Origin of the sequence: Mesorhizobium sp. M0340 (assembly GCF_040321535.1) — a bacterium.
Taxonomy (GTDB): domain Bacteria; phylum Pseudomonadota; class Alphaproteobacteria; order Rhizobiales; family Rhizobiaceae; genus Mesorhizobium.
Genome location: NZ_JAMYRR010000017.1, coordinates 1 through 57,671 on the forward strand (window position 1 = coordinate 1; position 57,671 = coordinate 57,671).

At 61.3% G+C, this 57,671-nt stretch carries 46 protein-coding genes and 7 pseudogenes (1 of these 53 running past the window's edge); 24 read left to right on the plus strand and 29 right to left on the minus strand.

Going from position 1 to position 57,671, the window contains the following annotated elements:
* Positions 1-135: 135 nt before the first annotated feature.
* Together NKI79_RS22525 and NKI79_RS22530 are read right to left on the minus strand one after the other, a co-directional pair.
* Positions 136-2,256, minus strand: a complete 2,121-nt coding sequence (locus NKI79_RS22525) for a ParB/RepB/Spo0J family partition protein (protein ID WP_352804582.1) — start codon at positions 2,254-2,256, stop codon at positions 136-138.
* 235 nt (positions 2,257-2,491) lie between these two features.
* Positions 2,492-3,433, minus strand: a complete 942-nt coding sequence (locus NKI79_RS22530; RefSeq protein WP_352804585.1) for an ArdC family protein — start codon at positions 3,431-3,433, stop codon at positions 2,492-2,494.
* 514 nt (positions 3,434-3,947) lie between these two features.
* On the opposite strand from NKI79_RS22530, the gene NKI79_RS22535 reads away from it, so the two are divergent.
* Together NKI79_RS22535 and NKI79_RS22540 are read left to right on the plus strand one after the other, a co-directional pair.
* Positions 3,948-4,361, plus strand: a complete 414-nt coding sequence (locus tag NKI79_RS22535) for an excisionase (RefSeq protein WP_352480741.1) — start codon at positions 3,948-3,950, stop codon at positions 4,359-4,361.
* Complete coding sequence (locus tag NKI79_RS22540; protein WP_352804588.1) at positions 4,358-5,326, plus strand: tyrosine-type recombinase/integrase; 969 nt, start codon at positions 4,358-4,360, stop codon at positions 5,324-5,326. Before NKI79_RS22535 ends, NKI79_RS22540 begins: the two co-directional genes overlap by 4 nt.
* Positions 5,327-5,911: 585 nt before the next feature.
* On the opposite strand, the pseudogene NKI79_RS22545 reads toward NKI79_RS22540, so the two are convergent.
* The 9 genes and pseudogenes from NKI79_RS22545 to NKI79_RS22585 form a co-directional block, all read right to left on the minus strand.
* Positions 5,912-6,252, minus strand: a pseudogene (locus NKI79_RS22545) (cyclic nucleotide-binding domain-containing protein); the annotation flags it as partial.
* A 354-nt stretch (positions 6,253-6,606) separates the two neighbouring features.
* Positions 6,607-7,677 carry an ABC transporter ATP-binding protein gene (locus tag NKI79_RS22550; protein WP_352804591.1) on the minus strand — a complete coding sequence of 357 codons (1,071 nt, stop codon included), beginning with the start codon at positions 7,675-7,677 and terminating at the stop codon, positions 6,607-6,609.
* Positions 7,677-8,465 (minus strand): ABC transporter permease, encoded by a 789-nt coding sequence (locus NKI79_RS22555; RefSeq protein WP_352452724.1) that lies wholly within the window; start codon positions 8,463-8,465, stop codon positions 7,677-7,679. The genes NKI79_RS22550 and NKI79_RS22555 overlap by 1 nt, the downstream gene beginning before the upstream one ends.
* Positions 8,465-9,334: an ABC transporter permease gene (locus NKI79_RS22560; protein ID WP_352804593.1), complete on the minus strand. Its 870-nt coding sequence runs from the start codon at positions 9,332-9,334 to the stop codon at positions 8,465-8,467. The genes NKI79_RS22555 and NKI79_RS22560 overlap by 1 nt, the downstream gene beginning before the upstream one ends.
* Before the next feature lie 60 nt (positions 9,335-9,394).
* Positions 9,395-10,456: an ABC transporter substrate-binding protein gene (locus NKI79_RS22565; protein ID WP_352804596.1), complete on the minus strand. Its 1,062-nt coding sequence runs from the start codon at positions 10,454-10,456 to the stop codon at positions 9,395-9,397.
* Between the two features lie 39 nt (positions 10,457-10,495).
* Complete coding sequence (locus NKI79_RS22570) at positions 10,496-11,479, minus strand: PfkB family carbohydrate kinase (RefSeq protein WP_352804598.1); 984 nt, start codon at positions 11,477-11,479, stop codon at positions 10,496-10,498.
* A complete protein-coding gene (locus tag NKI79_RS22575) occupies positions 11,476-12,531 on the minus strand; it encodes an ADP-ribosylglycohydrolase family protein (protein WP_352804601.1) in 1,056 nt (351 codons plus the stop codon). Before NKI79_RS22575 ends, NKI79_RS22570 begins: the two co-directional genes overlap by 4 nt.
* A 3-nt stretch (positions 12,532-12,534) precedes the next feature.
* Positions 12,535-13,260 carry a GntR family transcriptional regulator gene (locus NKI79_RS22580; protein ID WP_352804604.1) on the minus strand — a complete coding sequence of 242 codons (726 nt, stop codon included), beginning with the start codon at positions 13,258-13,260 and terminating at the stop codon, positions 12,535-12,537.
* A gap of 221 nt (positions 13,261-13,481) precedes the next feature.
* On the minus strand, positions 13,482-13,709 hold the full coding sequence (locus tag NKI79_RS22585) for a hypothetical protein (RefSeq protein WP_352804606.1): 228 nt from the start codon (positions 13,707-13,709) through the stop codon (positions 13,482-13,484).
* Between the two features lie 372 nt (positions 13,710-14,081).
* On the opposite strand from NKI79_RS22585, the gene NKI79_RS22590 reads away from it, so the two are divergent.
* Positions 14,082-14,549, plus strand: a complete 468-nt coding sequence (locus tag NKI79_RS22590; RefSeq protein ID WP_352480617.1) for a hypothetical protein — start codon at positions 14,082-14,084, stop codon at positions 14,547-14,549.
* Between the two features lie 85 nt (positions 14,550-14,634).
* On the opposite strand, the gene NKI79_RS22595 is transcribed toward NKI79_RS22590, so the two are convergent.
* Positions 14,635-14,889 (minus strand): hypothetical protein, encoded by a 255-nt coding sequence (locus NKI79_RS22595; protein WP_254818584.1) that lies wholly within the window; start codon positions 14,887-14,889, stop codon positions 14,635-14,637.
* Between the two features lie 450 nt (positions 14,890-15,339).
* On the opposite strand from NKI79_RS22595, the gene ligD reads away from it, so the two are divergent.
* The gene (gene ligD / locus NKI79_RS22600; protein ID WP_352804608.1) at positions 15,340-17,133 is read left to right on the plus strand and encodes a DNA ligase D; all 1,794 of its coding nucleotides are present in this window, start codon (positions 15,340-15,342) and stop codon (positions 17,131-17,133) included.
* A 422-nt stretch (positions 17,134-17,555) separates the two neighbouring features.
* Here ligD and NKI79_RS22605 read toward each other — a convergent pair whose 3' ends face one another.
* Entirely contained in the window at positions 17,556-18,119 is a 564-nt protein-coding gene (locus NKI79_RS22605) for a GGDEF domain-containing protein (protein ID WP_352509967.1), read from the minus strand.
* A 347-nt stretch (positions 18,120-18,466) separates the two neighbouring features.
* Positions 18,467-18,803: pseudogene (locus NKI79_RS22610) on the minus strand (PIN domain-containing protein); the annotation flags it as partial.
* Between the two features lie 593 nt (positions 18,804-19,396).
* On the opposite strand from NKI79_RS22610, the pseudogene traG reads away from it, so the two are divergent.
* The 4 genes and pseudogenes from traG to NKI79_RS22625 all read left to right on the plus strand — a co-directional run.
* Positions 19,397-20,812, plus strand: a pseudogene (traG, locus tag NKI79_RS22615) (IncP-type conjugal transfer protein TraG); the annotation flags it as partial.
* A pseudogene (locus NKI79_RS22620) lies at positions 20,806-22,227 on the plus strand (transketolase-like TK C-terminal-containing protein); the annotation flags it as partial. The pseudogenes traG and NKI79_RS22620, both read left to right, overlap by 7 nt.
* Positions 22,228-22,432: 205 nt before the next feature.
* Positions 22,433-22,783 carry a hypothetical protein gene (locus tag NKI79_RS33295; protein WP_502901918.1) on the plus strand — a complete coding sequence of 117 codons (351 nt, stop codon included), beginning with the start codon at positions 22,433-22,435 and terminating at the stop codon, positions 22,781-22,783.
* 86 nt (positions 22,784-22,869) lie between these two features.
* Complete coding sequence (locus NKI79_RS22625; protein WP_352804612.1) at positions 22,870-23,325, plus strand: Ros/MucR family transcriptional regulator; 456 nt, start codon at positions 22,870-22,872, stop codon at positions 23,323-23,325.
* 130 nt (positions 23,326-23,455) lie between these two features.
* Here the strand turns inward: NKI79_RS22625 and NKI79_RS22630 are convergent, their stop codons facing one another.
* The 4 genes from NKI79_RS22630 to NKI79_RS22645 form a co-directional block, all read right to left on the minus strand.
* Positions 23,456-23,629: a Fic/DOC family N-terminal domain-containing protein gene (locus NKI79_RS22630; RefSeq protein WP_352480613.1), complete on the minus strand. Its 174-nt coding sequence runs from the start codon at positions 23,627-23,629 to the stop codon at positions 23,456-23,458.
* 206 nt (positions 23,630-23,835) lie between these two features.
* Positions 23,836-25,068 (minus strand): Fic family protein, encoded by a 1,233-nt coding sequence (locus tag NKI79_RS22635; protein ID WP_352804615.1) that lies wholly within the window; start codon positions 25,066-25,068, stop codon positions 23,836-23,838.
* 913 nt (positions 25,069-25,981) lie between these two features.
* Positions 25,982-26,269, minus strand: a complete 288-nt coding sequence (locus NKI79_RS22640; RefSeq protein WP_254818635.1) for a hypothetical protein — start codon at positions 26,267-26,269, stop codon at positions 25,982-25,984.
* Between the two features lie 356 nt (positions 26,270-26,625).
* Complete coding sequence (locus tag NKI79_RS22645; protein ID WP_352507602.1) at positions 26,626-26,859, minus strand: hypothetical protein; 234 nt, start codon at positions 26,857-26,859, stop codon at positions 26,626-26,628.
* A gap of 252 nt (positions 26,860-27,111) precedes the next feature.
* Between NKI79_RS22645 and NKI79_RS22650 the strand changes: the two genes are divergently transcribed.
* A complete protein-coding gene (locus NKI79_RS22650; protein WP_352480611.1) occupies positions 27,112-28,029 on the plus strand; it encodes an NADP-dependent oxidoreductase in 918 nt (305 codons plus the stop codon).
* Between the two features lie 489 nt (positions 28,030-28,518).
* Here the strand turns inward: NKI79_RS22650 and NKI79_RS22655 are convergent, their stop codons facing one another.
* The 3 genes and pseudogenes from NKI79_RS22655 to NKI79_RS22665 form a co-directional block, all read right to left on the minus strand.
* Positions 28,519-29,022, minus strand: coding sequence for an SRPBCC domain-containing protein (locus NKI79_RS22655; RefSeq protein WP_352804618.1), 504 nt, complete (start codon positions 29,020-29,022; stop codon positions 28,519-28,521).
* Positions 29,023-29,025: 3 nt separating this feature from the next.
* Positions 29,026-29,628 (minus strand): NADPH-dependent F420 reductase, encoded by a 603-nt coding sequence (locus NKI79_RS22660; protein ID WP_352804621.1) that lies wholly within the window; start codon positions 29,626-29,628, stop codon positions 29,026-29,028.
* Between the two features lie 179 nt (positions 29,629-29,807).
* A pseudogene (locus tag NKI79_RS22665) lies at positions 29,808-30,704 on the minus strand (LysR family transcriptional regulator).
* Positions 30,705-30,962: 258 nt separating this feature from the next.
* Here NKI79_RS22665 and NKI79_RS22670 point away from each other — a divergent pair.
* The 3 genes from NKI79_RS22670 (at position 30,963) to NKI79_RS22680 (ending at position 33,191) form a co-directional block, all read left to right on the plus strand.
* The gene (locus tag NKI79_RS22670; RefSeq protein WP_352804624.1) at positions 30,963-31,703 is read left to right on the plus strand and encodes an SDR family oxidoreductase; all 741 of its coding nucleotides are present in this window, start codon (positions 30,963-30,965) and stop codon (positions 31,701-31,703) included.
* 152 nt (positions 31,704-31,855) lie between these two features.
* A complete protein-coding gene (locus tag NKI79_RS22675) occupies positions 31,856-32,353 on the plus strand; it encodes an SRPBCC domain-containing protein (protein WP_352804627.1) in 498 nt (165 codons plus the stop codon).
* A gap of 43 nt (positions 32,354-32,396) precedes the next feature.
* On the plus strand, positions 32,397-33,191 hold the full coding sequence (locus tag NKI79_RS22680; protein WP_352804629.1) for an SDR family NAD(P)-dependent oxidoreductase: 795 nt from the start codon (positions 32,397-32,399) through the stop codon (positions 33,189-33,191).
* A 543-nt stretch (positions 33,192-33,734) separates the two neighbouring features.
* Here NKI79_RS22680 and NKI79_RS22685 read toward each other — a convergent pair.
* The 3 genes and pseudogenes from NKI79_RS22685 to NKI79_RS22695 all read right to left on the minus strand — a co-directional run.
* A complete protein-coding gene (locus NKI79_RS22685) occupies positions 33,735-36,938 on the minus strand; it encodes an efflux RND transporter permease subunit (protein ID WP_352804632.1) in 3,204 nt (1,067 codons plus the stop codon).
* On the minus strand, positions 36,935-38,038 hold the full coding sequence (locus tag NKI79_RS22690; protein ID WP_352804795.1) for an efflux RND transporter periplasmic adaptor subunit: 1,104 nt from the start codon (positions 38,036-38,038) through the stop codon (positions 36,935-36,937). The genes NKI79_RS22685 and NKI79_RS22690 overlap by 4 nt, the downstream gene beginning before the upstream one ends.
* Positions 38,039-38,732: 694 nt before the next feature.
* Positions 38,733-39,092, minus strand: a pseudogene (locus NKI79_RS22695) (transposase); the annotation flags it as partial.
* Positions 39,093-39,797: 705 nt separating this feature from the next.
* Here NKI79_RS22695 and NKI79_RS22705 point away from each other — a divergent pair.
* From NKI79_RS22705 to NKI79_RS22720, 4 genes are all read left to right on the plus strand, one after another.
* A complete protein-coding gene (locus tag NKI79_RS22705) occupies positions 39,798-42,377 on the plus strand; it encodes an AMP-binding protein (RefSeq protein WP_352804635.1) in 2,580 nt (859 codons plus the stop codon).
* Between the two features lie 474 nt (positions 42,378-42,851).
* Complete coding sequence (locus NKI79_RS22710) at positions 42,852-43,880, plus strand: ABC transporter substrate-binding protein (protein WP_352804638.1); 1,029 nt, start codon at positions 42,852-42,854, stop codon at positions 43,878-43,880.
* Between the two features lie 69 nt (positions 43,881-43,949).
* A complete protein-coding gene (locus tag NKI79_RS22715) occupies positions 43,950-46,148 on the plus strand; it encodes an ABC transporter permease (RefSeq protein WP_352804641.1) in 2,199 nt (732 codons plus the stop codon).
* A 23-nt stretch (positions 46,149-46,171) separates the two neighbouring features.
* Positions 46,172-47,248, plus strand: coding sequence for an ABC transporter ATP-binding protein (locus tag NKI79_RS22720; protein ID WP_352804642.1), 1,077 nt, complete (start codon positions 46,172-46,174; stop codon positions 47,246-47,248).
* On the opposite strand, the gene NKI79_RS22725 is transcribed toward NKI79_RS22720, so the two are convergent.
* A complete protein-coding gene (locus NKI79_RS22725) occupies positions 47,238-48,032 on the minus strand; it encodes an inositol monophosphatase family protein (RefSeq protein WP_254820674.1) in 795 nt (264 codons plus the stop codon). The genes NKI79_RS22720 and NKI79_RS22725 overlap by 11 nt on opposite strands.
* Positions 48,033-48,989: 957 nt before the next feature.
* Between NKI79_RS22725 and NKI79_RS22730 the strand changes: the two genes are divergently transcribed.
* Positions 48,990-49,370, plus strand: coding sequence for a hypothetical protein (locus tag NKI79_RS22730; protein ID WP_352804645.1), 381 nt, complete (start codon positions 48,990-48,992; stop codon positions 49,368-49,370).
* Positions 49,371-49,566: 196 nt separating this feature from the next.
* Here the strand turns inward: NKI79_RS22730 and NKI79_RS22735 are convergent.
* From NKI79_RS22735 to NKI79_RS33300, 3 genes and pseudogenes are all read right to left on the minus strand, one after another.
* A pseudogene (locus NKI79_RS22735) lies at positions 49,567-50,187 on the minus strand (recombinase family protein).
* 91 nt (positions 50,188-50,278) lie between these two features.
* A complete protein-coding gene (locus tag NKI79_RS22740) occupies positions 50,279-50,749 on the minus strand; it encodes a hypothetical protein (protein WP_352804648.1) in 471 nt (156 codons plus the stop codon).
* Between the two features lie 1,558 nt (positions 50,750-52,307).
* The gene (locus NKI79_RS33300) at positions 52,308-52,487 is read right to left on the minus strand and encodes a DUF6894 family protein (protein ID WP_502909847.1); all 180 of its coding nucleotides are present in this window, start codon (positions 52,485-52,487) and stop codon (positions 52,308-52,310) included.
* A 253-nt stretch (positions 52,488-52,740) separates the two neighbouring features.
* Here NKI79_RS33300 and NKI79_RS22745 point away from each other — a divergent pair, with 253 nt between their 5' ends.
* The 7 genes from NKI79_RS22745 (at position 52,741) to NKI79_RS22775 (ending at position 56,729) form a co-directional block, all read left to right on the plus strand.
* Positions 52,741-53,001: a hypothetical protein gene (locus NKI79_RS22745; RefSeq protein WP_352804651.1), complete on the plus strand. Its 261-nt coding sequence runs from the start codon at positions 52,741-52,743 to the stop codon at positions 52,999-53,001.
* Between the two features lie 98 nt (positions 53,002-53,099).
* On the plus strand, positions 53,100-53,336 hold the full coding sequence (locus NKI79_RS22750; RefSeq protein ID WP_352804654.1) for a DUF982 domain-containing protein: 237 nt from the start codon (positions 53,100-53,102) through the stop codon (positions 53,334-53,336).
* A gap of 77 nt (positions 53,337-53,413) precedes the next feature.
* On the plus strand, positions 53,414-53,833 hold the full coding sequence (locus NKI79_RS22755; protein ID WP_352804656.1) for a YjiS-like domain-containing protein: 420 nt from the start codon (positions 53,414-53,416) through the stop codon (positions 53,831-53,833).
* Positions 53,834-54,423: 590 nt separating this feature from the next.
* Entirely contained in the window at positions 54,424-54,771 is a 348-nt protein-coding gene (locus NKI79_RS22760) for a DUF982 domain-containing protein (protein WP_352804798.1), read from the plus strand.
* Positions 54,768-55,121: a hypothetical protein gene (locus NKI79_RS22765; protein WP_352804659.1), complete on the plus strand. Its 354-nt coding sequence runs from the start codon at positions 54,768-54,770 to the stop codon at positions 55,119-55,121. The genes NKI79_RS22760 and NKI79_RS22765 overlap by 4 nt, the downstream gene beginning before the upstream one ends.
* Positions 55,122-55,603: 482 nt before the next feature.
* The gene (locus tag NKI79_RS22770; protein WP_352804661.1) at positions 55,604-56,047 is read left to right on the plus strand and encodes a hypothetical protein; all 444 of its coding nucleotides are present in this window, start codon (positions 55,604-55,606) and stop codon (positions 56,045-56,047) included.
* Positions 56,048-56,171: 124 nt separating this feature from the next.
* Positions 56,172-56,729, plus strand: a complete 558-nt coding sequence (locus NKI79_RS22775) for a dihydrofolate reductase family protein (protein WP_352480168.1) — start codon at positions 56,172-56,174, stop codon at positions 56,727-56,729.
* Between the two features lie 595 nt (positions 56,730-57,324).
* Here NKI79_RS22775 and NKI79_RS22780 read toward each other — a convergent pair.
* Positions 57,325-57,671 carry the 3' portion of a DUF924 family protein gene (locus NKI79_RS22780; protein WP_352480167.1) on the minus strand. It continues 250 nt past the right edge of the window, so the window shows 347 of its 597 coding nt (coding positions 251-597); its start codon lies off the right edge, out of view; its stop codon occupies positions 57,325-57,327.

Consider the following 57,671-nt stretch of genomic DNA (forward strand, 5'->3'; position numbering starts at 1 on the left):
AGCTCCAAGCGCGAAGCGCAACTAGCCAGATGCGCGTAGCGCCTCCGGCAGCTGCAGGATCCGGGCGCGGGGGGCGGCCGGCCCGCCCGCCGGCCGGCGCGGGCCCCCCCCCCCCCCCCCCCCCCCCGAGGCGATCTATTCAGCGGCCTTGTGCGGTACGCTGTCTTCAACCCGCACATCGTCGTCTGAGAGGAATTCGGGAAGCTCGTCCCCATAGCCGTCGGCGCCGGCGCTGCTATCAGCGCCAGCACTGCCGTCGAGGTCGAGCAGGCGCAGCGGCTCGGGCAGCCAGCCACTACCGGTCAGCAAGCGTTCGGCTTCCTTCGCCATATCTTCCTTTTTCAGGTGCTCGATCAGCTGCGCGGCCTGTTCGCCCTTCGCCTCTCGCACTGCCTCGAGGATGCGAGACTTGGTGATGCGGCCGAGATAGTTTTCGACTGTCGGTGTCCAGCCGGCGTCAACCATATCGAGACCGACCGCGCGTGCCAGTCGATCAGCTTGCGCGATCCGCTGCCGAACGCCGTGTGCCGAGATAGCGCCGCCATAGCGGTCGCCTTTCTCGTGGAGCGCGTTCAGGCCGTAGCTGACGCAATGGGCGAGCAACGCCTCGCGGCTGGTCTCATCAAGTGAGGCGATCCAGTCCCAAAGTGCATTGTCCTCGGTCGGCAGGTCCGATTTCCAGGCCTCATGGCGTTCAGCCACCGATTTCGCCGAGGGGCTGTCCTTCAGGTCACCTGGCTGCATAGGGAAGAAGACGTGGCGGATCGAGGCCTCAAGGCACCCCGTCGTGGTGCGGTGCTGGAACGTGTCAGTGACCAGCTTGTGCAAGAGCGCTGTCATGGCGACGTGAGGGTTGCCGGCAACGGCATCGCGCAACGCCAGCGTCCGGTGTGCGGTCAACTCTGTCACCAGTCGGTCCGGCAGGGGCTTGACCGCATCGCCCTCGTCTTGCTCGGACTCGACTGCCTGCCCGCCAATGGTGACAACGGCACGGTGCACCGACGAGCCGTCGGCAGCCCCGGATCCGCCGTCCCTTTTTGATTCGTTCGCGCCGTCAAATGACATCGGCGGCACGTCCTCAGGCCGGAGAAACCCGCGGTCGACCGAGAGCAAGCCATCGGCGTCGATGCTGACGAACGCGCCGGCGATGGCGATGTCGGCCGGATCGAACTGCTTTGGGCGCTTGTCGAAATTGGCGAGCGCGGTCTCGATTTCACCGAGTCGCTGATCGACGTCATCGGGCAGCTCGTCAGCACCCTCATATTCGGTTTCAAGCTTGGCATGCTCGGCGTTGAGGGCATCGATGGTAGCCTGCTCCTCGGACGAGAGATCGAGCGGGTTACTCTGCAGCTGATACAGCCCACGCGTTGCGTCGTAGGGGAAGCTGACAGCGACCTCGACCCACTTCCAACCCTCGGCTGCAACTTCCTGGGCAGCCGCCTTGAGCTTCTCGGTAACCAGGCGGTCCAGCAGCGCTGCATCCTGCAGCCAGCCGCCGTCATCCGACTGGAACAGGTCGTGCATCACGATACCACCCGCGGCCTCATAGGCGTCGGTCCCCACGAAGACGGCGCGCTTGTCGGAGGCACGCACCGTCGTTTCGGTCAGCATGCGCCGGATTTGATAGGGCTCTTTCGACCAGGCATCCCTGATCGCCTCCCAGACCTGCTCCTGGCGGGCGCGGTCTTCGGAGACCGTGAAAGCCATGAGTTGCTCCAGTGTCATGCCGTCATCGGCATACACATCGAGCAGCACTGGCGAGACAGAAGCCAGCCTAAGCCGTTGCTTAACGACGTTGACCGGCACGAAGAAGGCTGCGGCAATCTCCTCCTCGCTCATGCCTTTTTGGCGCATGTCCTGGAAGGCGCGAAACTGATCGAGCGGGTGCAGCGGCGCTCGCTCAATGTTCTCGGCGAGCGACACCTCCTCGGCAACGATCGCACTGTGACGAGCGCGCACGACACAGGGCACGAGGGCGGTCTTGGCGAGGCGCTTTTGCTTCACCAGCAGCTCAAGCGCGCGGAAGCGCCGGCCTCCGGCAGGTACCTCAAACATGCCAGTCTCGTTACCGTCGCTGTCGACGACGGGTAAAACGCTGAGGCTCTGGATCAAGCCGCGTCGGGCGATCGAGGCCGCCAGATCCTCGATCGAGATGCCGACCTTGACGCGCCGGACATTGGACTGGGAGAGCACCAGCTTGTTGAAGGGAATGTCGCGCGAGGACGACAGGGTGATCTTCTGAACGGCAGTAGCCATCGGATGTACTCCGCGACGGGCGGCCGAGAGCCTCCCTCTCGACCTCCAAACCCGTCATGAGAATTCCGTCACTCCTCTCCCTCTGATGTGCTCGGCAGCCACGCGACATTTGTCGCGGAGCAGGAGGTCGGCCCTGGCGCTCGGCAACGACTTCGCCGCAGCGGGTCCGGGATCGAGGCAGACTTCGATCACGAACGCATCCGCGGCAAGACGCCGAACTGAAAGCGGGCGGCCATTACGCTGCCTCCCGCCGATCGTCGTCAGCGGCGACTTTGTCGGGCAAGAACCCCAAGAGATAATCCGCAGCCCTGCTCGCCAGAGAGGCCGCGCGAACGATCGCACGGTTATCCTCGCGCAGCACCTCCAGCCACGAGCCGATATAGTCGGCGTGACGCACGGTCGGCGTGATGCCCAGCGAGGCGCAGCAGAAAGCTGCACTTATCTCGGCAACCAGCTCTTCGAAGGCATACTTCTTGGTGCCGAAGGAACCGGACAAATCCCGGTTGAGGCGTGAGGCATGACCGGTGGCGTGCCCGAGTTCATGCAGGGCGGTCCGGTGCCAGTTGATCGGCTCGAAGTAGGCTTGGGGTGGCGGGACCCGCACATAATCGTGGGCCGGAGCGTAGAAGGCGCGGCTGCCATCAACCCGGAAATCGATCCCCGTCTGCTTGATCAGTGTCTCGACCTTTGGCTCGATCAGGCCGGGCAGGGGCGGTTGCGTGGCCATCGCACCATCGTGGGGCAGCCCGTCGCATTGCGCGGCGTTGAACACCGTAAAGCGTTTGAGGAATGGAATCGATCGGGCTTGCTCGCCGGTTTCGTGGGCACGTTTTTTTTCGTCATCGGGCACGAACCGATCGGCGTAGACCACCGTCGTTCCATGCTCACCCTTGCGGACGCTGCCGCCAAGCGCGAGCGCCTGGCGGAAGGTCAGCCAGCTCTGTCCGGAAAAGCCCTGCTCGATAACCGAACCCCAGAGGATCAGGATATTGATTCCAGAGTATTGCCGTTCGGTGGCGGCGTTCTTCGGCATGGCGAGCGGCGCCTTCGCAGCCGCCGTTCCCCATGGCTGAACCCAGGGCAGGCGACCGTCCTCCAGCTCACCGATTATCTTGTTGGTGATGTCGTCATATAGGCTGGCCCGGGTCGGGGCAGCTTGGTGCCGATGCTTGGTCATTGCGAGTCTCCGCGCCGGGCGCTGGGAGCCTCTCTCCCAGCCTTCAACCCGTCAGTGCGCCAAGCGCGGTCCTCTAACTCTGATGGACTGGCAGGAAGACTTCGGTTGCCGACCAACTCCGAGGTGGGAGGCACCGTCCGAAACCGCAGCGTGAGGTGATCAGCAGAACCCCCTAACCCGGGCGCGCGGCAGTAGGCCCAGGAGACCCGGCAGTTAGCCCATAGAAACGAAGCAGCACGGATAGCTGAAGAGCCGTTTCACCGGCCACGGAAGTGGGGAGCTAGCCACAAGGCTCGTGGAGTGCGCGTCAGGGCAATCGTTCCGATTAGCAGGTCAAAGGAGCATCTTTGCCGCAGCCGCTGCCGTTGGAGCTTTTCGCAGCAGCATATTTAAAGAAAGATCGCGCGGCAGAGCATCTGAAATGGCGAGATAGAAACGTGCGCTCAATGAGACCCGCGATCGGTCTGTTTTCAGGCCAAACGATCGGGTCCTAGAGATTGGCTGAGGGCTCCGTTTGAAAGTTCCCGACCAATTCGACGAGACCACGCCTCTGCGCGTCGAGATTGCAGCACGAATTGCCTTTCCCGATGGCTCGTTGGGCGCTGCGGGCCTGCGCAAGGAACGTAACGCCGGTCGACTTGAAACGGAGCTAATCGCCGGAAAGGAGTACGTCACCTTGCTGGCGATCGCCAAAATGAGGGAACTATGCCGCGGACGTCGAAAGGGCCACGCATCGTCTGGCGGGACGAAAGCCGGAAGAAAGACGGAACGCTCCGAAACAAAGCTGGATGGTTTATCCGCGATCGAACAACGTTCATCAGCGCTGGCAGCAGCGAAAAAGGCCGTCCAGGACCTGAAGCTGAAAAGGCGCTCGCGGCCTACATCGCCAGCAAGTACCACCGAGCGCGCGGTGCCGAAGATGTCTTGATAGCCGATGTCGTCAGCGTTTACCTGAGAGAGGTTGCACCGAAGCATGCCGCGCCGGAAGAGACGGCGGCTCGGCTGGACAAGATCCTCGATTTCTTCGGTGAAAAGACGCTCGCCGCTATCAATGGCAAGCTTTGCCGCGACTACGTCGCGTTCTGTCCCACCGAAGCCGCTGCGCGCCGCCAACTCGAGGATCTTCGTGCGGCCATCAACTACTACCGCAGGGAAGGCCACACGACTGCCGCACCGACGATTGTCCTGCCTGACAAGGCCGGTGCGCGCGAGCGCTGGTTGACGCGCAGCGAGGCGGCCGCCCTCATCTGGGCCGCGTGGCGTATGAAGCAGAAATGGAAGGGCCGGGAGAGCGACCGGCGTACCGGACGACACCTCGCCCGCTTCATGCTTGTCGCGCTTTATACAGGAACGCGCTCTGCCGCAGTCTGCGGTGCCGCCATCCGTCCAACCAAAGGGCATGGTTATGTGGACCTCGACCGCGGCATCTTTTACCGCCGCGCCGCTAGCGCAAAGAAGACCAAAAAACGCCAGCCGCCTGTGCGCTTGCCCGACAGGCTTTTGGCGCATCTCCGCCGCTGGGCGTGCACAGATCTCGATATCAGGACCAAGGCGCGCGGCAAGAGCGCAAATACTGGTCGTAAGATATCGCAAGACTTTGTGGTGGAGTGGAATGGAAAGCCGGTGGGGTCGGTCAAGAAGAGCTTCAGGAGAGCTCGCGACGCAGCCGGCCTCGGTCCCGACGTCACTTCGCACACGCTTCGCCACACCGCTGCGACCTGGCTGATGCGGGCCGGCGCCGACATGTGGCAGGCGGCGGGCTTTCTCGGCATCACCGTGGATGTTCTGATCGATACTTATGGCCACCATCATCCCGACTTCCAGGCAGACGCCGCCGAGAAGATCGCGAAGAAGCACGTTGCGCCAAGGCGACGAAAACCTCCCTCGGGATAGGTGACGATGAAAACGTGAAGTCGGCGCGGTGGCACCACAGGTTCCCCACACAAAGCCCGAAAGGAAATGCAATCATTGCGGAGCGCGCGTGACGAAAGAGCCCAGAAACCTGCGGCTTTGCCTGGTAGCGCACATCGTTCGGGACGATGGGGTCGCAGATTCAAATCCTGCCACTCGCACCCCCCGCTCAAAAAAGGTTTTCTTCGGCACGATGGGTAAAGACCTGCGAGCACTCGCGTCCGGCACGCTCGACGAGATCGCCGGGAGCGGGCACAGCGCGATCGAGGGGACGGATCAAGTGCCCGGCTACGTAGCGGGCCTGCTCCATATGATGTCTTGCTGCCCGTCGCGTCGATAGGGACGCCGGGGAGCGCAGCTCAGTGATGCATCAGGCAGAGAACATCGCGATAAGCGCCGTCGCCGTGGGATCTGGCGTCCAGCGCCAGCTCCGCGTCTTTGGCAACATAGCCGACGAATTTTGGTCAGTTCCGCCAAAACTATGAAAAATGGTCCTATTCCATGAAAATTGATGCCACACGATTCTAACACATTGCTGAAGTCGACAAAGTAACAATTCCGCCACCGGCTGATATTTGCACCAGTGGCAAAGCGGACGACGCGCACACCCGTGGCATTGATGGCTTCGGCGAGAAATGATGGGTGATGTCGGCTTCGAAGCCCAATGTCTCTCCCGCCAGATGGAAGGTGCTTATCTGCCTGCGACCGTCCGCAAGCAGGCGGTAAATACGGACGCCGCCAAACTCGACCTGACAGAAGGCTCCGGCCTTTTCACCTTGGGCACAGATTTCCGAACCGGAGGGAAAGAAGCTGACCGGCTGTAGCGATGTCGGATCGAACGCCGCAGGCAGGCTCGACTGCAAAGAGTGTGACGGCAGCGAAATTCTGGAGGTCGATTGGGCGTGCATGGCTGTTTTCCCGGTTGGTCCGTGACACAGCAATCGCGCGAATCCGCAGACCGCGAAATTCGGTTATGTCCCTACGGGGAAATTACCTAGCGCAGAGGCGCTAGCGGTCTGGCCCAATGCTGCACAGGATCGTCAGGCCGTTGGGAGCAATGCAGAACGGTTTTCGGGGTACCATGCACGATCCGGGAGAGAAGAGGGCGCCGGATTGACACCATCCAAATACACCGACCGATCCTGTCGCTCAGGGAAATTGAGGCGCCGACCTCAACCAGGAATGCTGCAATCTTTTTGCCTCACAAACGCCCTGCCATCCACACTCCCCATCTGAGTCGGTCAGTGGTGCATCTTGGCCTGCTACCCCGACACGATCGAGACCGTGCTTTCCGGCGACCAACGCAGCACGACATCCTGACCTTCCGGCAGCCTGACGGCACCGGTGTTCAGCACAATCACCTTGAGCGTCTGGCCAGCACGCTCGACAAAGTAGGTGCTGCTATTTCCGGCGAAGATGCGCTTCGACACCTGGCCTCGCAGCACATTCGTATTGGCCGCATCCGTAGCCTCGGCATCATCAGTGAAGATGCGGATGCGTTCGGGCCGCACGGCGCAGCTTGCCTTGGCCCCAGCGGCAAGCTTGGCACCCGAGCCGACGGCAATCGCTGTGCCGTCCGGCAGCCGAATACCCTTGCTCGTGCTTTCGCCGCGAAGGATGTTGGCGTCGCCCAGGAAAGTGGCGGCAAACTCACTCTTCGGCCGATTGTAGATCTCCTCGGGCGGGCCTTCCTGCACCAGCTTGCCGTCTCGCAGAATGCCGACGCGGTCGCTCATCGTCAGCGCTTCTTCCTGGTCGTGGGTGACGAAGATTGTGGTAATGCCGATCTCGCGTTGGATGCGCTTGAGCTCGAGCTGCATTCCGACGCGCAGCGCTTTGTCGAGAGCGCCGAGCGGCTCGTCGAGCAGAAGTACACGCGGCTTGGTGATGATGGCGCGAGCGAGCGCCACCCGTTGGCGCTGGCCGCCGGAGAGCTGGTGTGGCCGGCGACCACCGAGCTTGCCGAGTTGCACGAGGTCGAGCGCCCCCTGCACCTCGGCAGCAATCACTGCCTTGGGCTCGCCGCGCACGGACAAGCCGAAGGCGACATTGTCGGCGACGCTCATATTGGGAAACAGCGCGTAGTTCTGGAACACCATGCCGATGCGCCGTTTTTCGACCGGCACCCGCTCGACGCTCTCGCCTCCGATCGCAATGCGGCCAGAGTCGGGAAAGTCGAAGCCGGCGATCTGGCGCAGCAGCGTGGTCTTGCCGCTGCCGGAGGGACCGAGCAGGGCGTAGAAGCCGCCGTCGGCAAAATCGATGGAGACATCGTCCAGCGCCTTGTGCGCGCCAAAACTGCGCGACACATTCGATACCTGCACGCCCGCCATTATTTCTCTCCGCCGAATTTGAAGAAACGCGCCGTGAGCAGCATCAATGCCATCGACACGACAATGATGATCGTCGAGACCGCATTGATCTCAGGTGTGAATCCCTTACGGATCGCGGCGTAGATTTCGACCGGCAGCGTCGTTTGGCCGGGCGTCGACAGAAAGTAGGATACGACGAACTGGTCGAAGGACACGGCGAAAGCGAACAGCCCTCCGGCAATGACACCCGGCATGATCCAGGGCAGCGTGACGCGGTTCGTCACCTGCCATTGATTGGCGCCGAGCGAGCGCGCCGCCTCTTCCAACTCGGGCGCGAAGGTCTGCAGCCGGGCCGATACGACGACGATGACATAGGGCAGTGCAAGCGCGACGTGGCCGAGCAGGATGGCGAACAGACCGCGCCCGATGCCGACGCCGAAGAAGAAGATCAGCATCGCCGTGCCGGTAATCAGCCACGGAATGGCGATTGGCGGAAACAGCAGCGCCTGCAAGAATTTTTTGCCGCGAAACTCATAGCGGTAGAGCGCCAGTGACGCCGCGGAGCCAAGCACCACGCAAATGATGGTGGTGATGACCGCGATCTCGAGGCTGTTCCAGGTGGCTGAGATGAGCTGGTCGTTCTGCCACAGCGAGGCATACCATTCCGTCGTCCATTCGAACGGCAGCTGATAGAAGGGCGAAACGTTGAAAGACATCAGCGCCATGATGATGATGGGCACATAGAGGAAGGCGAGCAATAGCCAGATGTAGAGGCGGCCGAGCCATTCGAGGACCCGTGTCGTCGCCATCACGTAGCCCTCCTCAGCACCGGCGAGGCAACCGCCAGGATGACCAGCACGACGGCCAGCAGGATAAAGGAGAGCGCAGCACCCAGCGGCCAATTGAACACGGCGACGAACTGGTCCTCGATGACAGTGCCGTAAAAGGTGCCGGTACGGCCGCCAAGTATGCGCGGCTCCATGAACGAGCCAACGACCGGGACGAAGATGAGGGCCGCGCCAGCCACCAGCCCCGGCATCGACAGCGGAATGATGACCCGCTTCAGCATCTGCAGCCGCGAGGCGCCGAGCGAGCGCCCGGCCTCGATCAGCGAGTCATCGATGGCCTGCAGGGTCAGGTAGCAGGTCAGCACCATGTAAGGCACGTAGGAGTGCACTAGCCCGATGATGACGGCCGGATAGGAATACATCAGGTCGATATTGATCTTGAACGGCAGAGCGGCGTTGAGCGCGGTATCGAGAATGCCCCCTTCGCGCAGCACCATCGCCCAGGAGAAGATGCGCACCAGCCCGTTCGACCAGAACGGCAGAATCACGAGCAGGAAAATCGCCTCGCGGCTACGACCTTTCAGCACCTTGGCCAGCACATAAGCGGCGGGATAACCGACGATGATGCACCACAGCGTCACTTCGAGGCCGAGGCGCAGCGAGGCGAGCAGAAGCGTCAGGTAGAGGCTCTGCGAGAAGAAGGCGGCATAGTTTTCGAGCGTGAACGCCCACGGCTTCCCCGACAACGGCAGCTCGGTCATCAGAGAGAAGAAGACCATGGCTGAGAGCGGCAGGAAGATCGCAACCGCCAGCCAGAGATAGGCAGGCGCCAGCAGCGGCAAGGCCGATCTCAGCCCGCTGCGCGACGCGGCTGCAACCTGTGCTGCCATGACATCCTCCCAGGGAAGGATCAGCCGACATATATGATCGGCTGATCCCGCTTTCTGCTGTTACTTCACGTTGACCTTGAGCTGCTGCCAGAGCGACAGATAGGCTTCGCGCTGGGCGTCTGTGATCGGCGCCTGGAACTGAATGCGCTTGGCAACTGCCGGGTCACCCATCACCTTGCGGTTGAACGCATCCTCGGGAAGTGCTTCCACGGCCTTGGTATTGGCAGATACCGGGGCTCCGACCTTGGTGACCCATTCGACATAGAACTTCGGGTCGACCATGTAGTTGATGAAGGCCTCGGCGCCGGCGACATTCTTGGAACCGACGGGAATGGAGAAGGCGTCGAGCCAGGCGACAGCGCCCTCCCGCGGGATCACGAGCGAGACTGGCAGCTTGAAATGGGTCTTGGCGCGGTCGGCCGAGCCGCTCCAATAGGTGCCGATGTCGATCTGGTTAGAGGCAACCATCTGGTTCCAGTCGTTCTCCGAGCTCCAGAACGTCTTGATCTGCGGCATGAGCGAGGTGAGTTTCGCCTTGACCGCCTCCATGTCCTTGACATCGTTGATGTTCTGGCCGGTGGCAATGGCGCCGAACTGCACCGCCTCGACGGCATCGTCACGGATGGTGACGCGGCCCTTGTGAGCGGGATCCCACATTTCAGCGATGCTCGTTGGCGGCTTGTCGAAGGACTTGTCGTTGATGGCGAGCGCCGTCAGTCCCCAGACCCACGGTACCCCATAGACCTTGCCGTTATGGACAAGCATCGGCGAACTCGCCTTGTCCTTGCTGATGTCGGCATAGTTCGGCAGCTTGGATGTGTCGATCGGCTGGATCAGCTTTTCCGCCATTGCCTGGTCGTTGAAGGCGGCGTTGATCATAACGACGTCGTAGAGGCCGGGATTGGTCCTGAGCTTGGTCAGCATTTCCTGTTCGGAATTGAAGAAGTCGTTGACGACCTTGTTGCCGGTCGCCTTCTCGAAGGCCTCGATGGCCCACGGCTCGTCGGCGCCGTAGCCCTTCCAGTTGAGTACGTGCACCTCGTCGGCGTTTGCGGCAAATGCAAGTGCGGAGGTGAGGACGGCGGTCGCCGTCAGCAGGGCAGTCAAGTCGGGCATGCGCATGTTCGTTCCTCTCTGTGTTTGCCCGCTTCCCGGGCTTTGTCAGGCTGTCGGGCGTTTGGCCTCTTGCTTCCGGCCATGGAGGCCGATCGGCGGACCGCCATGGCTCAGGAATGTCTGGATCTCGTGGTCGGTCGGCGCTGATGAACCACCGTGGCGGGTGACGGAAATGGCCGCCGCCGCATTGGCGTAGTGCGCTGCCGCAAAAGGCGGCATGCCGCGCGCCAGCGCACTGACGAAAGCGCCGATATGGGTGTCGCCGGCGCCATTGGTGTCGAGGGCGGCGACCTCGAAGCCGGCAATCGTTTGCGCCGAGCCGTCGGCCAGCCGCACATGGCAGCCTTTCGCGCCAGCACGAATGACGACGCCAACGGCCTTAGGGGAGTGGTCACTTAGCAGCCGTGACGCGAGTGTCTCGACGGCGCCCGGACCGGCAATCGCGGCCGCTTCCGTCGTGTTGCAGCTCAACCAGGTAGTACGGGCGAGTATCCGCGACAGGATAGGGTGGGGAATGTCGGTGATGACAGGTGTCGGGTCGAGGACAAGCGGTGTGTCGGCCGGAAGCGCCTCGATCCAGCCGGTGAGCGCGTCGCGGCTCTTGGGATAGCTCAGCGTATAGCCTGACGTGAACACCCAGTCGTCTGCAGCGACCACCACGGGCGCCAGCATGTCGAGGCTGAGTACGCTTTCAGCACCCGGCCAAGACACGAAGGTGCGTTCGGCATCGCTCGAGATCAAGGCGACGCAATGGCCGCTGTCCATCATGGGCGATGGCGGGGTCATAGTACTGATACCCTCGGCGTTGAAGGCGCTGCGCAGGAAGTCGCCATTGGGTCCGCTGCCGAGTTGGCCGCCGAACACCACCTTCATGCCGGTGCGGCTGGCCGCGACCATCATGTTGAAGCCGCCGCCGGCGACTCGTGCATAGCTCGACGCAGTCTTCTCCGTGCCCGGGGCCGGCAAGGCATCGATGCGGTAAACATAGTCGACCACCGCGCTGCCGACATGGACGAGACGCCCTCTCATGCCGCCGCATCCTTGCCGCCACTGCCCTTGTCCACACGGCCTTTGGACATCCGCGCCACAACAAGGTCGGCGGCGAGCGCGCTAACCTCCGCTATGTCGATACCCTTGAGGTCTGCGATGCGGTTCTGAGGCAATCGGGAAAAGCCGGTGCAGGCACCGGCCATGCCGGCCGCGATGGCGCCGATCGTATCGGTGTCGCCACCGAGATTGGCACTGATGACTGCCGCCTGCCAAGGGTCACCACCGGCGACTTCCAGCACTGCGAATGCAGCCGGAACCGACTCCTGGCTGGCGACGCCGGTGCCGACCAGATCGATGATCAGCCGGATCGCGTCCTTCGTCGCCTTGCCGCGCACAAGCTCCTGCGCCCAAGTAATGCGCGCAGCAATGTCACCGCCGGTCGCCCAATGGCCGAGTGTCGCCCCTCGTCTCGCTCCCGTGATGGCGTTGTCGGAAGCGGCACGCCAGTCACCGCCAGCGACGCCGCGGCTGATGGCGGCAGCGACCGCTGCGGCCGAAGCGATTGCGATCGACGTGTTGTGCGTCGCCATGCAGGTTTCGGCCACTTTGGCGACCAGCGCGTCAAGCGGCTCCAGCGGCATCATGATACCTACTGGCGCGATGCGCATGGCCGCACCATTTGTGTCGCCACTGCGCCCCGCTTCCTCGGCAGGCATACCATTGTTGATGGCGTCGATGGCGCGTTTGGTCGATGGTCCCAGCAGATCGTAGCTGCCGCGCGCCTTGACGTGGCGCTCCCAGTCGAGCAGCGCGTTGACCCACCGCGCATGGTCGAACCGGTTACCGGATTCGACCAAGATACGGCCAAGCAGAAGCGCCTGTTCGGTGTCGTCGGTGATCGTTCCGGCCGGGAGCCCCTTCGACACCGGATGGTCGGCGAAAGGAGTAATGAAGCCTTCGACATGGCCGTAGAGTTCGGCAATCCGCGCCGGCGACAAAAGCTGCGTCGGCATGCCCAGCGCATCTCCCAGTGCCCCGCCGACAAGCGCTCCCATAGCCCGATCGGTCGTGTCCCGGGCGTCGTCGGGCATCTCTCAGAACCTCATATGCAGCGCAAAATGCGCCGGGTTGAGCAGGCTGGTCACATATTCGATCGGCCGGTCATCGGCCGCACGCGTCAACCGGCGACCGCGCAGGAACGGCGTGCCTTGCGGGCAGCCGAGGATTGCAGCGTCCTCAGGGTTGAGCATTTCGATCCCGACCCATTCCTCGCCATGGTCGGGAATGAGGCCGGCGCCGCGAAGCGTCTGGTGCAGGGAGCCTTCGCGCAGGCCGCGCAACGGCACGTCCTCCAGTTCGGGCGACAATGGCAGTCGGCTGCGCTCGATGGAAATAGCGTGGCCGTCGCTGGCATTGGTGCGCACCCGGTCGACAGCGATGAAAAACGGGTTTTCTATACCAAGTAGCGCGGCAAGATCAGGGTCCTCGATCACCTCGAGCCGCAGCGTGCGGGTCTCGGCGTTGGCGCCGGCGTTGGCCAGCGCCCGCGACCAACCGATCGAGTCATCAACGGGCTTGCCATCGAAGGTGACGAAAGAGCCGATCCCGACTTTGGTGGTGATCAGCCCGCGGCTAGACAGTTCCTCGAGACCCTTGCGAACGGTGTTACGGCTGACGGAGAAACGCTGGACGAGCTCGTTCTCGCTTTGCAACCGGTCGCCGAAGCCCAGAACACCGGAGCGGATTTCATATTCGAGGACGGTGGCGATCTGTTCTGGCTTGCCCGTGCCGGGAGACAGTTGAACCGAACGCCGCTTCATATAAGTACCTGTTCAATGAGCCTGTATAATCCTGTTCACATCACCGCAAGCTTGTCAACGAGGTGACGAATCGCGGTCACTATGCAAGCCGTTTCTAAGCTGGTCGCCCCAGTCGCGTCCCCTGCATTCCCCGATGTATGCAGTAGGGACGAGGGCCTCCTTGAGGCAGATTTGTGGCTGCTTTGATCAGTTGTGACGGCGCCCCGCCCGCGGCAGAATATTTAGCCTATTCGACTGCCGCCCGCGCCGGGTGGATCTATCTTGACCAGACGTGCTCTGGCCTCGGCCACTCGCCGTTGTGCAGACCTAATCCCCCCGCACAGCGCGATATTAATGCCGACGCCGCAGCTTTTGTTCAGCATTTCTTTTGCACGCTGGAGAGACAGCTCCGCTCGTTTAACGCCCTGCCTGGCCTTGGCCAGCTCGATGTTCAATAGATCGACCATCATTCCGGATCCGAGAAGTCCCTTCGGTTGTTAACCGGCCCTGGTCGCATTGGTTCCAGTCGGATCGGCAAAGGCTTGGACGCGAGGACACGTAAGCCATGGGTTACCGGCCAAGGCAGAAAATCTTGCCGTCGATGCATGCGGCGGCGTCTGGCTGGGCCAGCCGCAGCTCATTAACGGCGGCTCATCGCAAATGGCCAAGGTGATGGCCGAGTATGAGTTTGGAGCAGATCGGCGTTAAGCTGCCTGTCGTGCGGCGCCGCCCGTGTCTACGACTGCACAGGTTGCCGATGCTAAGTCGCCTTGGCAAAAAAATCTGCGACCGGGACCCGGCAGGGTATGGACCGGTATATTACTCGATCCTAATTAAACTCCATGAGCCGTTTGCTGCTTAGCTTCGTCTCGTTGTTATTTTCCACCATGCTTCTTTATGCGCAAGAGTGGCAGCCCTTCGGCGTGAAGCAGTTTGGCTTTGTATTCGATGTGCCCCCTGGCTTTGTTCTGACTCAGCGTTCCGACCAGGGGGCAGCTTTTCAGGGCAAAAACGGGGCCTTTCTTGCTGTTTGGGGCGCAAGACTCGGAAAGGCCAGTTTCCGCGCCGAGATAGAGCATCGAATTGTCGAGGACGAAAAGGCGGGCTGGAAAGTGACCTATCGGCGCGTTAAGCCGACTTGGGCCAGTTATTCCGGCCTCAGGGACGGGCAAATCCGCTATGTACGCGTCATTGCGATCTGCAATGACCGTGCGGCGCTCTTTACGATGAACTACAGCAGATCCGAAAAAATCCCGTACGATCCGATCGTGGTGCGAATGGTGCGATCCCTACGGGCGGAAGGTTGCTAAAGTCAGATCAACAAGCGCGCAGCGACGACTGAGATTTGACGGCCGGTCTCATCCGCTCATAAGTGACAATCACCTGGTTCGGCAGTCAGTTTTCGCTTCGCCGAGATGCATCCGTGCTCTTTCCTGGCGGATCTCCCCTGCCGTCCAACCGGCTCCGGCCGGCCGACCGCCGGAGGGCCTTGATGGCTTCCGCAACCCCCGTGCGATCGTTGTCATTGGCCCGGATCAGGTCGGGAACCTGGTCCACGGCAATACCATTCTGCTGCGCGAAATGCTCCACGTCGAAGTCTTGGCTGGATCCCAGGCGGGCTCGGTCGCGTGTGCTCTTGTCGTCGCCCATGTGGTCCTCCTGGTGGAGCTTCGGATCAATGGCAACGCGGGCAAGCAGCTTTCGTTGCGCTTTTTACAGCCCGCGGCTTCTGGATTGTTTGCTGGTCCGCCGCTATCTTGGGCCTGCGTTCGCCCCATTCTGCCTCCCATCGGTTACTAGGAGCCAGGAGAATTGTGCGATTTAGCTCATCTGAGACGCTTGCGGATCTGAGCTCCTGAGAGAGCAGTTTAGTGGCTTAGTGGCGTCACTAGTTCGCCGTGACGGGCGGTCGCTGCCAGGCTGGTTCGCCGGCCTCCGAAGTGAACTCGCTGATCGTGGCGGCCCGGGGCGGTTGTTGCGGTCGTGAAAGGATTGCCAACTTAGAGAAAATGCCGACGCCAGCCTGAATCCGCAATTTGTTTCGGAACCGATTCGAACCAGCGATATTGATTCAAATCGCAGCGTTTGGAGTGCGCGTGGATGCTAACCGAGCTTGGCCTTGGCCGGCTATCGTTCATTGAGTTCCAAATGCCAACGTTGGTCGACAAGCCGCCCAAGGGCCGCGGGTGGACCCACGAAATCAAATACGATGGATACCGTACGCAGCTGATCATCCAAGAGGGTAGGGTGCAGGCCTTCACGCGAAACGGCTACGACTGGACCGACCGATATGGACCGATCGTCCGGGCTGCGGCCCAGTTAAAGACCACGGAGCGGGCCATCGTTGATGGCGAAGCGACAGTGTTTGGCACCACAGGACGTCCTGATTTCCAGGCGCTACGTCGCGAACTTGGCAAGGCTGAATCGACGAACCTTATCTTCCACGCATTCGATCTCCTCCACCTCGACGGCAATGACCTGCGGGACGTTCCGTTGCTTGAGCGCAAAAGGACCCTGCAACGTTTCCTGAAAGGCGCACCGCCGGCCCTGATCTACGTTGATCATCTGGAAGGCGACGGCCCGACTGTGTTTGAGCACGCTTGCGAAATGGGCCTTGAGGGGATTGTTTCGAAGCGTGCAGATTCGCCTTATCGCTCCGGTCGGCAAGACAGTTGGCTCAAGCTCAAATGCATCAAGAGCGACAATTTTCCGATCGTCGCCTTCGTAGAGAAGCTGGGTGCCAGGCCGCGCAGGATCGCCTCGCTTTACCTCGGCCGCAGAGATGGCAATCGCGTCCACTACGCCGGCAAGGCGCAGAGCGGCTATAGCCTTACCGATGCACGCGAAGTGCGCGAGCGCTTGGACCCGCTAATCGTCGACAAATCTCCGCTCGCGGAGCCGATAGACAAGCCCAAGGCGACGTGGGTGCAGCCGGCCGTTGAGGCCGAAATCCAATATAGCGGCACCACCGATGACGGGCTGCTGCGCGAAGCGGTGTTCAAGGGCCTGCGCGACGATCTGAGCCCGCCGGCCGGCGCGTCATTGGTCTGCAAGAAGCCGCCGTCCAATGAAAGTTCCGGCGTCCCGCGCGAGAACATTCTACAACTGCTGCCCGACGCCATGGTGCCATCGAAAGAGGAGCTGATCCGATATTGGAAGAAGGTGGCGAAGAAGGCGCTCGTCCATCTCGGCCGGCGGCCGCTCAAGCTGGTTCGCCACTCTCACGGGATCACCTTCTATCACAAGGGCAGATTGCCCGACATTCCGGATACCGTGCACCAACTGCGTGTTCAGAAGCGCGAGGGTGGAGAAGGCGTGAGGCTGTGGGTCGATGATCTTGATGGGCTGCTTGGCTTGGTGGAAATAGGCGCTGTCGAGTTGCATCCCTGGAACACCACCGTCGATGATATCGAGCATGCCGACCGGGTTGTCATCGACCTGGATCCTGGCGAAGGCATCGAATGGGAGATGATCGTCGAAACGGCCCTGAAGGTCCGGGACATGCTGCGTTCGGAAGGACTCGATAGCTGGCCGAAGGTGACCGGCGGCAAGGGCCTGCATGTGATGGCGCCTCTGCAGGCCGTGATCACCCACGACGACGCCCGGCAGTATGCCCGAAAGCTGGCACAGCAACTGGTCAGCAAGCACCCCGATCGCTATCTTTTGTCGGCTGCGCCGTCGGCTCGTTGTGGGCGCATCTTTCTGGATTACCTCCGCAACGGCCGCGGCAACACAGCCGTCGGCGCTTACTCGCCTCGAGCCCGTTCAAGCTTTCCGATAGCCGCTCCAGTCACATGGACACAGGTCGAAAAGGGAATTCTGCCAGACGCGTTTACGTTGGAGAGTCCATTTCGGCCGGCGAAAGCCGCCTGGGCCATGCGGAAAAACCGATAGCAATCGCGAAGTGTTAGTCCCATGCGAAGGCCTTAACCGCCGGCGTCACTGCGGCTGCGGCAAGCGTCATTGGGGGCCGTTGGGGTAGATGCCAAGAGACGCCGGCCCAGCGGGTTGGGGTCCGCCGCCTGGAACAATAGCGGGTTTGGAAATTCAGGTAACTCCGTGATCGCGGAAGACGAGCCTTTGCGATCTCGTCCGTTTCGCTCTTCGTCTATCGAGCGCACGCGTCAGGGAAGCGTTCTGTCCAACCACTCCCGCAGGACGATGCCAAAAGTTCCCCTTGGCCATTCTCATTCGGTTGCCCTGTGAGACATACGAGGTGGCTCAGCCGGTGAGACAGCATAAACGGTCGCGAGGAGAACGCGGCCACCTCCGCAAGCTGCTCGCCAGCGCCATTGATCCTATTAGGAGGCTTTAAACTATTCTTGATACACGACGCGGTCTCGTCCTTCCGACTTGGCCCGGAAAAGCGCCAGGTCGGCTGCATTGATGAGATCATGTGGCGTATGGGTCTCATTGGGTACCGTCGTTGCAACACCAACGCTTATGGTCACCCGCTCGGACCCGTGCGGAATGCTCAACTCCCGCACGCTCTGGACGAGCCGCTCCGCGACGGTGCCCGATTGCGCCAACGAAGCGTCGACCATCACAACAACGAACTCCTCGCCCCCATATCGCGCAGCGAGATCCGTAGAGCGATTGCAAGTGCTCTGGATCACACCGGCGACCTGCTTCAGCACCTCATCGCCCGCCATGTGGCCATGGGTCTCATTATAGCGCTTGAAGTGATCTGCATCGATCATCAAAAGCGACAACGGACTCTGCGTGCGGACTGCGCGCTTCCATTCCGCCGCGAGATACTCATCGAAGTAGCGCCGGTTTCCGAGACCGGTAAGGCCTCGCTTGGCCTTGAATTTGCTGTGCCTGATCGAATGCGGGGAATCGTAGCTCGGGGTGGAGAGGCTGACGCGGTCATCTGTCACGCGCCTCGGACCGTAGCGGTAAGCGCAATTCCGTCTCCAATGCCCATTCCCAGCGCCGAGGGACCAGCGGCTTGGCTGCGGGGGGGACTCTCAGCTAGAGGCCGCTGGGCCTCGACGACCAGCGAGCGTAAGAGGAGGCCCTGTGCTGGCTGACAAAACTTGCGCGCTGGGCCACGGAAAAGCATCATTCGAACGAACACTTTCGTCGAGACGAGGAAGGGCAGTGAGCCGGTCGCCGGCGCTTTGAAGCTCTCCGGCAAGCCATGGCGGCGGCTGTGCGTCGACAGAAAACGCCGGATCATTCCCGGCGCGGCCGAGCTGACGATTCCTTGATCGGCATTGCACCAGAGCGCCCCGCCTATTGGATTCACAATCTGAAGTCCCGGCAAAGTCCTTGTCTTTATCCGTTACCACCACACACTCATTCGCACCGGCGACGGCAGCGATGATCATGTCGAGTCCGCTGCGCGACTGGCCGGCCGCTTTCCCCTCTGCCGTCAGCCGTACCCAGATCAGCCCGGCCCTGTCGTCGAGGATACGGCGCGCAAACAGCGCCTTGCGGCCCTTCGGACCCAGAGAGTCATTTCTTGAGTGCGTCGCGCTTGTTGCCCCGCGGCTTCCCGCGGCGGTTTTCAGCAACGGTGAGCGAGGCGATGAACAATCCTCGTCGCGCTGGCTCGACATCCATACCAGGAGCGGTTCCGGGTAGCGCGTCACAGGTCGACCTTACGCCGTTCTTGACGAGGCCGCGCTAGGTCGACTTCGGAACGAACAACAGGGGATGCAAGCCCTGAGGTACCGCCTTTCTGAGGGGCTCTCCAGAAGTCGCTATTTTGGTTGATGGCCGTGCGCAACCTGTCGGCGTCAGCGCCGCCTTCAGCCAGGCGGTTGAGGAGCGGATCAGCCCAGATCGAGATCCCGGCCGACCACCTCGAAGCGCGCAATGCCTCGCTCGGTCAGGCGTCTCCTGTAGTCATCGATTGCGCGCCGTGAGGACTCTTGTTCATTTGGTCGTGTGGAAAATCCGTGTTCTCCAAGAACCGTCGAGGCGTCAGATGCCGTTTGAAGCCGAGACAACTAACTATCATTGGGCGACTAGCGGCTCAACGGCTCCGGAAGCAAGCAGCCCCCGATGCTCGTTCAACATTCGAAGCCGCAGCGAGCAAGTCTTTCCACGTCCGGGTACGCCCTGCTGCTTCGACCGCTCCTTTTGTCTTGCGGATTCAGGAATTCGAGCTTTTGGGTTGTTTCCGATCATCCATTTGGGGAAACGACCGATGCCCGCGAGCAAGGTTTTATGGGGCCAGGTCCTCACCGTCTTTCTGATCGTCATCGCGACAACATGGGGGGCGACACAGTGGACGGCAGGGCGGCTCGGCTTTCAAAGCCAACTCGGTCCACCGTGGTTCGAACTGGCTGGACAGCCCGTTTATCCGCCGCCAGCCTTTTTCTGGTGGTGGTTTTTCTACGACGCCTACGCGCCGGAGGTCTTCCTCGGGGGCGCGGCGATTGCGGCGAGCGGAGGCCTCATGGCGATCGCTGCAGCGATCGGGATGTCGCTGTGGCGGGCGCGCGAGGCAAAGGACACCACGACCTACGGCTCGGCGCGCTGGGCGACGCGACACGAAGTCGAGGCCGCTGGGATGATCGGTCAGGATGGAGTGGTGCTGGGTATGTTGGACCGACACTATCTGCGTCATAACGGTCCGGAACACGTGCTATGTTTCGCACCGACCCGCAGCGGCAAAGGCGTCGGCCTGGTCGTGCCGTCACTACTGACCTGGCCGGGTTCGGCGATCGTCCACGACATCAAAGGCGAAAACTGGGAACTGACGGCCGGATGGCGGGCCCGCTTCGGCCAGGTGCTTCTGTTTGATCCGACCAATGCTGGATCCGCAGCGTACAATCCTCTGCTGGAGGTGCGACGCGGCGAGTGGGAAGTTCGAGATGTGCAGAACGTAGCGGATGTCCTGGTCGACCCAGAAGGCACATTGGAACGTCGCAACCACTGGGAGAAGACCAGCCATGCGCTGCTGGTCGGCGCCATACTGCACGTGCTCTACGCGGAGAAAGACAAGACCCTCGCTGGCGTGGCGAACGTCCTTTCCGATCCACAGCGGCCAATCGAGACAACGCTGCGCGCCATGATGCTGACGCGGCATTTGGGCGACGCCGGTCCGCATCCCGTCGTGGCGTCGGCCGCACGGGAACTGCTTAACAAGTCCGAAAACGAACGCTCGGGCGTGCTCTCGACGGCCATGAGTTTTCTGGGCCTCTACCGCGATCCAGTTGTGGCCAAGGTGACCTCACACTGTGACTGGCGGATCGCAGACCTCGTCGAGGAGACACGGCCGACGACGCTCTATCTGGTCGTGCCGCCATCGGACATCAGTCGCACAAAGCCGCTGATCCGACTGGTGCTTAACCAGATCGGCCGCCGACTGACGGAGGATCTTCACGCAAAGGATCATCGACAGCGTCTTTTGATGATGCTGGACGAGTTCCCCGCGCTCGGCAGGCTCGATTTCTTCGAAAGCGCGCTGGCCTTCATGGCCGGCTATGGCATCAAGTCGTTCCTGATCGCACAATCGCTCAACCAGATCGAGAAGGCCTACGGACCGAACAATTCCATTCTCGACAATTGTCATGTGCGGGTGAGCTTCGCCACGAATGACGAGAGGACAGCCTGCCGCTGGCCGGCCACAAAGACAATCATGCCGGGCTGATGACCAAGGATCAGATGGCAGCCTTTCGCGCTTCGATGTCAATCGATGAGGGGCGGGAGTGGGATCCCTTCGAAGGCTTGGACATCGGCAAGGTTGATCTCCGACGCTTCCTCGATGCGGTGCCTTTCGCCGCGAAAGGCCGACGCCGCCGACACGCCCAGCGCATCCTCGTCCCCGATCGTCTCGGCCCGGAAGCCAAGGGCAGCGTTTCCACCCAGGTCGGCTTCGGTAGGATCCTGGATGAGATTGCACGGGCCGGCGGGCTGCTTGCCGACGCGATCGTCACGACGTCGCCCGATGTCACCGTTTCAACCAATCTCGGCCCCTGGGTCAACCGGCGCGGCCTGTTCGCGCGTCGCTCGCTTGCCGACACGTTCCGTAGCGAACGCATAGCCTCGGCGCAGAAATGGGAATTCGGCCCATCTGGCCAGCACATCGAGCTCGGTATCGCCGAGAACAATCTATTCATCTTGCTGTCGGCGCTCGGGCTGTCTCATTCGATCTTCGGCAAGCGGCTGCTACCGATCGGCACGCTCTACGATCCGTTCATCCAGCGCGGTCTCGATGCGCTCAACTATGCCTGCTATCAGGATGCGCGCTTCCTCCTTGTAGCCACGCCATCCGGAGTCACACTGGCGCCGGAGGGTGGCGCGCATCAGTCGATCGCCACCCAGTTGATCGGCATGGCGCAAGACGGGCTTGCCGCCTACGAGCCGGCATTCGTCGACGAGTTGGGCGTCATCATGCGCTTTGCGCTGGATTATATGCAGCGCGACGGCGACGCCGTGCAGTCGGAGCGTACCTGGCTGCGCGACGAGACCGGCGGCTCGGTCTGTCTACGGCTCTCGACGCGCCCGGTCGAGCAGATCATTCGTCCCATGGAGCCTGAGCTCGAGCAGGACATTGTCGACGGCGGCTATTGGCTGCGGCGTCCGGGTCCGAATGCCGAGGTGATCGTCGCCTATACAGGCGCCGTCGCGCCGGAAGCCATCGAGGCGGTCGGCATGATGGCCGAGGACCGTCGGGACGTCGGTCTTCTGGCCGTGACTTCGGCCGATCGCTTGAACGCAGGCTGGACGGCGGCAAGCCGCGCACGTGAGCGCGGCCTTGTTCATGCCAGAAGCCATGTCGAACGGCTGTTCGCCGACCTTCCAGCCCATTGTGCGATCATTACCGTCGCCGACGGCCACCCAGCGGTACTCGGCTGGCTGGGCTCGGTTTGCGGCCACCGCACGCGCAGTCTCGGCGTCGAGCACTTTGGCCAGTCGGGGACGATTGGCGACCTTTACCGCCACTTCGGCATCGACGCCAATTCCATCGCCACAGCCGCAGATCGCATTGCTGGTGGCCGGCCAATCCGCCACCTGCGCGCGCTGGATTGATGCTGTGAGTCGCCGTCCGGGATCGTCGGCGTAGCCAGCCGCCAATCGCGTTCGTGGCGAAGCGAGGGTAACTCGCCATCGGTGCTGCCAGACATCTGCACGAGCACCTGAAGCGGGAGATTGGCAACTCGGGTTCGCTAACAGCACAGCGCAATTCGTGTTCCTCCCGCACGGTTGACATTCCTCCTTCAACGTCAATGCTGCATTGCAACATGGCCCGAGTTCGGCACGAACGCCTGGCGCGCGGGGCGGACTGGTTCTCAACCTCCATGCGTCACTCGAAACAGGCGACAAGTTCGTGCTGCACGATCTCGCGCCAGGCTCCAAGGTGCGCAAGTACGGAGACGTGATCGGTCGCTTTGCAACTCCGGCCGTCGCAGGCGACCATGTCCATGTTCACAAACTTGAAAGTCTGCGCCGAGTTGAACCGCGCCCGCTTCGAAGCGCACGACGATGCCCGTGCGTGATGAAGTTGGGTCGATCGGCGAGAGCGGGCCGATCGATCTCCTTTTTTGGTTGGCAGGCGTCAGTGCACCGAAGTCGGCCGTTAGAGTAATCTGGCGTCAAACAATCGTTGTTTGCAATTGCGCAAGCCGAGTTTTCCCAATAGGAACGCCAGAGATCAACAAGGGAATGATTTTGATGGACGAAGCAATTTGGCAGAGAAATGCGGATCTTCTAGGACTGACAGCAGATATCGTCGCCGCCTACGTCCAGAGCAACGCAACGCCGGTGGCGGATCTGCCGAATTTGATCGCCAGCGTTAATTCTGCGTTGTCTGGCCTGGCTAAGCCGGTCGCTGCACCCTCACCAATACTTACGCCCGCGGTAAATCCCAAGAAGTCGATCTTTCCCGAATACATCATCAGCCTTGAGGACGGGCGCAAGTTCAAGTCGATGAAGCGCCACCTGGGCTTGCTTGGGATGACACCCGATGAGTACAGAGCCAAGTGGGGTTTGGCGTGGGACTATCCTATGGTAGCGCCCAGCTATGCGGCCCAGCGGTCTGCTCTTGCCAAAGCTGCCGGTCTCGGCCGCAAGGCGGGTGCCAAAACGCCGCCAAAGAAAGCACCAGCAAAGCGCAAGGCCAAGGCCTGACAGTGCATGACAGTCGGGCCAGGCCATCAGGTCTAGATGGTCTTCGCGACAGAGTTGTTGCATGGGTCTCCGGCGCGGCCGAAGTTCTGCTGAGAGATTGGCCGAGGAGCGCCTGACCTGGTTGCCGGACTCATTGGCGAAGCGAACAGCCTACGGTCGTGGTGACGATGTTTTCGATTTCCGAGCTTGCCTGGGCTTCAAGCGGAGGCATCGAGTTGATCAGGACCGCCTGGTTGGGAATGAGCTGTCCGGACACGCACAGTTCCGCCAGTGCTGCTCGCGCCGCGATGCAGGCCTTCAGCACCGCCCTTGTCTCCACATCCTGGCGCGGAGGAAGGGGCGGGAGGTCGCTGTAGGGGCGAAACGGTCGGCCAATCCCCATTCGATCAGCATGTCGGGCGGGATATGTCCTCGACAACGACATGTCGTCAAATCATAGAATCGCAATCCATTGACATAATTGGGCGCCGCAAGCGGCCCTCCCGATGCTGCAACTTGCTACAATTCCACTCAACTGAAAGACAGTGAGGGCGGTTTGGGAACATTGACTTCGGCATCGGTGAAGAGATTCGGAAACAGCCGTTCCCTGAAATCGAGAGGAAAAGCGATCCGCACCGGTGTCTTCGGAGTGTCAGACTTCAGGAAACCGCGGTCGACGAGATCCGATAGCGTGTTCCGTGCCGTGCGCTCGGATGTCTTCAGCACGAAGTTAGCATCGCCGCGGGGCAGCCTACCGTGCCGCAGTACTGCCGCCACCAGATCAGGTGCCCGTTTGTCGTCGACGAGATCCTTCACCAGCGCGCGGTAGCGAGCCTCGAGCCGTCCGAGGTCGAACATCGCGGTCGAGAACCGCACCTGGTCGAGCGCGACTGTCAGGAACCATTCGACGAAATCCTTGAGTGCTGATTCCGAAAGATTTCCTCGGCCGTCGCGGTCGCCCTGTCTTGGGCTGTCGGCGTGATCCATCATGCGCTTGTATTCGCCCCGATCCTTCAGTCCACGAGCGAGACCACGAGATATCGACCACAGGCCATTGCCGCCGATCCCGGCCTTGAGCGCCATGGCGTGAGACATCAGCCGACTGACGCGGCCGTTGCCGTCTGGAAACGGGTGGATGTAATTGAGGCGATGATGAGCTGACGCAATCGCGATGATCCGCAGGCTGGCCTGCCTTTCGGCCATCGCAAACCGTTTCTGGAAATACTCCATAAAGACCACCATCCTGTCAGACGATGGCGGCTGATGGCGCCCGACAACGACATCATGATCTGCGGACAACCGAAACTCGCCGGGCACGATCTCGGCGGCCTTGGTGCCGTCAGGATTGTCGATGAACCGGAATTCCTTTGGCATCCCGTCGTAAAAGGCACGATGAACCCACCGGATGAAATCGATCGAAGTCGGGCTCGGCAGTTCCCCACGCAAACCGAGACCATCAATCACCCTCTGAACTTCGACGTGGGCCTTGGCCTCCAAGGCGAGAGGGCGGCGTTCGGGATCAATCTCGGCTCCGGCCAATGCACTCTCGATATCTCGAGGTCGGGTGTTGTGGCCTTCGATCAAGTTCGAATAGTAAGAATTCATGACGCGCACGAGATCGGCTAGTTCGGCAGCCGATTCCGGATGCAGGCCTCGGCCGAGGTCATCGGCGGCCTTCTGCAACTCGATCGCGAGATCTGCCAGGACGGTCGGTACCGCGTCGCCAAAAAACAGTGGCTCGATGCGGGCTGGGGTTTCAAGCATTATTTGCCGATCTCAATAGTTCTCAATTGCCTGCAATGTAAGGCATTCGAGACCATAAGTCAGCATAATTGCCGATATTGATTGCCGATCTCTCTTGCCGATGCCGGCCGCCGATCGGGAGGCGAACCCGAAATGCCTCAAAGGTCGGCCGGGCAGGGCGCGACTGGAATTACCGATGACCTCAGTGCCATTGGGCTGAGTTGCTCGTTGGTCGGCGCAGAAGGATGTGCCGGAAGGCAGCGGCCTGCCTCCGAGTTGCTCTATGCCTCAGTGGGGCGCGTGAACGCTTTGCTCTGCTAACCCCATGATGGCGAGTGCCAGCATTTCTTGGTAGCTCCATCTTGATTCTCGCTACGCCGCTGAAAAGGGCTTGCCTCGCACAGTGTCAGGCACCGCTTCTGTTCATCCAGAGGCAGGGGCTTTCGCAACGATGTCCTCGGAGCATTCCGCATGAGTGCCCGGCACGGGATCGTTTGCGTCGGCTGTTGCTGGGGCTCAAATTCTTCTTTTCGTCGGAGGCTTCATGAATCGCACTGTAGTGCTGACGGCCAAGCCGTGCAGCCGCATCACATATCTTGCGCTTTCGGCGAGCGGGGGCTCGCCGTCCTCCAGGGGCGACGCGCGCAGGAGCGCAGATCATGGCCTCGAGGCCGAGGAGAAGCAGCGGGTGTTGGAGCGATGTGGAGCACCCGAGCGTATGCCGAAAGGTCGTGACTCATGCGCAGTCCTCCGGTCCGCGCCGCCCAGGGCGTGCCGCAGCACCGTGATCTCTTCGCACCCGGTCGCATCCCGCGCTGCGGCGCCTCGCTCCGATCGGAGCAGATCCCGCCGGCTTTTAAGGCGTGTGGGCCATGCCGGCGCGCGCGAAGATGCTGGACAGATTCGAACGACCAGGAGCGATTCGTACCCGATTCTATGTTCCTTTCACGACTCTCGGCTTAATCGGCCGGCGGGATTGGGCCGCGCTCTCGAGTGTCAAGGCCAACCGCTTCTCGTCCTCGATGGCGCGATCGACTGCCTCGATTTCCTCTTGGAGGACCTTCAGCTCGACTCCGTAGCTGGAGCCGTCGCTGTCGCCAATTTGAAAGCCACTTGCCCGCATTGCGTCGCGAGTATGGTGCACGTTACGGACTCCTTCGCGTCGAGTCGCGACCAGAATTTCCCTGAATTCTCTAAGACGTTCAACGTGATTGCGAGCCATTTGCGTTCTCCTATTTCGTCGTCATCGTCGCTGACGGCGATTCAGCCCGACAAAAACCTACGGCGCAGAAGGTTTAAGCGCCTCTAAGAGATACGCTCGACAGAGCATGAATGCGGAAGGTCAAATTTGAACGTCTTGCAATAGTTTGAAGCACGGCAGCTGGAGAGACGCTTCGACTGAGCGCCTCTGCTGCTCGGCGCTCTTGCTGGTTCCTCCGGCTTCAGGATTGCGAGGGTCCATCTGTGAGCGTGCATGGTCTCATGTCTGGTAAGCGGCGCAGTCACGACTACAGTTGGCAAATCGCCGGATTGGCCCATCACTCCCAACGGCGCGCCTGAGATCGCCCGCGCTCGGTTTTATTGGTCCGAAAACCTCACGCTCACGCCGCGCTGCCGAAAATAAGCCTGCATCAACTTGCGGCCCGAGCGATTGTTCTGCGCCAACTTGGTCGGATCGAACACCGCCTGTTTTATCCCCTCTCGTGTGAGCGCTGCCTTGAGCGTCGCGATACCTGCGTCGATGTCGGCATTGCCCGCCCGGAGCGAGGCATAGATACTTTCGGTCGCCTCGGCCACGGTCAGTTCGCTCACAGATGTCGTCCTTTCGTACAGGGCGGCGGCTTAGCATGGATTCGCGGCTCGCCGATACCGATGAGACCGTCATTGGAATCCTGTCGGCGGCGCTGAAGTAGCGGTATTACTCGACCGGCGACGACGGCGTGCTGCGGTTCGGCGTGATGACATACCTTTATCGGGACCTAGTCTAGCTGCGTGAGAGATCGAAAAGACCCTCCACGCCAGCAATTTACCCCGAACCAACAAATCACTGAGGAGACAATTCCCATGAAAGCGATCGTAGTGACGGACCAGGCTGCAGGAACGGCCGGAATGAAGCTGGGGCAGCGGCCCGAACCACAGGCGGCAATAAACGATGTCGTCGTACAAGTTCATGCGGCGGGATTCGTCAACACCGAACTGGAGTGGCCTTCGACCTGGGCCGATCGGGCCTTCCATGACCGGACGCCGTCGATCCTCGGCCATGAGCTGGCCGGTGTGGTCACGGCCCTCGGCTACGGCACCACGGGGCTTTCGATCGGTCAGCGGGTGTTCGGCCTCGCTGACTGGCATCGCGACGGCACGCTCGCTGAGTATGTCGCCATGGAGGCACGCAATCTCGCACCGCTACCCGGCGACGTCGACTTCACGGTTGGCGCAAGCTTGCCGATCTCCGGCCTGACCGCGTGGCAGGGACTGTTCCAGCACGGCCGCCTTCGGGCGGGGCAGAGCGTTCTGGTGCATGGCGCGGCCGGTGCCGTCGGTTCGATGGTGGCGCAGCTTGCAAGGGAGGCCGGAGCTTATGTCATCGGCACCGGACGCGCCGCCGACCGCCAGAAGGCGCTCGACTTCGGTGCAAATGAATTCATCGATCTCGGGAATGACACCTTGGAAGAGGTCGGCGGTGTCGATCTGGTGTTCGATGTCATCGGCGGCGATATTCAGAAACGGTCCGCAACGCTGGTCCGGGCCGGAGGAACGCTTGTGACAGTCGTCGGACCAACGGATATTCGACCTGCAGATGGCCTGACGGTTGACTTCGTCGTCGAGGCTGATCGAGCCCAGCTTTCGGAGATAGTTCAGCGGATCCGGGATGGACGACTGCGGACGAACATCGGCAAGGTCTCGAGCATGGATGATGCCGTCGCCACCTTCAACTCAACCGAGCGACGCACGGGAAAGACAGTCATCAGTGTTCGTCCGTAAGAACTCGGGGAGAGAGGGCGGTTCCTCTCTCCTCGTCTACTCCCATCAGCAGGATACCATTAGCAAGATAATTGCCTCGGCCATGCCGGTCTTCGTCGCTTAGACTCTCCGTGTCGCGATCGGTGTATTGGCGCTGTTCCCCTCCGCGAGGCCCCACAATGGCTGCAGAACTACCGCGACGACGTCGGTGCGCCGGACCTCCAGTCGGCCGTGGCGGTGAGCGCAGGGTGGAGCGTCTTCGCGATGGAGGACGGAGCGGTCTACAACACCTACCGCCGCTATCCACCGCTTGTGGGGCCGCCCTACGCGCCGTTGCTCAAGTTCGTGCCAAAGCCGTGACATCCGCAACTTGCGCGCCTGCCTTGGCGAAGCGGGCATTCGCCAATAGAGAGCGTGTCATGCAAGCACGTGACCGCTTCTTATCGCGGGGATGTTCCTAAGGCGGAGGCCCTAAAATCAGCCGCGAGCGAAGAAGATGCAGATGCGGAATTAGCGTGCAGTCCTCGCCGCTTCCGCCTCGGCAGCGCGAGCAAGGTCTTCGACCCACTGCTGATGATAGCGGTAGAGCCCACCGGGGTGCTTGTGTCCGAGCACGTCGAGGAACCAAGGGCCCTGCTGCGTCTCTTCCGTCAGCACATGGCAACCCGTGTCCGTGGGAGTGATGACCCAACCGTGATAGGCGGTCGAGCCGGTCTCGTCGCCGTCGACCACCGTTTTCCACGCGAGCCTGTGGCCGGGCTCGCACTCCGTCACGACAAGGCTCATCGGAAATCCAACCGTCACCCGACTGAATCTGGTTCCGAGCGCCAGTTTAGGCTCACCGGTCAGGATCTTGACCTGACCCTCTGGAGGAAAGTAGCTCGACCAGTTCTCGGCGTCGATCAGCAGCTCCCACACCAGTGCAGGCGGGGCTTTCACGTCAATGTCATTGAGCGCGTAGATCGACGAAATCTTCGGGTCGAAATGGTCAGGCCATATTACACGATCATACATGGCTCAAGCCTGCCTCTTGAAGAGATCTTTGGAAATTAAAGGCGCCCAGGTGTTTCCTCGCGCCTGAATGAGCAGCCCACCCTCTGCGAGCCCTCCAAGGTTGACCGGTGCATAGCCGAGTTGCTCGACCAGCGCGGACACCACCGGAAGGGCGCTGTCCTTGTCGCTGGACAGAAAAACCACTCGCCGCCAGCCGTCGATGGAGGGCTCCTGAGCAAGGACGCCTGCAGGCAGGTGGTTGAACGCCTTGACAAGCGCGGCAGCGCCAAACGCCTTGGCGACCACGGCCGAAGACGGGAGGCTGCCCAAATCGCTTGGTGAGACGCCGTAGGCGTTCGTCACATCGATAATGATCTTGCCCCGCCAGTCCTTGGCAGTGTTCGCAACCTCCCCGTGCGCCCAGAACGGAACAGCCAGCAGTATAATGTCGGCCTTGATCGCTTCGTTCACGGAGCTGGGGATGACCGTGGTTCCGATGGCCGTTGCGAGCGGCGCGAGCGCCTTGGGCGCACGTGTGCTTGCTATGGCCACTTCGATACCCTTGCGGGCGAACATTTTCGCGAGCGCCTGACCGACGGCCCCGGCGCCTATGATTGCGTAAGTCATTTCATATCTCCACGATCGGCGAATTGCCGGTACGTTCTGGAGCTTAGCTAAGGTCGTTGAGCCTCAACCGGGATTGGCGATTTCTCGACAGCGGTTATGCATCGGCGCACCATTCGCGGATTGATCGCGCCTCGGCGTCCCAGTGGAGGTCGACATCTGTGGCCAGGGACAGTCGCTCGTCATTCGCTGGAGTCGGGTTGTCCCGCCAGTAGTGGCGCGTATGCGGCGAGCCTGCGCGATATAAACTCCATGAACAGCCGCACGCGCTTGGTCTTACGCGTTTCGCCGTGTGTGAGGAGCCACAACGTTCCGAACATGCGCTGGGTGGTGCCCGGCACCCTCGCCAGCAGCGGGTCGCCATCTCCGACGAAGCATGATAGCGCCGCCATCCCGAGCCCTTGGCGCACCGCGAGAAGCTGGGCTACAGCGTCCGTGGCCCTGAATGGACCCTCGGCGGCGGGAACCTCACCACTACGCGCCCAGTCCGAGACGCCATCCCAGTTCCTCACGACCCACCGAATGCGATCAGGCGCCCCGGCACGTCACGCGGCAAGCAGATCACGGGATATATAGACGCCTCCGAACAGTTCCGGTCCCTTCAGGCCGTGAAGATTGGGCGGCAGGGTATCGCGGTCGTAGACGACACGGATTGCGACGTCGGCCTCTCGGTTGGTCAGATTCACCGGCGAGTCGATGGATAGTATCTCCATCTCGATCTCGGGATGCAGGTGTGCGAAGTCGGCGAAGTCCGGCATGAGCAGGTGTGTCGCGAGTGGGGGCGGTAGCGTCACTCGCAGAAGCCCGCCCGCGCCCTGGTCGCGACCGAAGACGCGCGTCTCCAGCTGATTTGACGACGCCTCCATCTGGACAGCGAACTCGAGGACTCCCTCACCCGCATCCGTGAGACGATAGCCTGAGGGCAGCTTCTCGAACAGGTACGCGCCGAGGCGCTGTTCCAGTTGGGCAATGCGTCGCAGCACAGTCGAGTGGTTTACCTTGAGGCGCTCGGCGGCGGCCCGAACCGAGCCTTCGCGCGATATGGCAAGAAAGTAGCGAACGTCGTCCCACTCGATCATGTGGTGCAACCTTGCACCGCAAGCTGCGGTGTTGAAACACGTATTAAATAGCATGAATGGTGCGAACCTGTTCGTCGACCCCACAATTCCAGTATCGCTGCAGCTCCCATACCTCGGCAATCGGCTATTCTGCGGCATTCGCAGCCAGTGCGAACACCATCGCTTGGGGACAGGCGGTGCGCCAACGCACAGCCGCTGTCGAGAAATCGTCAATCCCGCCTGAGCGCGTTCGATCCCATTTGGTTGCGAGGGGGCGAGATGATCGTCGACCCTGGACAAAAAAGGAAAACCGGAATGGGCCGACTTGATGGGCGAATAGCCGTTGTCACCGGTGCGGCAAGCGGCATAGGCCTTGCCACCGCGAAGCGGTTTGCGGCCGAGGGCGCAGTAGTCGTGATGGTGGACCAGCACGGCGAGAAGGTTCGACGTGCCGCGCAGGCGTTGGGGCGGGGCCTGGATCCGGTCCTCGCCAACATCACGAAGATGGCGGATCTCGCTGCTCTTCGCGACCACGTCGCCAAGACCTACGGCTTCGCCGACGTGCTGTTTGCCAATACCGGCGTCGCTACGTTCGCGCCGGTCGGCGAAGTGAGCGAAGAAGCGTTCGATCGAACCGTCACGACCAATTTGAAGGGCACATTCTTCACCGTGCGAACGCTGTTGCCGGTGCTCCGCGACGGCACCTCAATGATTCTCACGTCGTCCGTGTCGGGCTCGAAGGGCGCTCCGGCTTTCAGCGTCTACTCGGCCACCAAGGCTGCGGTCCGCTCCCTCGCGCGGACCCTCACCTCGGATCTGAAAGCCCGTCATATCCGCGTAAACGCGCTCGCCCCCGGGAACACCGAAACGCCTATCGGCATAAATGCCGGTCTGTCCCAGGAGCAGAGCGATGCCTTTTTCGCGCACACTGCCCTCGACACGCCGCTGGGCAGGAACGGTCAAGCCAACGATATCGCTGCGGCCGCGCTCTACCTCGCGTCCGACGACATTCGTTCGTGACGGGCATCGAGCTGACCGTCGACGGGGGCTTCGCGCAGGTGTGAGCCCGGGCCGCTGGCGCTGAGGGGCCGCCGCTAATTTCGGCATCGGCCGACCACTTCGCGCAGGCAGGTATGGCACTTTTTTCGTTTTGTCCCAACACGGAGAACAACATGTTCGAGGCAATCAAGTGGCCGGCAGACCTGACGCCCAGCCGATCCCCGATCCATTTCACCAACGAACTCGAGGTCGAGGCCTCTGCTGAAACGATTTGGTCGTTGCTCGTGGATCCCGCAGCTTGGCCTGGTTTCTACCCGGGCGTCGAACACGTGCAGTTGCTTGATGGGCACGAATCGCTTCGCCTTGGCACACGGTTCGAAACCAACCTGGCCGGCCAGGACGTCTTCGCATCAGTGCAGGAGTTCGAGCCCATGACGCGCATCGCGTGGGGCGGCTACCCAAAGGCCGCGGTGACTTCGAAGGCCTATCACGCATGGATTATCACACCCACGGCGAATGGATGCCACCTCTGGACCGAGGAGACGATGCAGGGCCCGTTCTGGATCGAATTGGGCAAGAAAGCCCCCGATGTTTTTTGGCGCACGCACGAGAAGCTCCTTGAGGATCTCGCCAAGGTCGCAACCGAACGCACTGCCTCACCCATCAAGTAAAACAGCCGTCGCTGTCGCAGTCCGAAATTGAAGGAATAGACTCATGAACATCGACCTTAAGGGCCGCAAGGCCGTTGTAACGGGTTCCACGGCGGGCATCGGTCGCGCCATCGCCGAAGGACTGGCGCGCGCGGGCGCTTCGGTTGTGATCAACGGCCGCGGCGAGGAACGCGTCGCCACAGCGCTTCGCGAGATTCGCGAGCTTTTCCCACAGGCTGATCTGACGGGCGTTGCAGCTGACCTGGAGACAGCCGAAGGGGCCCGAGCTCTGTTCGTACAGGCGCCCGATGCGGATATCCTCGTCAACAATGTGGGCACAGCGCGCCCGAAGACTTTCTTCGATCTCGCCGATGACGACTGGCTAAGCCTCTTCCAGCTCAACGTCATGAGTGGCGTTCGCGCCGCACGCCACTATGTGCCGAAGATGACAGCGCGGGGTTGGGGACGGGTCGTATTCATCAGCAGCGAATCCGCCCTCAACGTCCCGAAAGAGATGATCGACTATGGCATGACCAAGACGGCGCAACTCGCCATATCGAGGGGGCTTGCCGAAGCGGTCGCCGGAACGGGTGTGACAGTTAACGCGGTCCTCCCCGGCCCAACGAGGTCCGAAATCCTGTCGAATATGATGAATGAGCTGGCGCACTCGCAAGGCATCAGCCAAGAGGAAGCGGAGCAAGTGTTCTTGACGACGATGCGCCCGACAACACTGATCAATCGATTTGCGACGACCGAAGAAGTTGCCAACATGGTTGTCTATGTTTGTTCGGAGCAAGCGTCAGCGACGAGTGGCGCCGGTCTGCGCGTCGACGGCGGTGTACTTCGGTCAATCGTCTAAAAGTGTACGGATTATAAACCGGCTTCCCTTGCGCGAGTCGACGTCGCCTCACAAAAGACGAGCTTATGCAAGCATGCGGCCAACGGAGCGTCGCCGAGAATGAGCCTGAGAGTGGAGGCTGGGAGGGGTCGGCGGCTTGTGACAGCGAAGCACCTGGGCGCGGTTCGGCCGCGCTGACAGGCCTCATTCGGGAAGCCCTGCCATTCGCAAGGCCGCTGCCAGCGCGTCCATCAAGTACGGCCGAAACAGGTTAGTTCGCACGTAGCCGCCGACCGAGAAAGCAGACACCGCAAACGAGGACTCCGGAGGTCGCGGTTGCGCCCTTAAGCCCCGCCTGGCCGACCAGATAGAAGATCGCATTGGCCTCGCCGCCCGGCATCGTCTCGCTGAACTAGATGCGGCTGTTGGGCTGGATTGCTGGCTCAGACCGAGCAAGGGTCTCCGCTGCACCTCGACGCCGAAGTCGCGCAGATCGTGGCCGTTGCCGCGCCGCGCCGATTTTCTGGAGTGGTAAGCCGCGCCCGACGCGGCGAATTCGTAACCCTACTCGGCGGCCGTCTCCGCTGGCGCCCCTGCCGGCCCCGAAGGCTCGGCCTCGGCACGGGGCTTGCGCCGCGAAAACAACGACCTGAGCGTGACGTAGAACACCGGCGTCAGGAACAGGCCGACGAAGGTGACGCCGAGCATGCCGGAGAACACCGCGGTGCCGAGCGACTGGCGCATTTCTGCGCCCGGGCCCGTTGCGATCATCAGCGGCACGACGCCGAGGATGAACGAGAAGGCGGTCATCAGGATCGGCCGCAGCCTGAGCCGGCAGGCTTCGACGGCAGCTTCGGCGGCCGACAGCCCGCGTTCCTGCGCCTGCCGCGCGAATTCGACGATCAGGATCGCATTCTTGGCGGCAAGCCCGATTAGCACGATGAGGCCGATCTGCACGAGGATGTTGTTGTCCAGCCCTCGGAACGACACGCCGAGCAACGCGGCGAGCACGCCGAGCGGCACCACCAGCACAATGGCGAACGGCAGCACCAAGCTTTCATATTGCGCCGCCAGCGCCAGGAACACGAACAGCACCGAAAGTCCGAAGATATAGAGAGCGGCATTGCCTGTGTTGCGCTCCTGATAGGCGAGCTCGGTCCATTCATAGGAGGTACCGGCCGGCAGCGTCTTTGCCGTGATCCCTTCCATCAATGCCAGCGCGTCGCCTGTGGAAACGCCGGGCGCGGCGTTGCCCTGCAGCGGCACCGAGACGTACATGTTGTAGCGCTGGACCAGCGCCGGGCCGGTGGCGTCGCGGATCTCGACCAGCGTGCCGAGCGGAACCAGCGCGCCGGTCGCCGAGCGCACCTTCAGTTTCAAGATGTCGGCGCGATCTAGGCGGAACGCCTGGTCGGCCTGCGCCCGCACCTGGTAGACGCGCCCGAAAGCGTTGAAGTCGTTGACGTAGGCGGTGCCCAAATTGATCGACAGCGTCTCGAAGATGTTGGGGATCGGCACGTTCAGGATGCGCGCCTTGTCGCGATCGATCGCCAGGAAGAATTGCGGGCTCGACACGGAGAAGGTGGTGAACACGCCCGCCAGCCCCGGCGTCTTGTTGGCCTTGCCGGCGATTTCGTAGGCAAGCGCCAGGATCTGCCGCATGTCGGCGCTGTTGCGCTCCTGGATCTGCAGCTTGAAGCCGCCGGCATTTCCGACACCGCGGATCGGCGGCGGCGGCAGTGCGATAATGAAGGCTTCCTTGATGCTTTGCAGGCTGCCGAACAGATTGCCGATGACCTGGGTCGCCGACTGGTTGGCTTTCAGTCGCTCGTCAAAAGGCTTGAACCTGGCGAAGATCACGCCCGCATTGCTGGCGTTGGTGAAGGTCGCGCCGGAGAAGCCGGCGAAGGCGACTGCGTAGTCGACGCCGGGCGTTTTCTGGATGATCTGCGACGCCTGCTGGATGACCGCATCGGTCCTCGACAACGAAGCGCCGTCCGGCAACTGGACGACGACGATCGCATAGCCCTGGTCAAGCGACGGAATGAAACCGCGCGGCACCGCCTGCACCAGGTAGACCGTGGCGTAGATGAGGCCCGCGAAAACGGCCAGCATGGCGGCGATCGTTATCCACGAGCCGATCAGCACGCGGATGATGCTCGAATACCAGTGGGCGACCCTGTCGAAGCCGCGATTGAAGCCGTCGGCGAGCGCCCGTCCGAACCGCGCCAGGAAAAAGCGCGGCGGCGCCGCCGCGGCGTGGTGCGGCTTGAACAGCAGTGCGGCCAGCGCCGGCGAAAGCGTCAGCGAATTGAATGCCGAGATCGCCGTCGACACCGCGATGGTGATCGCAAACTGCAGGTAGAACTGCCCAGAAATGCCGGGGATGAAGGCCGTCGGTACGAACACGGCTATCAGCACCAGCGAGATCGCGATGACCGCGGTTCCGACTTCGTCCATGGTCAGGTGCGACGCCGGATTGGGCGCCAGCCCTCTGGCGATATTGCGCTCGACGTTCTCGACCACGACGATCGCATCGTCGACGACGATGCCGATCGCCAGAACGAGGCCGAACAGCGTCAGCATGTTGAGCGAGAAGCCGGCGGCGTAAAGCACCGCCAGCGTGCCGATCAGCGACACGGGGATCGCCACGATCGGCACGATCGCCATGCGCCACGATTGCAGGAAGACGATGATGACGATGATGACCAGCAGCATCGCCTCCAGGATTGTCTTGTAGACCTCCCGGATCGACTCGGCGACGAACTCGGTCGGATTGTAGACGATGTCGTAGCTCAACCCCTTCGGGAAGTCGCGGGAAAGCTCCTTCATCTTGTCCTGGATTTCCGCGGCTGCGGCAAGCGCATTGGTGCCCGGCCGCTGGAAGATGGCGAGCGCCACCGCCGGTTTGCCGTTGAGATAGGAGTTGGTGACGTAATCCTTGGCGCCGAGCTCGATGCGCGCCACGTCCTGCAGCGAGATCAGGCGGCCGTCGTCGGTCGATTTGACGATCACGTATCGGAAGTCGCGTGCGTCGTTGAAGCGGCCTTGCGTGGTGACCGTGTACTGGAACGCCGTGCCGGTGCTGGTCGGCGGCGCGCCGATCGCGCCACCCGACACCTGGACGTTCTGGTCGCGCAGCGCCTGCACCACATCGCCCGAGGTCATCCCCAGGGCGGACAGTTTTTCCGGATCGAGCCAAATGCGCAGCGAATATTCGCGTTCGCCGAAGATGATGAGGTCGCCGACGCCGTCGAGTCTGAGCAGTATGTCGCGCACCCGCGAGCGGGCGTAGTTCGAGACGTAGAGCTGGTCGTAGGTATTGTCGGGCGACAGCATGTGCACGACCATCATCAGGTCGGGCGAGCTCTTGGTGGTGGTGATGCCGAGGCGGCGGACTTCTTCGGGCAGGCGCGGCTCGGCGACCGACACGCGGTTCTGCACCAGCACCTGCGCCTGGTCGAGATCGGTGCCCAGCTTGAATGTGATGGTCAGCGCCATCGCCCCGTCGCCCGACGAATAGGACGACATGTAGAGCATGCCCTCGACGCCGTTGATCTCCTGCTCGATCGGCGTTGCCACCGTCGCTGCGACCGTCTCGGCGTCGGCGCCCGGATACTGCGCGCGAACGACGATGGTCGGCGGCGCGATCTCGGGATATTGCGCGACCGGCAGCTGGGTATAAGCAATCCCGCCGAGGATCAGCAGGACGACCGAAACGACCGATGCGAAGATCGGACGGTCGACGAAGAAATGTGCGAACCTCATTGCTGCAACTCGGCGATCTCGGCCTTGGGCGGCAACGTCACCATCTCGACCTTCACCTTGGTGCCGGGCCTGGCGTGCATCAGCCCGTTGACGATGATCGTCTCGTTGCCGGTCAGGCCCTGGCGGATCACCCGGTAGCCGTCGAGAAGCGGGCCGGTGCGCACGGGCTTCGCCGACACCATCCCGGCCTCATCCACCGGGAACACGATGCGGCGATCCTGATCGGCGCCGATCGCCTCGTCGGGCACCAGCACGCCGCTATGCGGCAGCGACCCCGGCACGTTGATGCGCCCGAACATGCCTGGCTGGAGAATGCCGTCGGTGTTGGGAAACCTTGCACGCACCCGCATGGTGCCGGTCGCGTTGTCGATCCGGTTCTCGGCAAAATCGAGCTTGCCTTTGAATACCGCCTCCGTGCGGTCGGCGACACGAACCACTACCTCGAGCCCGCCGGCACCTTCCTGCATGCTGCCGCCGCGCTCCTTCGCGTCGCGGGCGTAGCTGAAATACAGGCGCTCATCGACGTCGAAATAGAAGTCAATCGGATCGCGCGTAACGATGGTCGTCAGCAAGGTGGAATCCGGCTGCACGAGATTGCCGACCGACACCAGCCGGCGGTCGATGCGGCCGGACAAGGGCGCCTTGATCTCGGTGAATTCCATGTTCAGGCTGGCCGTCGTCAGCGCAGCTGTCGCGCCCTGCATCTGCGCCTGCGCCGAAAGGTATTCCCGCCGGCGGTCGTCGAGCGTCGCGGTTGAGATATTGCCGGTCTTGGCGAGTTCGTCGGCGCGATCCAGCTGCATCTTGGAGAATTCGAGCAGACTCTTGGCGACGTCCACTTGCGACTTGGCGGCATCATAAGCCGCCTGGTACGGACGCTGGTCGATGGTGAAGAGCAGGTCTCCCTTGTTGACCAGTGCGCCGTCCTGGAAGCTGACCTTGTCCAGATAGCCGCTGACGCGCGAACGGATGGCGACCTGGTCGACGGCTTCGAAGCGCCCGACGAACTCGTCGTCTTCGACGATTTCACGGACCACTGGCTTGGCCGCCGTCACCACGGGTAGCTGCTGGTCCTGCGCAAACGCAGTGCTGAAAGCCATGCCGAGCAGGAATGTCGCCGATACGGCGGCGCGGGCAAGCCAGTCGGCCGATCGACGGGCTCGCCCGCCCGCGTCGCGATGCAATTGTCCATTCTCTAGGGTGTCCATTTGCGTCCCCGCTCGCTGGACCCGGAGGCCGGTTGATCCGCTTCTACGTTCAGGCTACTCGTCGAAATCAGAGCACTGCAGTGTTGTGCATGGCAAGATGATCATTTTCCATGTGGGCTGAAATGTCCACCCTGTGACTGCCCCGCCACCCGCGACTGGCGACGCAGATCCACCGGGCGATCCGGGATGCCATTGAGACGGGGCGGTTAGACCTGGGAGCAGACCTTGGTCCCGTCGGGCTGGACGTCCGCAATCCTTCTTCAAACGTTAAAGCCGCCATTCCGCTATCGTGATGAGTTTCGGGCGCCGGCAGGCGTACGAAAGTCCGCGAGGAAGGAACCGTGGGCCACAGACGATGGCTATGGGGATTTCGGATTTCGGCGGATGTCGGCGATGGCGTGACCGCCGTCGGGAAGCTCAGGGGTGAATGCGGACAGACCGCTTCGTTGCGCCTCCGCGCGGTCTTGTCGGGACGGTGGGCGGCTGGGCGCGGCTCTGTCGGCGTCGATAATCACCATAGACGTGCGTCGATCCGTTGCCGGAGGCTGAGTGCCTGCAGCTGAAGGCTGAACCATTCCATGCCGGGTCATGGCGTACTGCTCCCGGTCGACGGGGAACTGTGTGGCGGTCCGCGCGGCTGCCTCCGTCGTTCGAACACCTCGATCACGATCATGCGGCCGCCACAGCAGGGGCATGGCGGGCGGAAGTTGTCCGGGTCGTCCATGGTGTCATCGTCGGACGGTGCAGCGACGTTCAGGAGTTCACGAGCAAGCGCGAGGCTCGCCTTGCGAGCAGAGCCGGCAAGCAGGCCGCAATGCCGGATGCGGTGGAAACCCTTTGGCATGACATGGAGCAGGAAGCGGCGGATAAACTCGTCGGTCGCGAGCGTCATGAGCTGCTGCCGGTCGGCGCCTTCGCGACGATAGTTCTTGTACCGGAAGGTGATCGTGCGCGGCAAGGGTGCGCCCAACGGCCTCGGCTTTCCGCCGCATGGCGCGGGGCGAAACTTCTCGCGCACTCAGCGCCGCCGCATGCAGGCCGGACGCAGCTGATATCTTTGCGGAGGAGACAAAGGGGATCGAGCCCGCTTTTTCTCCGGCGTGACGGATAATTCGGAACTGCCAAGCGCCTACAAGAGCGCGTCGGCGGTACGTCGCCAGATAGAGCGATACGGCCTCGCCGAAATCGTCGACGCGGTGCTGCCGTTCGGTTGTATTATCGCTGGTGACTGGGAAGCCAACGCTCCTTGGCGCAAGAAGAAACAACGGCAGGCATAGACGCTGTTGACGCACAGATGACCATCCTCTCGGTTCAATCCGGAGTGACCGCGTGGGGTGAAGTCACGGCAACAGACCCAGGGGGCTTTACGTCCGCTATCGTTCTTGCCTGCACTACGAGCGCACCTACCGCTTGGGCCCCAGAGCCACCAGCCTGCAATGCGCCCGCAAGTCGGTCATTGAGGTGATCTTTGCTGTTGCCGATATCGGACGTTGCCGGCGACCACGCTGGGCATCGTAGTTTGGCTCTCCGCTCGCGCGCGAACACATCCTCTAAAAGTTGATGCAATCTCTCAACAAACGTGATAGCCGCCGTCCCCGACTGCACTGATGGCTGCAACAAGCCGCTCTTCAAATTGACGGAGATCAGGGGAATGGGGTTAACCCGGCGCTTGGAAGAACACGGCGATCGTCCGGCGCTGATCTTTCCCGGCCGCACCCCGATCCCATACCGCGATCTTGCGCTGCGTGTCGCAGCGGTGGCAGCCGAGTTCGGACCCGAGAAAAAGTTGGTCGCGGTAGCAGCCGAGCCGACGGAACACGCGGTCATCTCTTATTTGGCGGCAATGCACGGCAGGCACGCCGTCGCATTGATCCCGCCCTGCGACGCGTCGGCTCTGGACGACTTTGTCGCCGACTATTCGCCTGAAATCATCTGCAGACGAGTAGACGCCCGCTGGCGCTGCCGCACGGGAGCTGGGGAGTCCAATGGCGCACTGCATCCCGATCTCGCGGTGCTGCTCGGTACCTCCGGCAGCACCGGCAAGAGCCGGTATGTTCGCCTGTCAGCTGCAGCAATCGAGGCCAATGCTAGAGCAATAGTCAGCTATCTGGAACTCAGCCATCGGGACCGGGCGGCGCTTATCCTGCCATTCCACTATTCTTACGGCCTCTCGGTCCTGAACTCTCATCTAGAGGCAGGTGCCAGCATTTATTTCCCGAAACACGGTGCCTCCCACTCCGCCTTTGCTCAAGAGATGCGCGAAGCGAGCTGCACCAATATCAGTGGCGTTCCCTACTCCTTCGAAATGATGGACCACGCCGGCTTCCGGAGGCACGACTTGCCTGAGTTGCGTTTCATGACGGTAGCCGGCGGACGCATGCAACAAGCTCTGGCCGAGACCTTTCGGCGTCATCTGGCGGACAACTCTGGCTGCTTCTTCATGATGTATGGGCAGACCGAGGCAACCGCTCGCATCGCCTATGTTCCCCCCGGCGAGCTCGAGGGCAATCTGGGCAGCATCGGCATTGCCATCCCGGGCGGCAAACTCCGGTTGGCTGATGAAGACGGCCGGCCAATCGAACAAAATGGCGAGCCGGGCGAACTCATCTACAGCGGTCCCAATGTGATGATGGGGTATGCCCATCGACGGGCGGATCTGGCAACGGCGCACGAAGTCGCGGATTTGCGTACAGGCGACATCGCAAAGCGTGATGATCGCGGGTTCTATTCGATAGTCGGTCGCCGCAAGCGGATGTCGAAGATCGCGGGCCTACGCCTGAGCCACGACGCGATCGAAACGGCGCTTGAGAAAGCTGGGATCGCCGCAGCAGTCGTCGGAGACGATGAGCGCATTCTGGCGATGGTGACGACACCCAACGTCGACGACAACGAGGTGCTTCAGGTCATGATGGCTGCAAGCGGACTGCCAAGGCCGCACCTCGAAGTCGCCAGGGCGACATCGTTGCGGAAACTCGCCTCGGGGAAGGTCGACTATGCTTCACTCCACGCTCGCCTGCGAGCCCCGCGTCAGCAGATGGCCATGAATGTCCTGGACGCCTTCAGGAATGCGTTCTATCCGCGTCAAGTTGGTCCCAGCGACACTTTCGAAAAGCTCGGCGGCGACTCGCTGCTCTATGTGCAGCTCTCGCTGACCTTGGAACGTAAACTCGGGAGCCTGCCGCAGGGTTGGGAAACCATGCCCGTTGGCGACCTTGCCCAAACCGCCGAACCCAGGAACCATAATCGGTCCATCGATAGTCAACTGGTCCTGCGTGCTGCCGCAATCCTGCTAGTTGTTATCCATCACGCAACGCTCTGGCCCATTCCGGGCGGAGCCGCCACACTCGTGATGCTGGTCGGGTTCAGCCTAGCTCGCTTTCAGCGCCATCGGCTGTTCGCCGGCGATGGTCTGACGGTGTTGCGGCCGCTGGCAGCCAACCTTGCACTTTATGCGCCCATCGTCGCGGGTTTCTCCCTGGCGCGTCGCGAGGTGCTATGGCCATCGGTCTTCCTGAGTGGCAATCTCGGCTTTGCCACACCGCCGCACATGGTGCCGTATCTATACTGGTTCGTTGAGGCGTATGCGCAGACCATTCTTCTATGGGTGATCCTGTTTTCCATTCCGCAGGCGCGGCGCATCGCAGATGCAATGCCGCTTGCTTCTGGCATTTTCGTGCTGGCAATTGCTGTCGCAGCCAAGTTCCTCACGCCACTCGTCTGGTACATCGGCGGGCCGCAAATATTCACACTGCCTGACATCCTTTATTTGGCCATCCTAGGCTGGTGCCTGTACTTCCTCGACACACCGCCGAAACGGAAGGCGTTCTTTGCCGTCGCCACTGTTCTTTGTCTGGTGCTGGCCTGGTGGGGCGGCAATTGGACAGGCTCCTGGGTCAAGTTCATGCTGGTGCTCGGCGCGGTCTTCGTCCTGCTTTTCATTCCGCGCATTACATTGCCCACTTGGGCGGCGCCGCTCATCCTGCCGGTCTCTGCCGCCAGCTATCACATCTATCTTTTTCACCGCGTAATCCCCGACTGGCTGCTTCCGCAACTCGACCTGGGCACGCAGCAGCCTTCCGGGCCGGCAGCGGCCATTTCGATTGGTCTCGCATCAGGCTTGGCAGTATTCTGGTTGCAAAAACAATTTATTGGCTGGCTTGCATATCGGCGAGCCTCCCGCCTCGGTTGGCGGAGCCATGTCGTCGGTGGCCCGTTGGAAGCAGCCGAATAAGACAGATTGGCCGGAGAACGGGGACGCCACTTCGACAAAGTCGGCTTGGCCGATCTTGGCCATGGCGGCGAGCAGGTGGAAAAGGGGAAACGGTTCCCACAGATCGCAGCTTGCGGCGCCTCGATATCCGGGTCCAGCTGGTGCCGACAGTGTCGTGCCCCTCTAAGCTTTGGAGTTAATTCCAGGACTTAGCGTTGAACAATCGGCTCACAGCTAGGCCAGGACGAGAGTGTTCTCGGGTGCGAACGCCCGGCGCGAAAGACGCCAGAAACTGCCGGTCCGCTTCCCGCCCCAAGAGCTCTCAGCACAGCCGCCAGTGAGCAGGCGGCGTCGGTAAGATGGAAACTGTAAGTTATGTGCAGCGCCATCTATGGAAAGCGCTGCAACTCGGTCAGGCAGATGCTAGCTTCCAACTTGTATTTTCCGCCTATCTGGGTTTCATAAGTCGGCAAATTACTTAGGGAGGAATTCAACATGATAAAAAGGGCAATTCTCGGCGCCGGTATCCTTGCCGCCGGTATGTGGAGCGCGTCGTCATCGGCGTCCGCCGAAAGCCTGACCATGTATTGCGGCGTCGACGAGGTCTGGTGCCAGCAAACGGCGCGGGCGTTCGAGGAAAAGACCGGCATCACGGTCGACATGACCCGCAAGAGCGCCGGCGAAATCTACGCGCAGCTGCGCGCCGAGGCGGCCAATCCCAAGGGTGACATCTGGTGGGGCGGCACCGGTGACCCGCACCTACAGGCGGCCGAGGAGGGTCTGACCGAGGAGTACAAATCACCCCTGATCGACCAGTTGCAGCCTTGGGCGATCAAGCAAGCGGAAACATCCGGCCACCGCACGGTCGGCATCTACTCCGGCGCACTGGGCTTCGGGTATAACAAGGATCTGCTCGTCAAGAACAATCTGCCCGAGCCGAAATGCTGGGCCGATCTGATCAAGCCGGAGTACAAGGGACAGGTTCAGGTCGCCAACCCGAATTCCTCAGGTACCGCCTACAACATGCTGGCGACCATTGTCCAGCTGTTCGGCGAGGAGAAGGGTTTCGAGTACTTGAAAGCCCTGCACAAGAACGTCAACCAATACACCAAGTCGGGTTCGGCGCCGATCAAGGCAGCCGGGCTTGGCGAGACCACGATCGGCATCGTCTTCATCCACGACGCTGTGTCGCAGGTCGTTGCCGGCTTCCCAATCGTTCCCGTCACCCCTTGCGAGGGAACCGGCTACGAGATCGGCTCGGAATCGATCATCAAGGGCGCCCGCAACATGGAAGCCGCGAAAAAATTCTACGACTGGGCGCTCGAGGCCGATGTCCAGTCTAAGGCGCAGGATGCGGGGTCGTTCCAGGTTCCGTCGAACAAGGCGGCAAAAACCTCCGACAAGGCGCCGGACCTCTCGGCCATCAAGCTGATCGACTACGACTTCAAGAAATATGGATCGAGTGAAGAGCGCAAGCGCCTGCTGAAAAAGTGGGACGAGGAGGTCGCGTCCCTGCCTCAATAGCCGATGCGCTTTCGCCAAACCCGCTGGCCCCTTGAACCGACCGCCGTCCTTTGGATGGCGGTCGGTTGGATGGGGTTTGCCTTGCTGCCCTGGTACGGCATTGAGGACGGGTTCTTCGGCCTTTCCTGGCTGCTCGACGGCTACCCGTTCGACAGCAAATTCGCACCGGCGCTGGTTCTGGCCCGCAAGGGCGAGAAACTGTGGTTGGCGCCGCTCGGCTTCCTGCTGGCGGCGCCGCTGCTTCTGTGGGGTCGCAACAAATCCGATCCCTTTTTCGGCCGGCTACTCGTCACTGTCGGCGCTGCGGGATTTGGCTGGCTTCTGTTCCAGGGCTTCGCCATCGGGTTGCACGGCTGGCAGGTCAGCTGGCTGACGAGCCTGTTCGGCGATCTAGACGACCGCCAGTTCGGCATGGGTTACGGCGCCCTGCTGGTCAGCGGCGCCTTTCTGTTCCTGTTCACCCAGGGTATTGGCGCACGCGGTGCTGTCGGCGGCGACGTATTCGTCGTCAGCTCAATTGGCTTTGTCGTCGCGGTGGTTTCCATCTTCATCTTCATGCCAATCCTGATGATGCTGGCCAACGCCATGCAGACCGACGACGGGGGTTATTCCCTTGTCGCGTTCCTGGCCAAACTGTTCAGTTCGCGCCTCTGGAGCCTAGCTTGTCTCGCCGGCGGCAGCCGCTGCGGCGTTGCCTGGAACTCGCTGCTGCTCGCTCTACTCGTCGGTCTGCTGACCATGTTTATGGGGCTGGTGTTCGCGCTTGTCGTGACACGCACGGGTTTCCGCTACGGCAAGCTGCTGCGGGCGCTGACCGTGTTGCCGATCATCACGCCGGCCTTTGTCATCGGGCTTGCCATCATCCTGTTGTTCGGACTGTCGGGCGCAGTGACGCAGAGCGTCGCCGGCGTCTTCGGCATCCAACCCACACGCTGGGTATACGGACTTCCCGGCCTGCTCATCGCCCAGGTTCTCGCCTTCACCCCGATCGCCTTCCTGGTTCTGATCGGCGTTGTCGAAGGCGTCAGCCCGTCCATGGAAGAAGCCTCGCAGACGCTCCGCGCCAGCCGCTGGCAGACCTTTTGGACCGTATCCTTGCCGCTGATGAGGCCAGGCCTCGCAAACGCCTTTCTGCTCGGCTTCATCGAAAGCATGGCCGACTTCGGCAATCCGCTGGTGCTGAGCGGCAATTACGATGTCCTGTCGACGGAAATCTTCTTCGCCATCGTCGGCGCGCAGAACGATGCGGCACTTGCGGCGATCCTGGCACTGGTGCTGCTAGGCTTCACGCTTGTCGCCTTTTATGCGCAGCGCTTCTGGATCGGCAGGCGCTCTTATACTACTGTCACCGGCAAGGGCGACGCCGGCGTCCATCCGCGCTTGCCTACCGGGCTGACATACGCGCTCTATGTGATCGCCGGACTGTGGACGGCATTCACCGTATTGGTCTACGCGGTGATCTTCTATGGCAGCTTCGTCAAGCTATGGGGCGTCGATCAGAGCCTTACATTGCAGCACTACAAGAAGGCATTCTCCGTCGGCTGGAATGAATTCGGCATCCATTGGTCGGGCTCGGCCTGGAGTTCGTTCTGGACGACGATGGAAATAGCACTGATATCGGCGCCGCTGACCGCAGGGATAGGACTTCTGACCGCCTACCTTCTCGTCCGCCAGAATTTCCGTGGCAAGAACGCCTTCGAATTCGCGACCATGCTGTCTTTCGCGATCCCGGGAACTGTGATCGGCGTCAGCTACATCATAGCCTTCAACGTGCCGCCGATCGAACTGACCGGAACTGGCATTATCCTCGTGCTGTCGTTCATCTTCCGCAACATGCCAGTCGGCGTGCGCGCCGGCGTCGCCTCGATGTCGCAGATCGACCGCAGCCTGGATGAATCCTCGCTCACACTTGGCGCCAACTCCTGGCAGACCTTCAGACGCGTCATCCTGCCATTGCTGAGATCGGCGATGCTGGCGGCGCTTGTCTATTCCTTCGTGCGCGCCATGACCGCGATCAGCGCCGTCATCTTCCTGGTCAGTGCGCGCTACGATCTGTCGACCAGCTACATCGTCGGACGTGTCGAGAACAATGAGTACGGCATCGCCATCGCCTATTCGACGGTGCTGATCGTCGTCATGTTGGTGGTCATCGGGCTGATGCAGCTGGTCGTCGGCAGCCGCAACATCGGTCGGCGCGGCATCCAGAAGGGCGACGACGGCTGGAGCATGCGCACCAATGTCAGCCTGCCCGCAACGCCAGGCGGCTAGACGACAATAGCAGGAGCCGGGTGATGGCTGAAATTCGGGGCAATGCCGCCTCTGTCACTTTCGAGCATGTCAGCAAGACCTATCCGGGCGCGAGCACGCCAGCGGTGAACGACATCTCGCTTGCGATAGAAGCCGGAAAGCTGGTGACGCTTCTCGGACCTTCCGGGTGCGGCAAGACGACGACTCTGCGCATGATCGCCGGCCTGGAAATGCCGTCCAGCGGCCGTATCCTGATCGGCGGCGCCGACGTGACGCGTTTGCCGGCCACCGACCGCGACGTGTCTATGGTTTTTCAGTCCTATGCACTGTTCCCGCATATGACGGTGATTGAAAACGTCTCCTATGGTTTGCGCTTCTCCGGCCATGACAAGAAGGAGGCCGCGTCCCGCGCCCGCGCTGGATTGGCACTGGTCGGCCTGACCGGTTTCGAGGCGCGCCTGCCCAGCGAACTGTCAGGCGGCCAGCAGCAGCGCGTGGCGGTTGCGCGCGCGCTGGTGCTCGAACCGCAAGTGCTGCTGTTCGACGAGCCCCTCTCCAACCTCGACGCCAAACTGCGCCGGCACGTGCGCGAGGAAATCAGGGAGATCCAGATAAAGCTCGGGCTGACCGTGGTCTATGTCACGCACGACCAGGAAGAGGCGCTGGCGGTTTCGGACCGCATCATAGTCATGAACAAGGCAGTGGTCGCACAGGACGGCACGCCACGCGAACTCTACGACGCGCCGGCCAATGCGTTCGTTGCCGACTTTATCGGCGAAGCCAACATCCTGGATTGCGAGGTGGTTTCAGTAGAAGGCGATGAAGCCACCGTCCGGCTGGGTTCGCTTGCCTTGAAACTGCCGGCGCGACGCCAGCTGGCCGGCCCGGCGAAGCTGGCGGTCCGTCCGAGCCGCATCGAGATCGGGCCTGCCGGCACGCCGCAGACGATCGCCGGCAGGCTCGAAAAGGTCACCTATGTCGGTAGCCATCTCGAACTGATCATCGGCACACCGCACGGCCAAGTGTTTGCAATATCGCACGATATCGATGCGCCGTTTCAGGCAGGCGACAGCATCGGCATCGGCTTTCCAGGGCGCGGACCGGTTCTGATCAAAGCTTGAAGGATTGCATGCAGAGTTGGCGGATCTGGGCGAACACGCCGCTGCCGGCGCAAATCACCAGCGCGCCGTTTTCCAGCACCGTCTTTGGGTCGGGCTTGACTATCGTGCCGCCGGCTTCTTCCATCAGCAGCATGCCTGCCAGGCAGTCCCAGGCGTTCATATGCTCTTCGACATAGCCGAGCAGCCTTCCGGCGGCCGCATAGGCGAGCATCAACGCGCCGGATGCGTTACGGAAAAACACGCCGCCCTTTGAAAACAGCAATCCGATGAGCGTTGCGACGTTCTGCATTTCGGCGCGGTTGGAAAAGCCGGTGCCCAACGAGCCGTCGGTCAGGCTGGTGGCCGCGCTTGCCCTGATCGGCTTGCCGTTGAGAAAGGCGCCGCCGCCCTTTCGGCAATGGAACGTTTCGCCCGTAGAGGGCTCGTGGATGACACCCACGACAGTGTCGCCGTCCTTGGCGCAGGCAATGACCACGCACCAAGCCGGAATGCCGCGCACGAAATTCGCAGTGCCGTCGATCGGGTCGATGACCCAGACATGCCCGGTCGATCCGGCGACCGAGGCATGCTCCTCGCCGACGATTCCATCGGTCGGGTAGGCGGCTTTCATTGCCGCGCGGATGAATAGCTCGACCTCGCGGTCGGCCTGCGAAACCATGTCCTGATGACCTTTGCTCTGGATGGCGAGGCTGTCGAGGTCGCGAAAATACTTCAGGCCGAGCTCGCCGGCGCGCTGCGCGAGATCGATGGCGAAATGTTCACGCGCTTTATTATCGGATGTCATGAGGTCCTTCAGAATATGACCGCGGGCTGGAAATGGGCTAGGTGGAGAAACGTAGCGGTCGAGATGAGAGTGTGCAAATGATGAGCTCTGCACGCGCGCGACATGGTCGTCGTTTGTATCGGTCAAGATGTGCGCTACTGCGTGGAGGGCTCGCCTGATGGTCTTTGCGCACCCATCAGCCCCGACTATCCCGGATGAGCTGGCCGACCACAACTAGCGCGCGGTAAGTGAATCGTGCCAGCCACTTTCTTACCGCCGCGTACTTCGTTCGCATTACATTAGACTTGTCTAATGTGCTAACAAGCCAGTCGAGCATTCCCGAACGCTCGCTGGTCAGGCCAAGCGGCCCCTAACCCAAGCTGCTGGGCCGCCCCCTAAGGAAGTGCGCGTATCCCTGATGCGGTCGTCGGTGACCCGCCTCCGTACCGCGGCCAGGATCGCAACCACGTCATCGACCCAACGCCCCGCATCGGTACCGCTCAAACGAATGGCAATTTTCTGTCTAGATGCGTTTAGTATCCATTCTCGGGAGACCCACGCGTGGTCGCGTGGGAGACAAGTGACTCCCCTTTAAAGGCATCGAGATGCTCCGAGCACTGAAAAGTCAGTTCCTTAGACCTAAAGATCGGGCGATTTGCCAGCGGGTTGTCGACCAGATAACCGCCGACGCTAAATGGTACAGCACTTCGATAGACGGTCAGATTCTGGTCTCGACCACGCTGAATCTCTTTCAATCAGGGGTCGTAAACGAAACGAATTTGCTGGCACATGTTCGCGCGCGGCGCCACGACTTCACTAAACTGACAGCCTAGCTCCACCCGGGCGGAAACAGCGCGCTAAGCTGCAGCATACACGTTTCCGCAACGAGAAAAGGCGGCAGATCGAGGGTGCCAGCCCTGTTCTGGCTGAGTATCTTGTAGACACCAGCTTGACGCGCTTCAGAACAATGGTCTCGCCGTGCGGATGTTCGTCGAGGTCATCGATTCCGACCCCATGCTCAGCGATCCGGTCAAGAAGCCGGAGACCGGACCGGATGGCCGTCGCCCTGGCAGCGCCTTCCACCGGCGCAGCGATCTGCTGTTCGATATAATCCATCTCTGGCTTCGCCATGAGGTCGAGAATGTGTGGGAACATCTTGCTGTACACGCGTGGTCGATAGCGGCTCTTTGTGCCGAGAACGCGGTTGGAGCGCCTTACATAGATTTCGCCTGGATCCTCGGCGACGTGATGGTGCATGAGGTCCGACAGAACGGCGTCAACGGTCAGGTCGAATGTTTCCTGATCCCGGTTCCGGCGCTTGTTCGTCCTGAGCCCGAAATATCGCTTCCTGGACGATAGCCTTGGTGTTCTCCGATGCGGCGAACCGATAGGCATTGAAGGGACTGTCGCGCTCTTCCTCTCCGTCATCGAGTTCGGTCACGATAGGGGTAGTCTGATCCATCTGCAAAATTTCTGGTCTTCAAAATAGCCACCCCGCATAACGCGGTCGCATGAACGGCGATAAGCAGGCAAGGTGTCGCGGGAGCGCTCCTCGCTACGCTGCCCTGCCCCGCTTTGCCAGCTTCGCCACGGTCGCCCGAGAGCAGCCCATTACGTCGACAATCTGATTCCAGCTTGCGCCCGTCTTCAGCATCGCCGAGGCAGCGGCGTTCCGCTTCGCGTCCTCCTGCCGGGCCCCGCATACGCCCGTCGGCCTTGGCCTTCTCGATCCCTTGGACCTGCCTCCTTCTTCGGTCGGTGTAGTCCTTGCGGGCAATGGCTGCGAGCATGTCCAGCATCATACTATTGATCGCCTCGGCCATGCGCCGGGAGAACTCGTCGCCTCATCACTGACAGCCTGCCAGGATGTCGGCAGGTCCAGCGCCACGACGCGCACCTGCTTCGCCTTCAGGTCGGCTCTCAGCTTTTCCCAATGGGCCTCGTTCAACTGGGAAAGACGATCAACTTGCTCCACCAAGAGCACGTCTTGGGGATGACAATCGCGCATGAGCCGATCCAGCTCAGGACGCTTCAAGGTTGCCCCACTCTCGTTCTCTTCATACCAGGCGGCCACCGCCAGACCGCGTTCTTTTGCGAATCGTTCAAGGTCTTCCCTTGCCCGTCCTGCGTCTTGTTCCTTGGTTGATGCGCGGAGATAGGCCCTGATGAAAGACATGTTCGGAAACCCTCTTCAGTTCAGTTAAGATGGTTTCCGGTTTGGCTGGTACCGCTGGAGCATACCATACGAGACCAGGCGCCTCGGTGGGTCACTTGGTGAAGGAATAGGGCGTCAGGAACGGCTGACCGTACTGACCGGGCCAAGACCCCAAGAACTTGACGGAATAGCCTTTGAGGAACCCCGGTCGCCGCACAAGGTAATGGGGCGCGTCTCGAAGTTCAGCCATGTTTTGGGAGACGAACGCCATGACCGCGAACGATTGCCGAAACGTTGCCCAATACCCGGTCACCCCAAGCTCCATGCCTTTGACAAACCTGAAGCTGAACTGATTTCCCACATTCTTCCGGCCCTGCGACATGGTGTAATCCGCCCCGAGGATGTCCAGAAATGCTTGGGGCAGCCGGCCTTGAAATCGTTCATAATTTGAATGCCATCGCGCAAACACGCCACCAGCCGGGCCGACGATCTCCCCAGTAACCCAGTGGTGAAGGGCAAACCCCATGCGAGCGGCGAAGGTAGTCATTACGGAGGACATGATCGGCCCGTTCGCCGCCAGCACTCCTCCGCCTTCAACGTAGCGGCCGTCCTCCTTCGGTCTGCCCAGTTCGGCGATTAGGCTGGGATAGTTTCGGCACACCGATTTGACCGACGCTTGACGTCGTCATGCTGTTCAGCCGTCGTCGGGTTGGGCAGGAAGCGGCTTGCGAACGCCGCGACATCGTCCATCTCGCGTGTGCCTTCAGTGACATTGCTTGCAGGTAGTCACTTCCCCGCCCTTCGGTCGCCACTTTCCATCGAACAGCTTGGCGGTACGTGGTCGATGTCGACGCCGCGAGCCGATCCGGCACAATAGATGCAGAACGGCTGCTTGCTCCGTAACTTCTGGCTCAGACTCACCATGTTGGGGTCCAACTCTCCGACACAACATGTTACGGCCTCGCTGGCGGAAAGCGGAGGGCGCATGGGGGAGTCTCGCGCGAGCCAGTTATCCGATCCCCCGCTCAGAAATTTCTACCAAACATTCCGCCCCCTTCACACGAAATCGTATGTTGATTTTTTACCACTGTGGATCATCAATGATCGCTTGGGTTTAGCTTGAGGGGGCTCCCAGGATGGGCGATCAACCGAACTCTCCACCCGCCGCAGCTGCCACGAAGGACCTTGTTCAGAAAGTGATCCTGCAAGCCTCTCGCGGTGAAGTCTTATCCGTAAAGGAGACCATCGCAGAGATACGCCGAGACTCTCCGTATCTGCTGGTTACTGACGATGAGCTGGTCTATCTTATAGTCACTGCGGCCCCGGCCTTCGGACTGTCAGTCGCTTTCGACCTCCACGAATAGTCCGCATGGAAACCATTGGTTCTACCCCTTATAGGACCGAGAGGGCACGGGGGCAGAAATTTCTACCAAACATTCCCGGCCTCGTGGTTGGAACCATTTCCGTTCGGGCGAGTTGCGGCTGACGGGGAAGGGACGCCCTACACACATGATCAAGAAGAACAAAGCAGGCCATCCGTCTGTCTCCAAAGCATTTTCGGAAACTGATCCACTCCGAAGACAATCGTCGTCACATGCACAAGCTGTTAAGGCTAGCAGTCGAACCAGCACTGCCGCCGACCTTAGCGTCATTACTTGCGGCCATTGATCTGGCCAAACAGGGGAAGACCGAAGAAGGTGCCTAGCGGCTGGCTGAGCGTCAAACCGAGGAAAGCATTCCTGGCTGCTGCAAAAGAGGAGGGACGTTACTCCCCCAAGGCATAAACAGGTGGCCGCCGCCGTGAGAACGGCGACGGACCACCTACAGCGGCTGCACATCCACGGAGAACACACGCCGCTGCGAGTTCTAAACCCGGGAGGGCCTGCGTTGTTCCCTACGACCTGGGTTGGTCGGCAGGCTCGTTCCGCTCTAAGTTCCCCTTCCACTCGTGTTCATCGAACCGGTTCGCCATCCGGTCCAGCAGCTTACGGGATGCCGCAATTACGCGGCGGGTTTCATCAAGGGAGAGCCGAAGGTCATCGATGTCTGCGCGCGCGCGACGCTCATTCAACCGAGAACTCGCTATTTGTAAGCGAGAGCTGTCTATTAACTGATACCAATCGGAAACCATCTTTGCAGAGCTAGCGCGCCCGCATCTCAAACTTGATCATAGCCTCTAAGAACGTCTCGTTGGACTCGTCGCGAACGGTCATCACAAATTCTCTATAGGGACCATCCGGCAGCTTATCCTTGGTAATCTCGACCAAGGCTTTCACCGCCTCTTGCTTTGCAGCTTCGAGGTCCGGGAGATCGATACCCACAAGTCAAGGAAGACTTTGCCAGTGTCGGTGAAGTCGAAGAAATAGCGCGGCATCCCTACAAACACAGTAACGCGAGAATGGTTCACGCTTGCGTTGCGATTGGCTGTGCAGCGGGCCCTTGCCGCTCTAATGTGCGCAACGCTAACGAGCGTGACCTGACGTCCAATGATGTCCGCGACATTGGTTAAAAACGTACCCGCCAAGACTCATCGCCCCGATCGGCTTAGAGTTACTTCCGAAAGGAAGCGCTCTCATGCTGCCATTGCCCCACGCCGTCGATCCAAAAGTAGTTGCCGAGATCAACAATCTTCTAGACCAGTACGCCGGGGCGGTACCGGTGCCCGTTCACAAGCTCGCCGCGGTTGTCCGGCTGCGCCTCAGAAGCCATCTTTCCATCGCGACTATTGAGGCGCTGATCGTGGACGAAGCCGAGTGTCGCCACCTGCCCATGCTGTTCGAACTGCCGGCAACATATGAGGCTGTAGTATCATCTGCTCTGGGCCGTGCGATTTGAAGTTTAGGCGCTCTGCCCGTCTGGCAACGAAAGCGGACCTCTGGCTCGCGAAGCGGTATGCCCACGGCCTTCGATGATGAGCGCAGAGCGGCCCCCTCATGGCAACCCATTGGTTCTCCCCTCTGGTGTACGTCAAGACCGACCGACCTGGGGTCACCTACGGCTGCAACAATGTCGAGGGTGCCGCCGAGGAACTCACGAAGTGGACCGAGAGGGGACCGAAGTGGAATCTGGCGGTGCAAGCCTGCAGCGATGCCTTTGAGGGCCGGGTCTCGCCCAACGATGTCCGTAAAGCCTTCGAGGAAGCTGCCGAGGAGGAGGGGGTGCTACGCTAAATCTAGCTAGGTCTCCATTCCGCTTGCCACCGCGTATTCAGATCAATGAAGGGACGATCTGATCATGGTTATAATTCATGCTGCCGCCATTGGTCCATTTCGCAGGTGGTTACGCCTCCGCGCCGAGCGCTCTCTTGTCGGCAACGGACCAGTTGAGCCGTTTACCCGATGACGTCCTTGGCGACATCGGCATCTCACGTGACGAAATCATGTGCGATTTGCGAAGCCGCGCCATCCGTCATGCGGAGGCAGGCGCGGCCGGCACGACGATCGAGCGCACCAGGATCGCTTCGGCCTCGATCCCGAAACGGTTGGCCGCCGGCAGTGGCTACGCCTCGGCCGAGATCCCCTTTGGCTGGTCCACGAGCGCGCGATCGAGCCTTACATCGAGACTTCGACAAGCAGCGGCGCTCGGATGGGACCTTCGAACGGCACTACACCTGCGACCCCAAGGACTGGATGTTGACCGACGGGAGCTGGGGAGGATCTCAAAATGATCATGTCAGTTGTTAAGTCCCTCGCGCCTGTGACGCTCGGCACCGTGCTGATCGCAATCAGTCCGGCTTCATTGTCGGCTTCTGACGCTCAGGACCTCGCGTTCGCTTACGCTGACATGCCAATCAAACAGCTGAAAGACGTCTATTTGGATTGCGAGCGGGGAGGCCGCCGGTGCGCTGGGGCGCTCCGCATCTGCTGGTTACTGACGATAAGCTGGTCTACCTTATAGTCGGTGCGGCCCCGGCCTTCCGACTGTCAGTCGCGTTCGACCTCCACGAATAGCCTCGCTTGGGAGCGTGTTGGCGTTCATGTTAAACCCATCGCCACGGCTAAACCCACGACAAGCGAAATGGCCAGGGCGACAAATACTGGAAGATAATGCATAACGGCTTCGTACCGACCGCCAAGACAACGGTCGACGAACGTTTGGAAACAGTCCCATCACGGTCCCACACATGGCTAACAAAAGGTTAACCATCTCATCGCTAGCGGGCTAGTGGAGAGGAAACTCGCTAGCCGCCCCTAAGGCCCTCATGTCTCGTCACTGGTTCAACCCTCCGGTCCTCGTCAAAACCGAGCGTCCCGGATCATCCGCAACGTCGACAACGTCAAGACAGCCGACGAGGAGCTGATGAAGTGGACGAAGCGTGGCCCTTGGTGGGACCTCGCGGTGCGCGTTTGCATGGCCGTGATATACGACGAGATGGAAGCTGAGGAGGCCCGCAAGGCATTCCTGGCTGCTGGGGTTCTCCCCTCAACCGGTGTACGCTACCTCATCATCCCCGATGCTGATGCGCGCCATGGAATGAGCGTGGGCGCGCTGCCTGCAGTCAGAGATTGCATACAAAAATTGAGCGTCTTCGGGGAACACTCTTTCTGTCTGCCTGTTGGATTTGCCAGGCGCATCCCGCGCATTCAGACAGGAGAAAGAAGATGAAACGAATCCTTTTTGCTTCGGCCGTCGTGGCGGTGTCGGCCGGGCTTTCCGTTGCCCAGACGACGAGCGGAACTTCGAGCGGAACCTCAACGAGCGGAACCTCGACCACGACAACCATGCCCAGCACGACGGATCAGGGGACCGGCACGACGAGCACCGGGACCAACATGTCCGGCGATCAGGGCACCGACACGACCACCACCAGCGGCACCACAAATCCGAACTCGGCCAGAGACTGCGCGCCCGGCCAGCAGACTGGCAGCGCTCAGCAAGCGGCGCCTGGTCAGCAGGACACGACAGCCAAGACCGCCGCGCCGGGTCAGGTGAAAAAGACCGACCAGGGTTGTTGATCTCACATGAGCTCAGGTTAGAATCACCAGCGTGTGGCTGGCTAGCCTCCCGCGACCAGCGGCTGCACTCAACTCGGCTGGCGAGCAAGTTGCCGCGTTGCCGCCAGCCGAACGTCAGTTGAGGAACCTCTGCGCTTTAGGGCAATGCAGCGGCGAGACCGAACCGCCAGAGGCGCAGATCGCCATCGCGCGCGCCATGATGGGCTTGGGCCGGACTTGACGATCGCCAGAACGGCGCCAGATCGCCAGGATGAAAGTCCAAGACCCTGCCTATGACGCCCGAAATTGCCTCCACCTGATTCGCATGGTCATTGAGGAGAAGTGCCCGCCCGGTGTGCTTCCGAGCGAGGAAGCGGTCAACGGGCTCCACGGGCCGCTGCCCATTGTCAGGCCTAGCCGTTCCAATGTTGCAGCTCCACGCACGCACCAGCTCAAGGCTTGGTTTCTTTCTGAGGAGGCGCGCTTGGATCAGGACAATCAGGATGTGGCAAGTTTTCACACGGAGAGGGCTGGTCGCGAACGCCGCCATAGTGTTTCACGAGTTTTGCGAAACCGTAGGCGAAGGCGAAAAGAAGCGCGAGGACAACCGCTATTCGGACGGCCATGGGGTATTGTATCAGGATCCCGCTCAGGAAGGGCGCGGATCACTTCCCTCGCGCAATTTCCTTCGCGAGATCGCCCGTTGGCGCGGCTATTGTGTTGTTCATCCTTTCAATCGTCCCTTGGTGACTTCCCAGCTTGAGCGGCCAGACCGTTTGTCAGCAACTCCCTCCTCATACGACCCGAGCAGTCAGGCGTGTCTCTCCGGAACCACTTCGTCGAACGGCATCACCAGCACGGTTCTGCCGCTGTCGTCGGCGACCTCGAAACTGCAGTCGAACCAGCTGCGCTGGCGGTCCGGCGCCGAGCCAGCGCAGGCTGCGTAGCGCTCTAGACTAACGTCCGGAAGTCGGCAGGGCCTTACTTCGTGTGCCGAGCCATTGCGGAAGTTCGACATCAACGCGAGCAATCGGCCTTCATGTTCTCCATTGTATGGCTTAGACTCGCCGCATGGGACTATTGACCTTCAGCATCAACGTCACCCTGGACGGCTGCGTCGATCACCAGGAAGGAATTGCCGACGACGAGACGCATGCCTTCTTCACCCGCCTTATGGATGAGGGCGGAGCAATGCTGTGGGGTCGCGTCACCTACGAGATGATGGAGAGCTACTGGCCGGCAGTCGCCCGCGGCGACGAGGAGGCGCCGCCGGCGATACGCGAGTGGGCGGTCAAGCTGGAGGCCAAGCCGAAGTACGTGGTGTCATCGACGCGAAAGGCCTTTCCGTGGACCAACAGCCACCACATCGGCGGCGAACTGCGCACGGGCGTGCAGAGGCTCAAGGACGCGACCCCGGCCGGCGTGCTCCTCGGTAGCGGCAAGCTCGCGACCGAGCTGGACCGGCTGGATCTAATCGACGAGTACAAGCTCCTCGTGCACCCCAGAATCGCGGGCCACGGCCCGACCCTCTACCAGAGCGGGCTGCCCAGCACGCGACGGCTCGAGCTGATCTCGGCCAAGCCGCTCCGCAGCGGCGTGGTCGCCATGCATTACCGGCGCGCGCGCTGACCCAGCGCAGCCTCTTCGCGCCCAACTCGCGGGCCTGCGGGTCACAGTAAGCCTTCTCGCCGCGCAACACGGCATACCCGCTGCTTCTGCCATGGGAGCTCGGTTGATCAGGCCGAGGCCTTGTGGGCAACGGCGGCTTCCACCCCGCCCGGAACTTCGTCCTGTCCGCTAACGGGACATAGGCGCCGCGGTGCTTACCGGATGGATACCCTGAAAGTGGACGCTGGCCGCGATCACAAGCCAGATCCCGGCCGAGCACCCAGCAGGAAAGCGCCGACCGGAGCAGCAGCCAGAGACGCGGTGTTCGCATTTTTCAGACTCCCTTGTGAGTCCGGCCCGTCTGAGTTTGATGGAGAAGTTCGAACAGGCGCCAGGTATTGATTGGCAGCAGCACTAGTTCCATCAGGACCAGCGGCAAGCTGCCGATGAGGCGCCGTAGGTAGCAAAGCACAAACAGCTCAGCACGGCCGTGATGCGCAGCCACAGCATGGCTTTCATTGAGTAGGTGAGAACGATGATGAAGCTTCCGAAGAAGCCGAATCTCGGTCCAGGTCACGATCGTATCTCTTTGGTTAAATGAAGCCGGCGGCCTAGGTCAGCCGGCGAAGCCGCCGTCATCGAGAAAACGCTGCTCCTCCGGCCGCATTGGGCGGCCGAGGATCGGGTTGCGGTGCGGAAACCGTCCAAACCGGCGTACGATGTTGCGGTGGTGTTCCGCGCGCATCGCGTCGGAGGGTCCGACCTCGCGGGCCAGTGCCACCGAGCGGTCCTGGTCGGCTAGGTTTTCCGAATGGGCGAATGGCAGCGCGAAGAACAGCCGCCACGAGGGGTGCACCTCATGCTGGAACCCGGCATCGATGGCGGCCGTCGCGATATGTCGGGCCTTGTCGTCCGTCGCATACATGCGCGGCGTGCCTCGAAACGCATTGCGCGGAAACTGGT

Excerpts from the sequence above, each read along its gene's own strand:
- NKI79_RS22775 (WP_352480168.1), top strand. The coding sequence starts at position 56,172 with ATGGGACTATTGACCTTCAGCATCAACGTCACCCTGGACGGCTGCGTC.
- NKI79_RS22670 (WP_352804624.1), top strand. The coding sequence starts at position 30,963 with ATGATCGTCGACCCTGGACAAAAAAGGAAAACCGGAATGGGCCGACTT.
- NKI79_RS22575 (WP_352804601.1), bottom strand. The coding sequence starts at position 12,531 with ATGCCCGACGACGCCCGGGACACGACCGATCGGGCTATGGGAGCGCTT.
- NKI79_RS22625 (WP_352804612.1), top strand. The coding sequence starts at position 22,870 with ATGGACGAAGCAATTTGGCAGAGAAATGCGGATCTTCTAGGACTGACA.
- NKI79_RS22570 (WP_352804598.1), bottom strand. The coding sequence starts at position 11,479 with ATGAGAGGGCGTCTCGTCCATGTCGGCAGCGCGGTGGTCGACTATGTT.
- NKI79_RS22560 (WP_352804593.1), bottom strand. The coding sequence starts at position 9,334 with ATGGCAGCACAGGTTGCAGCCGCGTCGCGCAGCGGGCTGAGATCGGCC.
- NKI79_RS22550 (WP_352804591.1), bottom strand. The coding sequence starts at position 7,677 with ATGGCGGGCGTGCAGGTATCGAATGTGTCGCGCAGTTTTGGCGCGCAC.
- NKI79_RS22530 (WP_352804585.1), bottom strand. The coding sequence starts at position 3,433 with ATGACCAAGCATCGGCACCAAGCTGCCCCGACCCGGGCCAGCCTATAT.
- NKI79_RS22590 (WP_352480617.1), top strand. The coding sequence starts at position 14,082 with ATGAGCCGTTTGCTGCTTAGCTTCGTCTCGTTGTTATTTTCCACCATG.
- NKI79_RS22710 (WP_352804638.1), top strand. The coding sequence starts at position 42,852 with ATGATAAAAAGGGCAATTCTCGGCGCCGGTATCCTTGCCGCCGGTATG.
- NKI79_RS22745 (WP_352804651.1), top strand. The coding sequence starts at position 52,741 with ATGCTGCCATTGCCCCACGCCGTCGATCCAAAAGTAGTTGCCGAGATC.
- NKI79_RS22680 (WP_352804629.1), top strand. The coding sequence starts at position 32,397 with ATGAACATCGACCTTAAGGGCCGCAAGGCCGTTGTAACGGGTTCCACG.
- NKI79_RS22770 (WP_352804661.1), top strand. The coding sequence starts at position 55,604 with ATGTGGCAAGTTTTCACACGGAGAGGGCTGGTCGCGAACGCCGCCATA.
- NKI79_RS22715 (WP_352804641.1), top strand. The coding sequence starts at position 43,950 with ATGGGGTTTGCCTTGCTGCCCTGGTACGGCATTGAGGACGGGTTCTTC.
- NKI79_RS22755 (WP_352804656.1), top strand. The coding sequence starts at position 53,414 with ATGCTGCCGCCATTGGTCCATTTCGCAGGTGGTTACGCCTCCGCGCCG.
- NKI79_RS22640 (WP_254818635.1), bottom strand. The coding sequence starts at position 26,269 with ATGGCTCGCAATCACGTTGAACGTCTTAGAGAATTCAGGGAAATTCTG.
- NKI79_RS22585 (WP_352804606.1), bottom strand. The coding sequence starts at position 13,709 with ATGATGGTCGATCTATTGAACATCGAGCTGGCCAAGGCCAGGCAGGGC.
- NKI79_RS22690 (WP_352804795.1), bottom strand. The coding sequence starts at position 38,038 with ATGGCTTTCAGCACTGCGTTTGCGCAGGACCAGCAGCTACCCGTGGTG.
- NKI79_RS22675 (WP_352804627.1), top strand. The coding sequence starts at position 31,856 with ATGTTCGAGGCAATCAAGTGGCCGGCAGACCTGACGCCCAGCCGATCC.
- NKI79_RS22685 (WP_352804632.1), bottom strand. The coding sequence starts at position 36,938 with ATGAGGTTCGCACATTTCTTCGTCGACCGTCCGATCTTCGCATCGGTC.
- NKI79_RS22765 (WP_352804659.1), top strand. The coding sequence starts at position 54,768 with ATGAAACGAATCCTTTTTGCTTCGGCCGTCGTGGCGGTGTCGGCCGGG.
- NKI79_RS22660 (WP_352804621.1), bottom strand. The coding sequence starts at position 29,628 with ATGACTTACGCAATCATAGGCGCCGGGGCCGTCGGTCAGGCGCTCGCG.
- NKI79_RS22720 (WP_352804642.1), top strand. The coding sequence starts at position 46,172 with ATGGCTGAAATTCGGGGCAATGCCGCCTCTGTCACTTTCGAGCATGTC.
- NKI79_RS22635 (WP_352804615.1), bottom strand. The coding sequence starts at position 25,068 with ATGCTTGAAACCCCAGCCCGCATCGAGCCACTGTTTTTTGGCGACGCG.
- NKI79_RS22580 (WP_352804604.1), bottom strand. The coding sequence starts at position 13,260 with ATGAAGCGGCGTTCGGTTCAACTGTCTCCCGGCACGGGCAAGCCAGAA.
- NKI79_RS22525 (WP_352804582.1), bottom strand. The coding sequence starts at position 2,256 with ATGGCTACTGCCGTTCAGAAGATCACCCTGTCGTCCTCGCGCGACATT.
- NKI79_RS22750 (WP_352804654.1), top strand. The coding sequence starts at position 53,100 with ATGGCAACCCATTGGTTCTCCCCTCTGGTGTACGTCAAGACCGACCGA.
- NKI79_RS22705 (WP_352804635.1), top strand. The coding sequence starts at position 39,798 with ATGGGGTTAACCCGGCGCTTGGAAGAACACGGCGATCGTCCGGCGCTG.
- NKI79_RS22650 (WP_352480611.1), top strand. The coding sequence starts at position 27,112 with ATGAAAGCGATCGTAGTGACGGACCAGGCTGCAGGAACGGCCGGAATG.
- NKI79_RS22555 (WP_352452724.1), bottom strand. The coding sequence starts at position 8,465 with ATGGCGACGACACGGGTCCTCGAATGGCTCGGCCGCCTCTACATCTGG.
- NKI79_RS22725 (WP_254820674.1), bottom strand. The coding sequence starts at position 48,032 with ATGACATCCGATAATAAAGCGCGTGAACATTTCGCCATCGATCTCGCG.
- NKI79_RS22565 (WP_352804596.1), bottom strand. The coding sequence starts at position 10,456 with ATGCGCATGCCCGACTTGACTGCCCTGCTGACGGCGACCGCCGTCCTC.
- NKI79_RS22655 (WP_352804618.1), bottom strand. The coding sequence starts at position 29,022 with ATGTATGATCGTGTAATATGGCCTGACCATTTCGACCCGAAGATTTCG.
- NKI79_RS22595 (WP_254818584.1), bottom strand. The coding sequence starts at position 14,889 with ATGGGCGACGACAAGAGCACACGCGACCGAGCCCGCCTGGGATCCAGC.
- ligD (WP_352804608.1), top strand. The coding sequence starts at position 15,340 with ATGCTAACCGAGCTTGGCCTTGGCCGGCTATCGTTCATTGAGTTCCAA.